Below are 56,790 nucleotides of genomic sequence, written 5' to 3'. Positions count from 1 at the left end.
GCCCCCCCGCCCGGCCCCCCCCCCCCCCCCGGGCCCCCCGGGCGGGGGGGGGGCCCGGGGGGGGGGGGGGGCCCCCGGCCCCCCCCCCCCCCCCCCCCCTCCGCTCGTGTCTGCTTGTGTCCGGTTGTGTCCGGCCGCTGCGGCCGGGCGCAAAAACGGCGGGTGCCGGGAGACCACTCGGGTCTCCCGGCACCCACCGGTAACGTTTCTGCTGGTCCAGGGACCGGGGACTAGATGTCCTCGTGCGCCACGGCGCGACGGGCATCCGCGTCCAGCACGCCCCAGCTGATCAGCTGCTCGGTCAGGACCGAAGGGGACTGGTCGTAGATGACGGCCAGAGTGCGCAGGTCGTCCTGGCGGATCGACAGCACCTTGCCGTTGTAGTCGCCACGCTGGCTCTGGATCGTCGCCGCGTAGCGCTGGAGCGGGCCGGCCTTCTCGGCGGGCACGCCCGCCAGGCGCTCCAGGTCGAGGCGCAGCTTCGGCGGCGGCTCGGCGGCTCCGCCGGGAGTCGTCCCCGGCAGCAGTTCCTGCACCGGAACCCCGTAGAAGTCCGCCAGCTCGGCGAGGCGCTGGACGGTCACGGCGCGGTCCCCGCGCTCGTACGAACCGACCACTACGGCCTTCCACCGGCCCTGGGACTTCTCCTCGACACCGTGGAGGGAGAGGCCCTGCTGGGTGCGGATGGCGCGGAGCTTGGCCCCGAGCTGTTTGGCGTATTCGCTGGACATAACGCTCCCGGACGCTGTGACGCTGTGACGACATGGACGCCGTGACGACATGGACCACGTGCGGCTCCGCCGCGGCTGGTAACTCACTGTGAGGTTACGCAGCGTTACTTGGATGCGTCAAGCCGAATGGTCTTCACCGCCACCTCAAGGGCCGCCCCAGCAGCCCCGTGAGAGCCCCCGCGCACCAGCCTGGTGACGGGTCACCGCCCGTCTCCTGGTACCGTGGGAGGCGAACATCAGACGTCCTTTAAGGTCCGTCCCGTGAGGCGGAGAAGGAGGTCCTTTTCATGGACACCCAGCAGATCAGCGATTCCACGCGCCCCGTGCTCGAAGCGCAGGACATCGCACGGGTCCTCACCCGCATCGCCCACGAGATCGTCGAACGCGCCAAGGGCGCCGACGACGTGGTGCTCCTCGGCATCCCCACCCGCGGTGTCTACCTCGCCCGCCGGCTGGCCGCCAAGCTCGAAGAGATCACCGGCACGAAGATCCCGGTCGGCTCCCTCGACATCACCATGTACCGCGACGACCTGCGCATGAAGCCGGCCCGCGCGATCGGCCGTACCGAGATCCCCGGCGACGACATCGACGGCCGTCTCGTCGTCCTCGTCGACGACGTGCTCTTCTCCGGCCGCACCATCCGCGCCGCCCTCGACGCGCTCGGCGACCTCGGCCGCCCCCGCGCCGTACAGCTCGCCGTCCTCGTCGACCGCGGCCACCGCGAGCTGCCGATCCGCGCCGACTACGTCGGCAAGAACCTCCCCACGTCGCTGCGGGAGACCGTCAAGGTCCAGCTCCAGGAGGAGGACGGCCGTGACGCCGTGCTGCTCGGCCAGCGGACCGCCCAGGCAGCCGGGCAGTAGTCCGTACGACTGACCGGGCCCCCAGGGGGGCCCGCGCCGCAGCCTGCCCTGCCCCGCCCCGCACCCCTGTCAGTCAGTACGCCTGCCTGCCTCCCCTTCCGACCTACGGAGCCATCCAGATGAAGCGCCACCTCATCTCGGCCGCCGATCTCACGCGCGACGACGCCGTCCTGATCCTCGACACCGCCGAGGAGATGGCCCGCGTCGCGGACCGGCCGATAAAGAAGCTGCCCACCCTGCGCGGCCTCACCGTCGTCAACCTCTTCTTCGAGGACTCGACCCGCACCCGGATCTCCTTCGAGGCGGCCGCCAAGCGGCTCTCCGCCGACGTCATCAACTTCTCCGCCAAGGGCTCCTCGGTTTCCAAGGGCGAATCCCTGAAGGACACCGCGCTGACCCTGGAGGCCATGGGCGCCGACGCGGTCGTCATCCGCCACCACGCCTCCGGCGCCCCCTACCGGCTCGCGACCTCCGGCTGGATCGACTCCGCCGTGGTCAACGCCGGAGACGGCACCCACGAGCACCCCACCCAGGCCCTGCTGGACGCCTTCACCATGCGCCGCCGCCTGGTCGGCCGCGACGCCGGTCTCGGCAAGGACCTGAACGGCCGCCGGATCACGATCGTCGGCGACGTCCTGCACAGCCGCGTCGCCCGCTCCAACGTCCAGTTGCTCCACACCCTCGGCGCCGAGGTCACCGTGGTGGCCCCGCCCACGCTGGTCCCGATCGGCGTCGAGAGCTGGCCGTGCGAGGTCTCGTACAACCTCGACGAGGTGCTGCCGAAGTCCGATGCGGTGATGATGCTGCGTGTGCAGCGCGAACGCATGAACGCAGCCTTCTTCCCGACCGAGCGCGAGTACTCCCGCCGGTACGGACTCGACGGCGACCGCATGGCGAAGATGCCCGAGCACGCCATCGTGATGCACCCCGGTCCGATGAACCGCGGCATGGAGATCACCGCCGAGGTCGCCGACTCCGACCGCTGCACGGCCGTCGAGCAGGTCGCCAACGGCGTGTCCACCCGGATGGCCGTGCTGTACCTGCTGCTGGGCGGATCCGAGCCCGCCGTCACCACCACCGCCGCCCGTACCGAGGAGAACAAGTAACCATGAGCAAGATCCTTATCCGTGGCGCGAAGGTACTCGGCGGCGAGGCGCAGGACGTCCTGATCGACGGCGAGACCATCGCCGAGGTGGGTACCGGTCTCGAAGCCGCAGACGCCCAGGTGATCGAGGCCGAGGGCCAGGTCCTCCTGCCCGGCCTCGTCGACCTGCACACCCACCTGCGCGAGCCCGGCCGCGAGGACTCCGAGACCGTCCTCACCGGCACCCGCGCCGCCGCCTCCGGCGGCTACACCGCCGTCTTCGCCATGGCGAACACCTTCCCGGTCGCCGACACCGCCGGCGTCGTCGAGCAGGTCTGGCGCCTGGGCAAGGAGTCCGGCTACTGCGACGTGCAGCCCATCGGCGCCGTCACCGTCGGCCTGGAGGGCAAGCAGCTCTCCGAGCTGGGCGCCATGCACGACTCCGCCGCCCGCGTCACCGTCTTCTCCGACGACGGCAAGTGCGTCGACGACGCCGTGATCATGCGCCGCGCCCTGGAGTACGTGAAGGCCTTCGGCGGCGTCGTCGCCCAGCACGCCCAGGAGCCCCGCCTCACCGAGGGCGCCCAGATGAACGAGGGCGTCGTCTCCGCCGAGCTCGGTCTGGGCGGCTGGCCGGCCGTCGCCGAGGAATCGATCATCGCCCGCGACGTCCTCCTCGCCGAGCACGTCGGCTCCCGCGTCCACATCTGCCACCTCTCCACCGCCGGCTCCGTCGAGATCGTCCGCTGGGCCAAGGCCCGCGGCATCGACGTCACCGCCGAGGTCACCCCGCACCACCTGCTCCTCACCGAGGAGCTCGTCCGCTCGTACAACGCGGTCTACAAGGTGAACCCGCCGCTGCGCACCGAGCGGGACGTCATGGCCCTGCGCGAGGCGCTCGCCGACGGCACGATCGACATCGTCGCCACCGACCACGCCCCGCACCCGCACGAGGACAAGGACTGCGAGTGGGCCGCCGCCGCCATGGGCATGGTGGGCCTGGAGACCGCGCTCTCCGTCGTCCAGCAGACGATGGTGGAGACCGGACTGCTCGACTGGGCGGGCGTCGCGGAGCGGATGTCCTTCGCCCCCGCGCGGATCGGCAGCCTGGAGAACCACGGCCGCCCCGTCTCGGCAGGTGAACCCGCGAACCTGACCTTGGTCGATACCTCGTACCGTGGTGTCGTGGACCCCGCACACTTCGCCTCCCGCAGCCGCAACACGCCTTACGAGGGCCGTGAGCTGCCGGGTCGCGTCACTCACACCTTCCTGCGGGGCCGGGCAACGGTCGTGGACGGGACGCTGGCGTGACACCTGCAGTAATCCAACTGGCCGCCGAGGCCGCCGAACGTCAGTCGGCGGAGGTGACCAGCTTCGGCGCACGCATGGCGTGGGTCGTCGGCCTGGTCGTCTTCGTCGCGTTCGTGTACTGGCTGATGCGGCAGGGCTGGAAATGGCGCGGCGCCCTGCAGAACGATCTGCCGGAGCTGCCCGCCGCCCCCGACGGTCTCCCCGAGCACCGGCTGGCCCTGACCGGCCGGTACCACGGGTCCACCACCGCCGGGCAGTGGCTCGACCGGATCGTCGCCCACGGTCTGGGCGTCCGCAGCCGGGTCGAGCTCACGCTCACCGACGCGGGCCTCGACGTGGTCCGTCCGGGTGCCACCGATTTCTTCGTACCGGCCGCGCAGCTGCGCGGCGCCCGCCTCGACAAGGGAATCGCGGGCAAGGTACTCACCGAGGGCGGTCTGCTCGTCGTCACATGGGCGCACGGCGACAAGCTGATCGACTCCGGATTCCGCTCCGACCGCGCGGCCGAACACGCCGCATGGGTCGAAGCCGTCAATCTCATGAACCAATCCATCACGACGGAAGGCGCCGAACGATGACGACCTCCACCAGGGGAGCAGCCAAAACTCCCGCCGTACTCGTCCTGGAGGACGGTCGGATCTTCCGCGGCCGCGCCTACGGCGCCCACGGGGAGACCTTCGGTGAGGCCGTGTTCTCCACCGGCATGACCGGCTACCAGGAGACCCTCACCGACCCGTCGTACCACCGCCAGGTCGTCGTGATGACCGCCCCGCACGTGGGCAACACCGGCGTCAACGACGAGGACCCCGAGTCCTCCCGCATCTGGGTGTCCGGGTACGTCGTACGCGACCCCGCCCGCGTCCCGTCCAACTGGCGCTCCCAGCGCTCGCTGGACGAGGAGCTGGTCGCGCAGGGCGTCGTCGGGATCTGCGGCGTCGACACCCGCGCCCTGACCCGCCACCTGCGCGAGCGCGGCGCCATGCGCGTCGGCATCTTCTCCGGCAACGCGATCGCCGACGACGGCATGCTGCTCGCCAAGGTGCGCCAGGCGCCCGAGATGACCGGTGCCAACCTGTCCGCAGAGGTCGCCACCAAGGAGACGTACGTCGTCCCCGCGATCGGTGAGAAGAAGTTCACCGTGGCCGCCGTGGACCTCGGCATCAAGGGCATGACCCCGCACCGGATGGCCGAGCGCGGCATCGAGGTGCACGTGCTGCCCGCCACCGCCACCGCCGAGGACGTCTACGCGGTGCAGCCGGACGGCGTCTTCTTCTCGAACGGCCCGGGCGACCCGGCCACCGCCGACGGCCCCGTCGCCGTCATGCAGGCCGTCCTGGAGCGCAAGACCCCGCTCTTCGGCATCTGCTTCGGCAACCAGATCCTCGGCCGCGCGCTCGGCTTCGGCACCTACAAGCTGAAGTACGGCCACCGCGGCATCAACCAGCCGGTCCAGGACCGCACCACCGGCAAGGTCGAGGTCACCGCGCACAACCACGGCTTCGCCGTCGACGCGCCCCTCGACAAGGTCTCAGAGACCCCCTACGGCCGCGCCGAGGTCTCCCACGTCTGCCTGAACGACCAGGTCGTCGAAGGCCTCCAGCTGCTCGACCAGCCGGCCTTCTCCGTCCAGTACCACCCCGAGGCGGCCGCGGGCCCGCACGACGCCGCGTACCTCTTCGACCGCTTCGTATCCCTGATGGAGGCCGAGCGTGCCTAAGCGCACCGATATCCAGTCCGTCCTGGTCATCGGCTCCGGCCCGATCGTCATCGGCCAGGCCGCCGAGTTCGACTACTCCGGCACCCAGGCCTGCCGCGTCCTCAAGGCCGAGGGCCTGCGGGTCATCCTGGTGAACTCCAACCCCGCGACGATCATGACCGACCCGGAGATCGCCGACGCCACGTACGTCGAGCCGATCACCCCCGAATTCGTCGAGAAGATCATCGCGAAGGAGCGCCCCGACGCGCTGCTCCCGACCCTCGGCGGCCAGACCGCGCTGAACACCGCGATCTCCATGCACGAGCAGGGTGTGCTGGAGAAGTACGGCGTCGAGCTCATCGGCGCCAACGTCGAGGCCATCAACAAGGGCGAGGACCGCGACCTCTTCAAGGGCGTCGTCGAGGCCGTCAAGGCCAAGATCGGGTACGGCGAGTCCGCCCGCTCGGTCATCTGCCACTCGATGGACGACGTCATCGCCGGCGTCGAGACCCTCGGCGGCTATCCCGTCGTCGTGCGCCCCTCCTTCACCATGGGCGGCGCCGGCTCCGGTTTCGCCCACGACGAGGAGGAGCTGCGCCGCATCGCCGGCCAGGGCCTGACGCTCTCCCCGACCACCGAGGTGCTCCTGGAGGAGTCCATCCTCGGCTGGAAGGAGTACGAGCTGGAGCTGATGCGCGACACCAAGGACAACGTCGTCGTCGTCTGCTCCATCGAGAACTTCGACCCGATGGGCGTCCACACCGGTGACTCGATCACCGTCGCCCCGGCGATGACGCTGACCGACCGCGAGTACCAGCGGCTGCGCGACATCGGCATCGCGATCATCCGCGAGGTCGGCGTCGACACCGGCGGCTGCAACATCCAGTTCGCGATCGACCCGGTCGACGGCCGCGTCATCGTCATCGAGATGAACCCGCGCGTCTCGCGCTCCTCGGCGCTCGCGTCGAAGGCCACCGGCTTCCCGATCGCCAAGATCGCCGCCAAGCTGGCCATCGGCTACACGCTCGACGAGGTCCCCAACGACATCACCGAGAAGACCCCGGCCTCCTTCGAGCCGACCCTCGACTACGTCGTCGTCAAGGCCCCGCGCTTCGCCTTCGAGAAGTTCCCGCTGGCCGACGCCACCCTCACCACCACCATGAAGTCGGTGGGCGAGGCCATGGCCATCGGCCGCAACTTCACCGAGGCCCTGCAGAAGGCGCTGCGCTCCCTGGAGAAGAAGGGCTCGCAGTTCACCTTCGTCGGCGAGCCCGGCGACAAGGCCGAGCTGCTGGCCACCGCGGTCCGCCCGACCGACGGCCGCATCAACACCGTCATGCAGGCCATCCGCGCCGGCGCCACCCAGGAAGAGGTCTTCGAGTCCACGAAGATCGACCCCTGGTTCGTCGACCAGCTCTTCCTCATCAAGGAGATCGCGGACGACCTGGCCGCCGCCGACAAGCTCCACCCCGAGCTGCTCGCGGAGGCCAAGCGCCACGGCTTCTCCGACGCCCAGATCGCCGAGATCCGCGGCCTGCGCGAGGACGTCGTCCGCGAGGTCCGGCACGCGCTGGGCGTCCGCCCGGTCTACAAGACGGTCGACACCTGCGCCGCCGAGTTCGCCGCGAAGACCCCGTACTTCTACTCCTCGTACGACGAGGAGAGCGAGGTCGCCCCGCGCGAGAAGCCCGCGGTCATCATCCTGGGCTCCGGCCCGAACCGCATCGGCCAGGGCATCGAGTTCGACTACTCCTGCGTCCACGCCTCCTTCGCCCTCAGCGACGCCGGCTACGAGACCGTGATGGTCAACTGCAACCCGGAGACCGTCTCCACCGACTACGACACCTCCGACCGCCTGTACTTCGAGCCGCTGACGCTCGAAGACGTGCTGGAGATCGTCCACGCCGAGTCGCTGGCCGGCCCCATCGCGGGCGTCATCGTCCAGCTCGGCGGCCAGACCCCCCTCGGTCTCGCCCAGGCGCTCAAGGACAACGGCGTACCCGTCGTCGGCACCTCGCCCGAGGCCATCCACGCCGCCGAGGACCGCGGCGCCTTCGGCCAGGTCCTCGCCGACGCGGGCCTGCCCGCCCCCAAGCACGGCACCGCCACCACCTTCACGGGTGCGAAGGCCATCGCCGACGAGATCGGCTACCCGGTCCTCGTCCGCCCGTCCTACGTGCTCGGCGGCCGCGGCATGGAGATCGTCTACGACGAGGCCCGGCTGGAGGCGTACATCGCCGAGTCCACCGAGATCTCCCCGACCCGCCCCGTGCTGGTCGACCGGTTCCTCGACGACGCGATCGAGATCGACGTCGACGCCCTCTACGACGGCACCGAGCTCTACCTCGGCGGCGTCATGGAGCACATCGAGGAAGCCGGCATCCACTCCGGCGACTCGGCCTGCGCCCTGCCCCCGATCACCCTCGGCGGCTTCGACATCAAGCGCCTGCGCGCCTCCACCGAGGCCATCGCCAAGGGCGTCGGCGTCCGCGGCCTGATCAACATCCAGTTCGCGATGGCGGGTGACATCCTCTACGTCCTGGAGGCCAACCCGCGCGCCTCCCGGACCGTCCCCTTCACCTCGAAGGCGACCGCGGTCCCGCTGGCCAAGGCCGCCGCCCGCATCTCGCTCGGCACCACCATCGCCGAGCTCCGCGCCGAAGGCCTGCTCCCGAAGACCGGTGACGGCGGCACCCTGCCGATCGACGCGCCGATCTCCGTCAAGGAGGCCGTCATGCCGTGGTCGCGCTTCCGCGACATCCACGGCCGCGGCGTGGACACCGTCCTCGGCCCGGAGATGCGCTCCACCGGCGAGGTCATGGGCATCGACGCCGTCTTCGGCACCGCCTACGCCAAGTCCCAGGCCGGCGCCTACGGCCCGCTGCCCACCAAGGGCCGCGCCTTCATCTCCGTCGCCAACCGCGACAAGCGCTCGATGATCTTCCCGGCACGCGAGCTCGTCGCCCACGGCTTCGAACTCCTCGCCACCTCCGGCACCGCCGAGGTGCTGCGCCGCAACGGCATCAACGCCACCGTGGTGCGCAAGCTCAGCGAGGGCGAGGGCCCGAACGGCGAGAAGACCATCGTCCAGCTGATCCACGACGGCCAGGTCGACCTGATCGTCAACACTCCGTACGGCACCGGCGGCCGCCTCGACGGCTACGAGATCCGCACGGCGGCCGTGGCGCGCAGCGTCCCGTGCCTGACCACGGTCCAGGCGCTCGCCGCGGCCGTCCAGGGCATCGAGGCGCTCGGCCACGGCGACGTGGGCGTCCGCTCCCTCCAGGAGCACGCGGAGCACCTGACCGCGGCCCGCGACTAGCAGCCCGTACGAGGCAGGGGGACACCGGTTTCACAACGGGTGTCCCCCTTCCCATGACCGGACGGAGGATCCTCCCCCGATGTACAAGCTCTTCTTCAACCTGGTCTTCAAGCGGATGGACCCGGAACAGGCCCACTACATGGCCTTCCGCTGGATCCGCCTCGCCGCCCGCACCCCCGTGCTGCGCACCTTCCTCGCCGCCTGGCTCGCCCCGCGCCACGCCTCCCTGCGCACCGAGGCGCTCGGCCTGCGCATGCACGGCCCCTTCGGCCTCGCGGCCGGCTTCGACAAGAACGCCGTCGCCATCGACGGCATGTCGATGCTCGGCTTCGACCACGTCGAGATCGGCACGGTCACGGCCCAGGCGCAGCCCGGCAACCCGAAGAAGCGGCTGTTCCGGCTGGTGCCGGACCGCGCGCTGATCAACCGCATGGGCTTCAACAACGAGGGCTCGGCGGCCGTCGCCGAGCGGCTGGCGGCCCGTAACCCGGTCTTCAAGACGGTCGTCGGCGTCAACATCGGCAAGACCAAGGTCGTGCCCGAGGAGGAGGCGGTGGGCGACTACGTGGCCTCGACCGAGCGCCTCGCCCGCCACGCCGACTACCTCGTCGTCAACGTCTCCTCGCCGAACACGCCGGGCCTGCGCAACCTCCAGGCGACGGAGTCGCTGCGTCCGCTGCTGTCGGCCGTACGGGAGGCCGCCGACCGGGTGGTCACCGACCGCCGGGTCCCGCTGCTGGTCAAGATCGCCCCGGACCTGGCCGACGAGGACGTCGACGCCGTCGCGGACCTGGCCCTGGAGCTGGGCCTGGACGGCATCATCGCGACCAACACGACCATCGCGCGCGACGGTCTCGGCCTGAAGTCCGCACCGTCCCTGGTGAAGGAGACCGGCGGACTGTCGGGAGCGCCGGTCAAGGAGCGCTCCCTGGAGGTCCTGAGGCGCCTGTACGCCCGTGTGGGGGACCGGCTGGTCCTCGTGGGCGTCGGGGGCATCGAGAACGCCGAGGACGCCTGGCAGCGGATCCTGGCCGGTGCCACGCTGGTCCAGGGCTACAGCGCCTTCATCTACGAGGGCCCGTTCTACGCCCGCGCCATCCACAAGGGCCTGGCCGCGCGCCTGGCCAACAGCCCGTACGCGACGCTGGCCGAAGCGGTGGGCGCCGAGAACCGAAAGGCCGCGCAGTGACCGTGACCCCCGTGACCCCGTTCGGCACCCGCCTGCGCGCGGCGATGGACTCCCGCGGCCCGCTGTGCGTGGGCATCGACCCGCACGCGGCCCTGCTGGCCTCCTGGGGCCTGAACGACGACATCGCGGGCCTGGAGCGCTTCTCGCGCACCGTGGTGGAGGCGCTGGCCGACCAGGTGGCGGTCTTCAAACCGCAGGCGGCCTTCTTCGAGCGGTTCGGCTCGCGCGGCATCGCGGTGCTGGAGCGGAGCGTGGCCGACGCGCGGGCGGCGGGCACCCTCGTGGTGATGGACGCGAAGCGGGGCGACATCGGCTCGACGATGGCGGCGTACGCGGAGACCTTCCTCTCGCCGTCCTCGCCGCTCTTCTCGGACGCGCTCACCGTCTCCCCGTACCTCGGCTACGGATCCCTGCGCCCGGCGGTGGACCTGGCACGCGAGTCCGGAGCCGGTCTCTTCGTCCTCGCGCTGACCTCGAACCCGGAGGGCGCGGAAGTCCAGCGGGCGCTGCGCGAGGACGGCCGGACGATCGGCGCGACGATGCTGGCGCACCTCGCGGCGGAGAACGAGGGCGCGGCACCGATGGGCTCCTTCGGGGCCGTGGTCGGCGCCACGCTGGGCGATCTGTCCTCCTTCGACCTGGACATCAACGGCCCGCTGCTGGCCCCCGGCATCGGCGCGCAGGGTGCGACGGCCGCGGACCTGCCGGCGGTGTTCGGGAAGGCCGTGCGCAACGTCGTACCGAACGTGTCGCGGGGCGTGCTGAGGAACGGTCCGGACGTGGCTGCCCTGCGCGCCTCGGCGCGGCAGTTCGCGGACGAGATCCGCGAGGCCGTCTCCGCCTGATCCCGCCGCCCGGTCCGTCCGTGTGCGGGTCTCCCGCACACGGATTCGGACCTCTCACGGGTGCCGCCGGACGGCGAGATCGCACGGCCTGACGAAATTCGAACGTCTTTCACCGGACAAAACAGGGGTATTTTGTCCGTGATGTACGGTTCGGCGGAGGCTGACCAGGACTTTTCGTCCGTTCTCGCTGACTGGAGCGGTCATGGCCGCTAGTCTCCGAGCAGAGTGAACGTGCAGCGAACGAGTTCCATCGCTGTTCGGGACCTCGCCTGGTGGGGTGCCTGCGGGTTCTCCACCGGTCCGTATCCGACAGTTCGACATCCGAGGTGACGTAGGCGTGGCTCTTCCGCCCCTTACCCCTGAACAGCGCGCAGCCGCGCTCGAAAAGGCCGCCGCGGCTCGCCGGGAGCGGGCCGAGGTGAAGAATCGACTCAAGCACTCCGGCGCCTCGCTCCAAGAGGTCATCAAGACGGGCCAGGAGAACGACGTCATCGGCAAGATGAAGGTCTCCGCCCTGCTGGAGTCCCTGCCTGGCGTGGGCAAGGTGCGCGCCAAGCAGATCATGGAGCGCCTCGGCATCTCCGAGTCCCGGCGTGTCCGAGGTCTCGGTTCCAACCAGATCGCTTCTCTGGAGCGTGAGTTCGGCACACCCGCCGGCTGACGCGTCGCCCGGAGTTCTTCCGGCGTTCTCATGCAGTCCCGGGAACCTGGATAATCGCTCTATGGCAGCAGAGGTTCGTCCGCGGCTGACCGTGCTCTCCGGCCCTTCAGGGGTCGGCAAGAGCACGGTCGTCGCGCATATGCGCAAGGTCCACCCGGAAGTATGGCTCTCGGTGTCGGCCACCACCCGCAAGCCGCGGCCCGGTGAGCGGCACGGAGTCCACTACTTCTTCGTCAACGACGACGAGTTCGACAAGCTGATCGCCAACGGCGAGCTGCTGGAGTGGGCCGAGTTCGCGGGCAACCGCTATGGCACACCGCGCAGCGCAGTACTGGAACGCCTGGAGAACGGCGAACCGGTCCTGCTGGAGATCGACCTCCAGGGCGCCCGGCTCGTCCGCGAGTCGATGCCCGAAGCGCAGCTGGTCTTCCTGGCCCCGCCGAGCTGGGACGAGCTGGTCCGCCGGCTCACCGGCCGGGGCACCGAGTCGGCCGAGGTCATCGAGCGACGGCTCGCGTCGGCCAAGATCGAACTGGCTGCCGAGTCCGAGTTCGACACCACCCTTGTCAACACCTCCGTCGAGGACGTGGCCCGTGAGCTGCTAGCCTTGATGGAAGTTGTCTGATCGTTGATCGATGTTCATGTCGGTCAATGCTTGATCTTTCACCCATTCTTCGGAAGGTAGAGCGTGTCCTCTTCCATCACTGCGCCCGAGGGCATCATCAACCCGCCGATCGACGAGCTGCTCGAGGCGACTGACTCGAAGTACAGCCTCGTGATCTACGCGGCCAAGCGCGCGCGTCAGATCAACGCGTACTACTCGCAGCTCGGTGAGGGCCTGCTCGAGTACGTCGGCCCGCTGGTGGACACCCACGTCCACGAGAAGCCGCTTTCGATCGCGCTGCGCGAGATCAACGCGGGTCTGCTGACCTCCGAGGCCATCGAGGCCCCGGCTCAGTAAGCACCGAGAATTCCTTTCACCACAGGCCCGGCAGAGCATCTGCCGGGCCTGTGGTGTGTCATAGGCCCCATAGGTGTCACAGTGAGATGGATCCTGAAGGGGAGTGTCCGGTGGGTAAGCCGAAGGTCGTGCTGGGAGTCAGCGGCGGGATCGCCGCCTACAAGGCGTGCGAACTGCTGCGCCTGCTGACCGAGTCCGGGCACGAGGTGCGGGTGGTGCCCACGGCGGCCTCCTTGAACTTCGTCGGCGAGGCCACCTGGGCCGCCCTGTCCGGGAATCCCGCCTCCACCGAGGTGTGGGAGACCGTCCACGAAGTGCCGCACGTACGGATCGGGCAGTCCGCCGACCTCGTGGTGGTCGCCCCGGCCACCGCCGACATGCTGGCCAAGGCCGCCCACGGCCTGGCCGACGACCTGCTCACGAACACCCTGCTCACCGCACGCTGTCCGGTGGTCTTCGCCCCCGCCATGCACACGGAGATGTGGGAGCACCCCGCCACCCAGGAGAACGTGGCCACGCTGCGGCGGCGCGGAGCGGTCGTCATCGAACCCGCCGTGGGCCGGCTCACCGGCAAGGACACCGGCAAGGGCCGGCTGCCCGACCCGGAGGAGATCTACGAGGTGTGCCGCAGGGTCCTGGCGCGCGGGGTGGCCGAGCCCGACCTCGCCGGCCGGCACGTGGTGATCAGCGCGGGCGGCACGCGTGAACCGCTGGACCCGGTGCGCTTCCTCGGCAACCGTTCCTCCGGCAAGCAGGGGTACGCGCTCGCCCGTACCGCCGTCGCGCGCGGCGCCCGGGTCACCCTGGTGGCGGCCAACACCGCGCTGGCTGACCCGGCCGGGGCGGACGTCGTGCGCGTGGGGACGGCCGTACAGCTGCGGGAGGCGGTCCTGAAGGCGGCGGCGGACGCCGACGCCGTGGTGATGGCGGCGGCCGTGGCCGATTTCCGGCCCGCCGAGTACGCGAGCGGGAAGATCAAGAAGAAGGACGGGCAGGAGCCGGCGCCGGTCGCCCTGGTGCGCAATCCGGACGTCCTCGCCGAGGTTTCGGCCGATCGGGCACGGGACGGCCAGGTCGTCGTGGGGTTCGCCGCCGAGACCGACGACGTCCTCGCCAACGGGCGCGCCAAGCTCCGGCGCAAGGGATGTGATCTTCTCGTCGTCAATGAGGTCGGTGAGGCCAAGACCTTCGGTTCGGAGGAGAACGAGGCTGTGATTCTGGCCTCGGACGGGTCGGAAGTCCAAGTCCCCTATGGTCCGAAGGAAAGTCTCGCGGATTTGGTGTGGGACCAGGTGGCGGCCCGTCTTACGGCGCGACGCGCCTGAGGTGGATCTCTTTGTCTGGCCACATCCGTGCGCCAGAATGAAGTGCCGCAGGTCACACGGCTCCCATAAGGCGAGACGGGTGGTCCGTTAATCGGTGGTGACAGATAAACTGCATTCGGAACGTGATCGGGCGCAGCCCCCGGTATGGTTCCGCCAAATGATCAGCCAGCAGCCGCTGCAACCCCAGGGAGCGTTGTGTCCCGTCGTCTGTTCACCTCGGAGTCTGTGACCGAGGGCCACCCCGACAAGATCGCTGACCAGATCAGCGACACGATCCTCGACGCGCTCCTCACCGAGGACCCGACCTCGCGCGTGGCCGTGGAGACCCTCATCACCACGGGTCTCGTGCACATCGCGGGAGAGGTGACGACGAAGGCGTACGCGCCGATCGCGCAGCTCGTCCGCGACAAGATCCTCGAGATCGGCTACGACTCCTCCAAGAAGGGCTTCGACGGCGCCTCCTGTGGCGTGTCGGTGTCCATCGGCGCGCAGTCCCCGGACATCGCGCAGGGTGTCGACACGGCGTACGAGAAGCGGGTCGAGGGCGACGAGGACGAGCTCGACAAGCAGGGCGCGGGCGACCAGGGCCTGATGTTCGGCTACGCCTGCGACGAGACGCCCGAGCTCATGCCGCTGCCGATCCACCTCGCGCACCGGCTCTCCAAGCGGCTCTCCGAGGTCCGCAAGAACGGGACCATCCCGTACCTGCGCCCCGACGGCAAGACCCAGGTCACCATCGAGTACGACGGCGACAAGGCCGTGCGCCTGGACACGGTCGTCGTGTCCTCGCAGCACGCCTCGGACATCGACCTGGACTCGCTGCTCGCTCCCGACATCCGCGAGTTCGTCGTCGAGCACGTCCTGAACCAGCTCATCGAGGACGGCATCAAGCTCGACACCGAGGGCTACCGGCTGCTGGTCAACCCGACCGGCCGCTTCGAGATCGGCGGCCCGATGGGCGACGCCGGCCTGACCGGCCGAAAGATCATCATCGACACGTACGGCGGCATGGCCCGCCACGGCGGCGGCGCCTTCTCGGGCAAGGACCCGTCCAAGGTCGACCGCTCCGCCGCGTACGCGATGCGCTGGGTCGCGAAGAACGTCGTCGCCGCCGGGCTCGCCTCGCGCTGCGAGGTCCAGGTCGCGTACGCGATCGGCAAGGCCGAGCCCGTCGGTCTCTTCGTCGAGACCTTCGGCACCGCCAAGGTGGAGGTCCAGAAGATCGAGGACGCGATCGGCGAGGTCTTCGACCTGCGCCCGGCCGCGATCATCCGCGACCTGGACCTGCTGCGCCCGATCTACGCCCAGACCGCCGCCTACGGCCACTTCGGCCGCGAGCTGCCGGACTTCACCTGGGAGCGCACCGACCGCGTGGACGCGCTGCGCGCGGCCGCCGGTCTGTAGGACCACTCGCCGAACGGCCCCGGACCACCTGGTCCGGGGCCGTTCGCATGCCCGGCGGAATGCGGATGAGCCGCGCCATGATCGCGGATATGCCGACGCGGGCCTCCCGGTGCGAAGGCAGCGGTTACTTCCGGAGCGGGCGTGTGGTCCCCGTGTTGAAAGAAAACCCCCCGCCGCCGGTGGAGATCTCGGGAGGCCGCCGCCCAGGCCGTTGTCGGTCGCGTTTGGTAAGAATGCTGGTGTGAGCAGCGCGAACGATTCCCCGCCGGAGCAGCTGGCGCTGATCCGGGAGATGGTCGCCGAGGCGAAGGCCAAGGCGCCCAAGGCGAAGCCCCGCACCTGGCGCGGGGCCGCCCTCGCCGAGGAGCTGCCCGTGGCCCGCATCCTCGTGAACAAGGGCGTGCTCCACCTCGACCAGCTCTGGGACTACGCCGTCCCCGCCGAACTCTCCGAGGCCGCGCAGCCGGGCGTCCGCGTCCGGGTCCGCTTCGGCGCCGGCTCCCACCAGGTGCACGGCGGCCGCCGCGAGGGCGGCGGCCTCATCGACGGCTTCATCGTCGAGCGCCGCGCCGAGTCCGACTACAACGGGGCGCTGGCCGCGCTCGCCCACGTGGTCTCGCCCGAGGTGGTGCTCGGCCCGCGCATGCTGGCGCTCGCCCAGGCCGTCGCCGACCGGTACGCCGGCAGCCTGGCCGACGTACTCCAGCTCGCCCTGCCCCCTCGCAACGCCCGCGCCGAGGCCAAGCCCTCGCCCGAGCCGCTGCCCCCGCCCGCCGCGCCCGACCCCGGGGGCTGGCAGCGGTACGGCTCCGGCCCCGCCTTCCTGCGCGCCCTCGCCACCGGCGCAGCCCCGCGCGCCGTCTGGACCGCCCTGCCCGGCCCCGGCTGGGCCGACGAACTCGCCCGCGCCATGGCCGCCACCCTCGCCTCCGGCCGAGGGGCCCTCGCCGTGGTGCCCGACGGGCGGACCGCCGCCCGCGTGGACGCGGCGCTCACCGCCCTGCTCGGCGAGGGGCGGCACGCGCTGCTGACCGCCGAGTCCGGGCCCGAGAAGCGATACCGGCAGTGGCTCGCCGTGAGCCGGGGCTCGGTGCGGGCCGTCGTCGGCACCCGGGCGGCGATGTTCGCGCCCGTCCGGGACCTCGGGCTGGTCGCCGTCTGGGACGACGGAGACTCCAGCCACAGCGACGACCGCGCGCCCTTCCCGCACGTCCGGGAGGTGCTGGAACTGCGCGCCGTCAGCGACGGCTGCGCCTTCCTGGCCGGGAGCACGAGCTGCACCGTGGAGGCCGCCCAGCTGGTCGAGTCGGGCTGGGCGCGGCCGCTGGTCGCCGACCGCGAGACGGTGCGGGCCTGCGCCCCCAGGATCCGCACCGTGGGCGACGAACTGCTGGCCCGCGACGAGGCGGCCCGGGCGGCGCGGCTGCCGAGCCTGGCGTGGGAGACCGTACGGGAAGGACTCAAGACCGGGCCCGTACTCGTCCAGGTGCCACGGCGGGGCTACGTGCCCCGGCTGGCGTGCGAGCGGTGCCGTACGCCGGCCCGCTGCACGGTCTGTGCCGGCCCGCTGGAGGCCCCCGACGAGCGGGACCTGCAGTGCGGGTGGTGCGGGCGGGCCGAACCGTCCTGGCACTGCGAGGAGTGCGGGTCGTTCCGGCTGCGGGCCCAGGTGGTCGGCGCGCGGCGGACCGCCGAGGAGCTGGGGCGGGCCTTTCCGGCCGTGCCCGTACGGACGTCCGGGCGCGACCACGTCCTGGACGAGGTGCCGGACCGGCCGGCGCTGATCGTGTGCACCCCGGGGGCGGAACCGGTCGCGGCGGGGGAGGGGTACGCGGCGGCGCTGCTGCTGGACGGCTGGGCGATGCTGACCCGGCCCGACCTGCGGGCGGGCGAGGACGCGCTGCGGCGGTGGATCGCGGCCGCGTCGCTGGTCCGGGGGGACGGCCAGGTCGTCGTGGTCGCCGAGCCGACGCTGCGGCCGGTGCAGGCACTGGTCCGTTGGGACCCGGTGGGCCATGCCGTCCGCGAGCTCGCGGAACGGGCCCAGCTCGGTTTCCCGCCGGTGTCGCGGATGGCGGCGGTGGCGGGCCGGGGCGAGGCGGTGGAGACCTTCCTGGCCGGCGCCGGGCTGCCGCCCGACGCGGAGATCCTCGGCCCGGTGCCGCTCCCGGGGCGGCGCGGTGAGCCCTCTCCGGGCGAGCGGGCGCTGGTCCGGGTCCCGCCGGGCAGCGGCGCGGCCCTGGCGGCCGCCCTGAAGTCGGCGCAGGCGGCCCGTATGGCGCGGGGCGTCCCCGCGTCGGAGTCGGTCCGGGTCCGCATCGACCCGCTGGACATCGGCTGACGGACCGGCTGCCGCCGCGCGGGCGGGGCACCGGCCGCACGCCGCCGGGATGGGACCGGGACGCCGAACGACCCCGGCGGGGCGGCCCGTGGGGGCGCCCCGCCGGGGTCGGGGGGTTCGGCTGGGGCCGTCGGGGGTCGGCGTCCCGGCGGCGGGCCGCGGTCAGCCGTTGCGGGGGCCGGGGAAGGCCGGGGAGCGGGGGGTGCTCGCGGCGGGCTGGGAGTCCTCGCGCTGCGGCTGCGGCGGGACCGAGCGGGCCGCCGGGATCGTGGGGAGCGGCCCCAGGGGCCGGGTGGCCGTTCCCTCGGCCGGCGGCTCCGCGGATTCCGCGGCCTGCGCGCGCCGGGCGCCGTAGCGCCGGTGCACGGCCTGCTTGGTGACACCCAGCGCCGAGCCGACCGCGTCCCACGAGAAACCGAGCGAACGGTCGAAGTCCACGGCGGCGGTGACCAGCGTCTCGACGCTGTCCCGCAGCTCCTGGGCGAGGCGGACGGTGGGCGCGGGCGCCCGGCCGTACACGACGAAGCCCGTGGACGGGCCGGAGCGGCGCGGGCGGTACACATTGCCGAGCTGGGCGGTGAGCGTACGCAGGGCATCCACCTGCCGGCGAACCCGCTCGATGTCCCGCACCAGAAGGTGCAGGCTGGCCCGGGCTTGGGCGTCGTGGGTGGCGTGGTCGGCCATGAAGAAGCCTCTCGAACCGGTGCTGAAGGGCGGATCGGGCCGCAGAAACCGTTCGCGAAGCGGCCCGTTTTGGTCAATCTCTTTTGACCAACGCTCCACCCGGCGCCCAGGTCACGCTCAGGGGGCGTGTCGGCATATGCGAAGGGCGCGTGTGTGTGCGTACGCCCCCTGACGGCCACAGGACATGCCCAGGCCGTACGCCCCATAGACTGGTGCGCTGCTGACAGCCGAGATAGCGAGGTAGGACCCCAGTGAAGCTCGTCTTCGCAGGCACCCCCGAGGTCGCCGTGCCCGCCCTGGACGCACTCATCGCCTCCGGGCGGCACGAGGTCGCGGCCGTCGTCACCCGGCCCGACGCACCCGCCGGCCGCGGCCGCCGGCTCGTCGCCAGCCCCGTCGCCCAGCGCGCCGAGGAGGCCGGGATCGAGGTCCTCAAGCCGGCCCGGCCGCGCGACCCCGACTTCCAGGCCCGGCTGCGCGAGATCGGTCCGGACTGCTGCCCGGTCGTCGCATACGGGGCGCTGCTCCCCAAGAGCGCCCTGGACATCCCCAAGCACGGGTGGGTCAACCTGCACTTCTCCCTGCTGCCCGCCTGGCGCGGCGCCGCGCCCGTACAGCACTCGATCATGGCGGGGGACCAGGTCACCGGCGCCTCCACCTTCCTGATCGAGGAAGGCCTCGACTCCGGCCCCGTCTACGGCATCCTGACCGAGGAGATCCGGCCGACCGACACCAGCGGCGACCTGCTCACCCGGCTCGCGTTCGCCGGCTCCGGACTGCTGGCCGCAACGATGGACGGCATCGAGGACGGCACCCTGCGCGCCGTCCCGCAGCCCGCCGACGGGATCTCGCTCGCACCCAAGATCACCGTGGAGGACGCCCGGATCGACTGGGCGGCCCCGGCGATGCGCGCCGATCGCGTCGTGCGCGGCTGCACCCCGGCACCGGGTGCGTGGACCGTCTTCCGCGGGGAGCGGCTCAAGCTGATCTCGGTCGGCCTGGTGCCCGACCGTACGGACCTGGAGCCCGGCGTGCTGGCCCCGGCCAAGAACAACGTCTACGTCGGCACCGGCTCGCACGCCGTGGAGCTGCTGTGGGTGCAGCCGCAGGGCAAGAAGCCGATGCGGGGCGCCGACTGGGCGCGGGGCGTGCGGATCGCGCCCGGCGAGCAGCTCGGCGGCGCCGACGTAGGCTGAACCCAGCCGTTCCGTCACACCGGCGGACCTCGCTGCCCCTCTCTGTCCTGCCAGCACACCCGTAGCACTCGTAGCACTCGTATCTCCGGAGCACCTTTCACGTGAGCGAACAGCCTCGTCAGCCCAGTCGGCGTCCTGCGGGCGGCGGCAAGCCGTCCGGCAAGCAGGCCAAGCCGTACCGCCGGCCCCAGAAGGACCCCGTCCGGCTGCTGGCCTTCGAGGTGCTGCGGGCGGTGGACGAGCGCGACGCGTACGCCAACCTCGTGCTGCCGCCGCTGCTGCGCAAGGCCCGCCAGGACGAGAGCTTCCAGGCGCGCGACGCGGCACTGGCCACCGAGCTGGTCTACGGGACGCTGCGCCGGCAGGGCACGTACGACGCCGTGATCAAGGCGTGCATCGACCGCCCGCTGCGGGAGGTGGACCCCCCGGTGCTGGACGTGCTCTCGCTCGGCGCGCACCAGCTTCTGGGAACCCGTATCCCCACGCACGCGGCCGTCTCGGCGAGCGTGGAGCTGGCCCGGGTGGTGCTCGGGGACGGGCGCGCGAAGTTCGTGAACGCCGTACTGCGCAAGATCGCCGCGCACGACCTGGACAGCTGGCTGGAGCGGGTGGCGCCGCCGTACGAGGACGACGCCGAGGAACACCTCGCGGTGTACCACTCGCACCCGCGGTGGATCGTCAGCGCCTTGTGGGACTCGCTGGGCGGCGGGCGCGCCGGGATCGAGGACCTGCTGGAGGCGGACAACGAGCGGCCGGAGGTCACCCTGGTGGCCCGGCCGGGGCGGTCCACCCCGGAAGAGCTGCTCGAAGCGGTGGGCGAGGAGTCCGCGCTGCCGGGCCGCTGGTCCCCGTACGCCGTGCGGATGGCCGAGGGCGGCGAGCCGGGCGCGCTGGAGGCCGTGCGCGACGGCAGCGCGGGCGTCCAGGACGAGGGCAGCCAGCTGGTGGCGATGGCCCTGGCGGCCGCGCCGGTCGAGGGCCGCGACGAGCGCTGGCTCGACGGCTGCGCCGGCCCGGGCGGCAAGGCGGCACTGCTCGCGGCACTGGCGGCGCAGCGCGGGGCGTTCCTGCTGGCCTCCGAGAAGCAGCCGCACCGGGCCCGCCTGGTGGAGAAGGCCCTGTCCGGCAACCCCGGGCCGTACCAGGTCATCGCGGCGGACGGCACCCGGCCGCCGTGGCGGCCGGGCTCCTTCGACCGTGTGCTGATGGACGTGCCGTGCACGGGCCTGGGCGCCCTACGCCGCCGCCCGGAGGCCCGCTGGCGCCGCCGCCCGGAGGATCTGGAGGGCTTCGCGCCGCTCCAGCGGGCGCTGCTGCGGGAGGCGCTGTCGGCGGTTCGGGTGGGCGGTGTCGTGGGCTACGCGACGTGCTCGCCGCACCTGGCGGAGACGCGGGTGGTCGTGGACGACGTCCTGAAGGGCCGGGGCGCGGGCCAGGCCCCGGTGTCCGCCGAACTGATCGACGCCCGGCCGTACATGGCGGGCGTACCGGGCCTGGGCGACGGCCCGGACGTACAGCTGTGGCCGCACCTGCACGGTACGGACGCGATGTACCTGGCGCTGCTGCGACGCACGGCGTAGGGGCCGCCGCCCCTGCGGCATTTCAGAACGGGTGACGGGGCCGGTTTCCCCTTGTGACCTTCGGATCGAGGGCTTACAGCTGCTGCTGTGAGCCCTCGATCCGTATCCAGGGCGCTCGCCGGCCCGACCGAAACGGCGAGCCCGATCCGCGCTTTGTCACAAGCGCGTGACAGTGACGGCCGATTCCGCGGGAAGTGTCACTGCTCGGTAACAGCTATGCGGATGTGACCCGAACTCACTTTGCAGACAGCAATGCCTAGTTGATAGACATGGCACACCAGTGCGGGATGGTGGCGGCGAACTTCGGTGCATCGCGCTGCCGCGCTCGACGATGGATACGAACGACGGCGCGGCGCATCGGACGCCGGCCAGGGCCAAGGCCGCCGTCGATGCCATCGGCTGATGCCGGGCACTGGAAAGAAGCGTTTTACAGAACGGGGGGCACCGTGTCCACGTGGGACATCAAGCCGAATGGCGTTCGTGAAGTCCTGAGCAAGACCGCCGAGGCCGGCAGCAAGTTCGAGGAAGAGTTCGAGTCCTACGGCACGGGCCTGGTGGGTGCCGCGACGTGGGCGGGCACGATGGTTCTGGGCGGGACCGAGATCCCCAAGGGGGGTGCGTTCGGTCCCGTGGCCCAGGCGTTGCAGGAGTTCCAGCAGCGAACCGAGAACGACTTGAAGTTCCTTCCCGTTCGGACGGGGAAGTCCATCACCGGGGCGCGCCTGGCCACTGAGGAGTACGTCAAGGGCGACCTGCAGATGGCGAAGAACAAGCAGGAGGAGTACTCCAAGGCTCCGACTCCGGAAGAGATGAAGGGCCCCAAGAAGTGATTGATCCGGGGAAGATACCGACCTTCACGGGCAACCTGGAGACCCTGGAGACGCATGCGGCTTCGCTGAAGAAAACTGCCTCCAGCATTCGGGGTACGGGCAGGGACGTTCACAGCGCCTTTCAGGCTTTGGACCCGGTCTATGACGCTCCTGAGCAGGAGGAGTTGCTCAACTCGACGATTCCGGTGCGGGACAAGGCGGATGAGTTCGCGAAGAAGCTGGAGTCCGCCAGTGGCGCGCTGACGACCTTCGCGTCGACTGCCCGTCCGCTGGTGACCAAGATGAAGCAACTCCACGATGATGCGGTGAAGTTCGTCGCGGACAACAAGGACGATGACGACTGGCAGCAGGACCAGGGCAAGGTCGACGAGAACGCGCGTCTCGTCCGTGAGGTCGGTACGACGTGGGTGGCGTTCCAGGGCGTCGAGCGTGATGCGGCCAACAAGATCACCGCGCTGGTGGGCGGTACGCACTTCGTCGTCGATGACGGTTCGCACAAGGCCGGTATGTACGGCTTCAAGGACAGCGACCTCAAGGGCGCGAAGGAGACGCCTTGGGGAACCGCCGACGAGCGTGAGTACACGGGGCTCCGGGCTGCCTGGGAGTGGACGAAGGACAATGTCGGCGGCGCGCTGAAGGGTTTCTTCGTCGACGGTGTCGTGGGCACGCTCAAGGGCCTGGGCAGCATGGTCAACGTCTTCGACTGGGACAACTTCAAGAAGACGTGGTCGGGCATCGGCGATGTCTTCGGAGGCATCAGCGGGTACCTCATCACGCCGTACGACTGGGCGATGGACAAGATGTTCGGCCCGGTCGACCACAGTGACCGTGAACGCCAGAAGGCGGCCCTGCGCAACTTCGGCAAGTCGCTGGTCGCGTGGGACGAGTGGGACAAGGACCCCTCGCGTGCGTTCGGGGCGGTGCTGTTCAACGTCGTGACCCTCGGCTCGGGCACGTTCCTCAAGCTCGGCAAGGCCGGCCAGGCCGGAAAGCTGGGCGCGGGTGCGGAGGCCCTGACCGCGCTGGGCAAGGCGGGCGCGCTCGTCGACCCGATGAGCTACCTCGGCAAGGCCGCGGGCATTACCAAGATCAAGGTCGGCGACCTCATGGAGGGCTTCAAAGCCAGCCGGGTGGGCGTGGACGACATGGCCAAGAACATGCCCACGGGGACGTCGCCGCACCCGACCGACGCGACCCCGGCTCCCGGGCACACGGGGGACTCGCCCTCGACTCCCGCCGGCTCCGGCGAGAAGACGCCCCCCGGCCACGAGTACGTCGACGGTGCGGGCAACAAGCGCGTCATCGGCAATGACGGCCACATCAGGGACGAACACGGCAACGTCGTCGCCGACACCGAACCCGTCAGGGAGCCGCACAAGGACGACCTGCCCAACGTCAAGGAGCACGAGACCGTTCCCGTCAGGGAGAAGGTGCTCGAGGGCGCGGGCGGCCCCAGCCACCCGACCGGCTCGGCACACCAGGGCGGCGGATCCCACCCGGCCGGCGGGGGCGGCGGTACGCCCGGTACGCCGTCCACGGGCGGTCATTCCGCGGACCACTCGGGCGGCAACGGCGCGGGCGGCGGCGCGGGTTCACGCGGGCCGTCGGGTGGCGGCGGGTCCCACACGCCAAGCGGGGGCGGCGGTTCGCACACGCCTTCCGGTGGCGGCGGTCACGGCGACACCCCGGGTGGCGGCGGCCACTCGGACGACGCTCATGCCGGCGACGGGTCCCACGGCAATGACGCGGGCGGCGACAACCCCGCGTCCGGTTCCGCCGATCACAGATCCGGTAACGGTGCCGACGGACAGGGGGAGAAGCACACGTCCGGCGGGGGGACGCAGGAGCACGGGGGAACCGGAACGTCGGACACTCCGGGCGAGACGGGCACGACGCCGGGCGAGCGTGCGAACGAGCCGCTTCCGGCGTTGACGGCGGAAGAGCGGGCCGGGCACTGGGGCCACCTGGAAGAGGTGGAGAAGCGGGCTCCGGGAGAATTCGACCACCTCAGGCACGACCCGGATCACAGGGGTAAGATCACAAAAGATTCGATGGACGAGGCCCGGGTCGGCCTCGACCTGCGGGAGCAGGGGCGTCTCCCGGCGGACATCCGCCGCCCAGAGGTAGCAGACAAGGGCGAGTTCTATTCCGAGACCACCGGTAAGTACTATGACATCAAGGGTATCCATTCATACTGGCCTCCATTCAACAATGTGCGTAATCCCGAACTGCTCGCCCGGCCGTTCCCGGGCGCATACAACCCGGCAAGGCATGCCCAGACCTGGGTGGAAACGTTCACCGAGCAGATCGACGATTTGCATCGCGTAGTCATTGTCGACTTGCGGAACGCGGATCAAGCCGCGATCGACAGCATCAAGGGCATTGTTGAAAGCCACGGTTGGGGAGAAAATGTCATCTGGTACCCGTAAGAAATGGGAGCCTAAGGCGCTTCCGACCGACCCTGAGGCGACGCACCGGTTGCAGGAGTGGCTGGCCGAGGACGGCTACAGCCTCTTCGGTATCGAGCACGACTTCCGAGGTGCGGATCTGTCGGGCGCGGACTTCACGAGCTCGTGGTTTACCCAGGCGGTCCTGGCGGGTGTGCGGCTGGCAGGAGTGAGTTTCTACCGCGCCGACCTTCAGTCGGCGGATCTCACGGGTGCGGATCTGACCGGCGCCGACCTCGTCAGGGCGAATCTTGACGAGGCCGTGCTCCGGTCGGCGCGGCTCGACGGCGCCGACATGGTCAAGGCCTCGCTGCATGGGGTCGACGCGTCGGGAGCGAGCTTCAGAGGGACAAGGATCATGGGGGCCTCGCTCTTCCGCGTCGATTTGAGGGGAGCGGACCTGACCGACGCGGTCTTGTCCCACAACAGCTTCAGGGTCACGGTCGACGACGCCACGGTGGTGCGTGGCTTGACAGGCACAGTTTTCGGGCCGGTCACCGTCTTCAGTGGCGAATCGTCCCGAGAGTTGGCCGGCGCGGAGCTGGAGGCGTGGTTCGGTGAGCGAGGCGGGCAGGTCGAAGTGATCGCTCCCGGCAGCCCCCCGAAGTAGGGCGGGCGCGCCCCCTTCCGGAATCCGTCACTTTCACGGCGGGTGCCCGGTCTCGCCGAGCCGCTCGTTCTCGTTTTGAGGACGAGCGGCTCGGCGGGAAATGAACTCAGCGGAAGCAGGAGCCAGTCCATGCACGGCTATCGGGAATTGCTCGGAACGGATTTCGACGGCCGGCCGACGGACGACATCGACGACGTGATCTACGACGCGTTCGAAAGTCCCCGTCACCGGACCCGCGTTCCCGGCCTCGTCGCCTTGATGAACGATCCCGGGGCGCCCGAGATCGAGCGGTTCCTGGCGTGCGTGGCGCTGACCACCTGGGGCGAGGCGGCGGGATACGAGACAGTGATCCGTGCCGCCGCGGATCCCAGGAGGACTCCCTGGTACGACTACTCGATCGACCGGAAGTTCTCGGTGGACAGTACGTTCGCGCAGCTCGCGGCAGCTGTTGCCGAGCGGGACCTGGCGCGGGAGAAGGGAACCGAGACGCTTCGTCTGGACGCCGCCCGTGCTCTGGTGCGGCTCGCCGACGGCGAGTATTTCGAGGACAAGCTGGGCGAGTTGTTCGACAGGGCCACACTTCAGGCGCTGCTGGACGACGTCAAGGACGTCATCGGCCGGGGTGTGCGATCCCTGGCGGCAGGTGAGAAGTGCTCGTTCGACCTGCCCACGCAGCTGGTCGATCTGGCGACCGGGGTGTCCACGGTCGACGGGGAGCTGGCCGTGGAGCTGGCCATGGGCATCCTCGACGTCAACTCCTCCTCCCGCACGCTGAACCATGCCGTCTCGATCGTGTTCCGTGCGCGGGGCCCGGAGGGCCGGCAGTTCGGCGAATACCTGCTGACCGTCGGCAACGAGCGGGTGTGCGCGGAGGTCCGCGAGGCGTTGGGCCGCGCCGACCACCCGCTCATGCCGCAGTAGACAAGCCGCAGTAGGCAAGATGGAGAACAAGGCAGTGATCCGCACTCAGTACTACGTGCAGGGCCCGTTCGGGGTGCCGTCCTTCTCCGGGCCTGCCGAGCTGAAGTTCCTGGGACAGTGGGTGACGGCCGACATCCAGCTCGTGCCGCTGGCCATCCTGGAGGCGATCGACCTGGTGACCGCGGCCCAGGCCAACCCGGGTTTCGCGCCGGAGGATCTGGACGGAAACGCGCACACCGTCACCATCGGCCCGCAGGGCGTCAGGGTGGAGAACTATTTCGTCGAGCACGTTCAGGGTGAATTCACCCTCGACGACGCGTTCCGGGTGCTGGTCGATTTCTGGGACTACTGCTGCCTAGCGAATCCCGAAAAGGCCGACTCGCGCCGACGCGAGTACGCCGACGAGTACGGACGCGATCCCTTGGCCGGGATCCGTGACCTCCGCGGCACGGAATTCGAGATCCGGGAGGGCCGCTGCGCCATCGGGCCGCGTCCGGTCGCCGAAGCCGCTGATCTGGCGGACGCCGTCGGTGAGATGTACTCCTCCGAATCCGAGGACGCCGTCCTCGTGTGGAACCGGGTGCCGATTCGGCTGACGTACCGCTACGACATCGCAGTGCTGCTCGACGATCTGGTGCCGCTGCTCGAAGAGGTCCGGCGCCCGGGGTTCTCCGGAGCCGAGGTCTTCTGGGGATCGGACACCTTCTCCGCCGAATGGAAGCTGACCCCCGAGGGCGGCGACCTGAGGATCCGGGCGCGTTGGCACAGCACGCTCGGGAACCACGAGTCGTCGCTCACCGAGCGGGGCGATGTGACGGTGGGGGCAATGGAGTTCGTCAGTGAATGGTGCAAGATCCTGCGGCGCATCGTGACCGACGCCGAAGCAGGCTCCGTGGAACTGGCGGACGACGACCTCCTCGTCCGCGCCAAGACGCTGCTCGGGACAACGACGACCGAAGCGACCGGCTGATCCAGGCGGCGCCCGCTGCCGCGGACGGCGACACCGAGACGACCGCGGACCAGACATGACCAAGAGGAACACTGCATGACCAAGGACGTGATCGCGCTCACCGAGCGCATGCCGGACCCGCTGAGCATCCTGGCGGGCCTGCTCGCGGGCGGCCCGGACCTGCGGGTCGACACCACCGGCGAGGGCGCCGTGGTCCAGCTGTGCGACGCCGAGGGCCGGCCGCTCGTGTCGATCGAGGTGCCGCTGCTGCTCCAGGTGCCGGGCGAGGCGGCCCGGCTGCTGGGGCCCGGCGCCGAGCCGTCCGGCGACGGCCCGGCGTGGTGGATCGAGGCCCGCGCCGCCGTCGGCGTCCCCCGGGCCGAGGAGCTCGCGGGTGCCTTCGCGGCCCGGATGACCATGCTTCTGGGCGGCCGGGTCTGGCCGCCGGACGCCCCCGGCACCGTCGGCGCGGCCCGCCCGGTCGACGTCTCGGGCGTCACCGCCGTACCGGTGCCCGCCGCCGCCCAGCCGGCCGTGGACATGCTCACCGACAAGGCCGCCGTCGTCCTCCAGGACCGCCCCGTCGTCCCCATGGCGAGCTGGCTCTCCGAGGTACTGCGGGCCACCGTGGAGAGCGACCGGTCCCTGCAGATAGTCACCCCGCCGCACTGCCGCCTCTCCCTCCCCACCCGCATGCTGCTGGAGTCCATGCCCTCGCGCTGGGTGGTGCAGGACGAGCGGTGCGGATACTACGACGGGCTGACCGGCGCGGTACTGACCTGGCAGGACGACGCCTTCTCCCCGGCCCGGGACGAGAGCGGCGAGACCCCGGTGGCGGACGCCTTCACGGAGGTCGGACCCACCGGCGAGCGTCAGCTCGTCGTCTCCTTCCGTGCCCTGCACCGCCCGACAGAGGACCTCGTGCTCGGCGGCGCGCTGGAAGCCGCCTGGCAGGCGCTGACCGGCGGCCCGCCGGCCGGCTGGGGGACGTCGGAGCCGGCCGGTCTCACCTGGTCGCGGCGGCAGCTGACCGACCTGGCGTACGAGCGCGCCCCCCGGTCCACCTGGACGGTCGTCGTCGGCGCCCCGGACCGGCCTGCCGTCGCAACCCTGCGCGTGATCCGCACCCCTGACGGTGTGGAAGAGGACGTCACGCTCACCGTCGGCTACGGCCCCGACGAGGAGCTTCCGCTGGGGGCACTGCCGGGGCTGGCCGAGGAGCTGGTGACCCGGTACGGGCTGAAGACGATGCTGTGCCAGCTGCGCGAGGCGCGCCGGGACCTGAGCGCCCCACCCCACTTCGAAAGCCCGCCGCTGCCGTACGCCTTCGTGCTGGGCCCCGAGGAGGTCCGGGAGGCGGGGCGCGACACCGCGAGCCGGACGCCGCTGAAGGAGCGACCGGTGCGGCTGGGCCCGAGCGCCCGGCCGGGCTTCTACTACCCGCTCGGCGACGGCGAGACCGCCGAGAGCTGGACCGCCCTCGAACGGCTCGTGCGTCACCTGCGCGGGGCGCCGCCCGGCTGACGTCCTTGAGCTCGAAGCCGACGGCCGCGGCGTGCAACGCTCCGTATTCCGCCCGTCACACCCCCGTCCTCCTCCGCCGGATCGGGGACAGCGCGACCGGGGTGAAGGACAGGGCCAGGATCGCGGCCCCCGTCCACAGGGTCGTGCGGAGCGTCGTCAGTTCCGCCAGGAGGCCCGAGGCGGCGGAGCCGAGGGCCAGGGCGCCCGTCAGGGTGAAGCGGAAAGTGGCGTTCATACGGCCCAGGAGCGGGTCCGGGGTCAGGTGCTGACGGAGGCTGACCCCGAGGACGTTGTCCGAGCCGATCTTCATCATGGCCAGCAGCCACCCGGCGCCCGCGAGCCAGAGCCACGGGCCGTGGTCGAGCAGCGGTACCAGCAGGGCCGCCGGGGTCAGGCTCAGCAGCAGGGCGCGGCCGTATCCCACGCGCGCGGCGAAGGGACGGGCCAGGCGGGCTCCCAGGAGCAGGCCCACGCCGCCCGCCGCCCAGAACAGGCCCAGCGCGGCCGGGGACAGGCCCAGTTCGCGAACGAAGAGCACGGGGAGCATGGTGCCCAGGACCGCGCTGCCCAGGTTGTTCAGGGTGGCGGCCAGCGCCAGCGCGCGCAGCTCGGGGTGGCCCAGTACGTGCCGCAGGCCCTCCCCGATCTGGGACCGCAGCGGGATACGGGCGGTCGCGGGCGGGGCCGGGGTCGGCCGGACCCGGGTGAGGCGGAGCGCCGAGGCGAGGTACGCGGCCGAGGCGCATGCCAGCGCGAAGGGGGCCGTCAGGGCGGCGATCAGCGCGCCGCCCACGCCGCGGCCGGCGATGTTGGCGGCGGCCATGAGGGTCACCATGGCCGCGTTCGCCCGGACCAGGCCGCCGCGGCCGACCAGTTGGGGCAGCACGCTCTGCGAGCCGACGTCCGAGAAGACGGTGGCGCAGCCGCCCAGCAGGACGACCGCGTAGAGCTGCGCCAGGGTCAGCACGTCGAGCCACCACGCGAGCGGCAGCGAGGCGAAGAGGACCGCGCGGGCGAGGTCCGCCGCGATCAGGACCCCGCGGGTGCGCAGCCGGTCGACCCAGGCGCCGGCCGGCAGTCCGATCAGGAGGAAGGCGAGCGTGGACAGCGCGGCGAGGGTGCCGACCTGGGCGGCGGTGGCGTCGAGGGCGGTGAGGGCGAGCAGGGGGACGGCCACGTAGCCGGTGTTGGTGCCGAGCTGGTTGAGGGTGGCGGCGCCGAAGAGGGTGCGGAAGTCCTGGTTGCGCCAGGGCGAGAGGGAGGGAGAGAGGGAGGAGGGAGAGGACGACGAGGAGGGCGGGGCAGAGGGAGAGGGGAGCGCGCCGGTGGCATCTCCGGGAGCCGGTGTCGGCATCGATGTCATGAACACAAACGGTGCCCGCAGGCGATCTCGCAGAACAAGTGAAATGTTCTCCATGATCACTTAAGAGGCGCTACGCCGGGTGTGACTTGCGGGGTCGTGGCCGGAACCGTGCGGAGGCATGGCAGGCTTGGGTCATGGCCGCTCAGATTTATCCCAGCATCCTGTCCGCAGACTTCGCACGGCTCGCCGACGAGGCGAAGGCCGTCGAGGGAGCCGACTGGCTGCATGTCGACGTCATGGACAACCACTTCGTCCCCAACCTCACCCTCGGTATGCCGATCGTGGAGTCCCTGAGCCGGGCCACCGACATCCCGTTGGACCTCCACCTGATGATCGAGAACCCGGACCGCTGGGCCCCGCAGTACGTGGAGGCCGGCGCGGGTTCGGTCACCTTCCACGCCGAGGCCGCGGCGGCGCCGGTGCGCCTGGCGCGGGAGATCCGGGCCAAGGGGGCGCGGGCGTCCATGGCGCTCAAGCCCGCGACGCCGATCGAGCAGTACGAGGACATCCTCCCCGAGCTCGACATGCTGCTGATCATGACGGTCGAGCCGGGCTTCGGCGGCCAGCCCTTTCTCGACATCATGCTGCCCAAGATCCGCCGTACCCGGGAGCTGATCGCCAAGCACGGTCTGGAGCTGTGGCTCCAGGTGGACGGCGGGGTCTCGGCCTCGACCATCGAACGCTGCGCCGAGGCCGGTGCCGACGTCTTCGTCGCAGGCAGCGCGGTATACGGCGCCGTCGATCCGGCGGCAGCCGTGAGCACGCTGCGTGAGCAGGCGGGCGCGGCGATCGCCGTCGCGCCGTGGGCTTGCGACCACTGAACCAAGGGTTGATGAACAGCTCGGTGAACGGGGGCTGTACAGGCTGATCAACGGCCGTCGGATCTGACAGGATGAACGGCGAGTCGAGAGTGTGAACACGACAGTGTGAACAGCAGTGAGGAGAACGCGGTGTCTGCAATGTCGGCGGGACGGTCAGCCCTGCGGATGGGACCCGCGGAGCTGGTGCAGGCGGCGGCCATGGCTCGCCGCTTCTACCTGGAGGGCAAGTCCAAGATCCAGATCGCCGAGGAGTTCGGCGTGAGCCGCTTCAAGGTGGCACGGGTCCTGGAGACCGCCCTCGAACGCGACCTCGTACGGATCGAGATCCGGGTACCGGCGGAACTGGACGCGGAGCGGTCGGACGCGCTCAGGGCCCGGTACGGGCTCAGGCACGCCGTCGTGGTGGAGTCGCCCGCCGACGCCACCGAGGACGCGCCGGATCCGGAGAACCTGGGCGCGGTCGCCGCCGATCTGCTGGGCGAGCTGGTCAACGAGGGCGACGTACTGGGCCTGGCGTGGGGGCGGTCCACCATTCACATGGCCGCCTCCCTGCACCGGCTGCCGCCCTGCACCGTGGTGCAGCTGACCGGTGTGTACGACGCCGGGACCGCCGAGCGCGGGTCCGTGGAGGCGGTGCGGCGGGCCGCGCAGGTGTCGGGCGGGGACGCGCACCCGATCTACGCGCCGATGCTGCTGCCCGACCCGGCGACCGCGGCCGCGCTGCGCAACCAGACGGGGATCGCGCGCGCTTTCGAGTACTTCGACAAGGTGACGGTCGCGGCCGTCTCCATCGGCTCCTGGGAGCCGGGCATCTCCACCGTCCACGACATGCTGACGGACGAGGAGCGGGAGCACTACGCCTCGCTGGGTGTGGCGGCCGAGATGTCCGCGCACCTCTTCGATTCCGAGGGGCGGCGGGTCGGCCGGGACCTCGGCGAGCGCTGCATCACCGTGGAGGCGGACCGGCTTCGGCGGATCCCCGAGGTCGTGGCCATCGCGGGCGGGCTGCGCAAGGCCTCCGCGATCGGCGCGGTGCTGCGGTCGGGTCTGGTGACCAGCCTGGTCACCGATACGGCGGTAGCCGACTACCTGCTCACCGAGTCGTCCCCGGGGCTGCGGCCGGCGCTGGAGCGGGCCGACCCCGACGACCTGTAGCCACCGCTGGGGCGGATGGTGCCGGAATTGAGATCCGAACGGCGGCCCGCGAGGCGGCCCGCTGGGCGCATACTGGTTTCAATGACAAAGTCAGCAGTACCTCGCCGCCATTTGCCGTCCAGCCCGTTCAAGGCCCCCGTGGAACAGCCCATCCGGCAGTTCAGCGTCGGCGACCGGGTTACTCACGACGAGCACGGCCTCGGCCGTGTCGTCGGAATCGAGGAGGGGATCGCTGTTCTAGTCGACTTCGGGTCGGTCCAGAAACGAATCCTGAGTCCCTACACCAAGATGGCCGCGCTCTGACGCCACCGGGCGATTCGCGGGCTAATCGGATATTTGGCACGATCGGCGCATGATCTTTCGGAACGTGCCCCGATCGTTGCTGCGTGTACTGGGGGCCGTCTTCCTGTGCGCCGCGCTGGTCGGTGCGGTGGGCTGTGGCGGGCAGAGTCCCGCGCCTGCCGCCGCCGGCGCCAGCACCGGCGCGCCGGCGTGGGCGAACGGGCTGGCGACCGTACGGGCCGCCGAGCTGCCCCGGCAGGCCCGGGACGTGCTCGCGCTCATCGACAAGGGCGGACCGTATCCCTACCGCCAGGACGGGACCGTCTTCGGGAACTTCGAGAAGGCCCTGCCCCGGCAGAAACGCGGCTACTACCACGAGTTCACCGTGAGGACACCGGGGGAGCAGGACCGCGGGGCCCGGCGGATCGTGACGGGTGAGGGTGGGGAGTTCTTCTACACGGACGACCACTACGAGACCTTCAAGGCGGTCCTCCGATGACCCTCGACCCGCAGCCGCTCGCCCCCGCCCTCGCCGCCGCCGAAGCCGCCGGCTGGACGACCGTGCGGCTGGACCTGGACGGCGTACGCGGCAAGGCCGGGCTGATGCGGCGGTGCGGGGACGCCCTGCGGCTGCCGGAGTGGTTCGGGGGGAACTGGGACGCGCTGGCGGACGCGCTGCGGGATCTGTCCTGGCTGCCGGACACCGCGGGGCGGCTCGTCGCCGTGACCTCGTGGCGGGGGTACGCCGCCGAGCGGCCGGACGACTGGGAGACCCTGCTGGAGATCCTGGAGGAGGCCGTGGATTTCTGGCGCGGGCAGGACGGCGCGCCGCCGCTCACGGTGCTGCTGGCCGAGCCGGGCGCCGGGCGGGGCTGAAGGGACCTGGGCGGGGGCTGAAGGGACCTGGGCGGGGCTGGAGGACCTGGGCTCCGCCCCAGACCCCGGCCTCGAAACGCCGGCGAGGCCGGGCCGGCCGGGGCGGAGCGGGTCAGTCCGTCGCGGTCTTCGGGACCCACGGAGGGGTCTGGCCCCAGGACCAGACCGGGATCTTGGCCGCGTCGACCGGGGGCGGGTTGGGGCCCGAGTAGATCAGGGCCATCCGGGTGCCCCACTCGATGTAGTAGACGAACACCGCGCGGAACTCCGGGTCCGTCGGGAGGCCGACCTCGTCGGCCGTGTCCATGAGCAGGTCCACCCAGCGGCGGCGCTGCTTCTCGGTGATCGCGCGGCCCAGGTGCTTGGTGGCCATGTGCTGGTGGCCGCCGTGGTGGGCGGAGTAGTCCGACGGGCCGCCGAAGACCTCCGACAGCCAGACCGCGACGTGCTGCGGGTGCTCCGAGTCCATGCCGGCGAAGACCGGGGCCAGGACCTCGTCCCGCAGGGCGTGGGCGTAGAAGGCGTCGGTGAGACGGTTCATCGCCTCCGCGCCGCCCATCCACTCGTAGATGGTGGGTGTCGTGCTCATGGTTACCCTGCGGCCTTTCCGGTGCCCGCGATGTCGGTCACCGTGTAGTGCTGCATCTCCTCGATCGCCGTCACGTACGGCCGGATCGCGCCGAAGAAGGCCGGGAAGTGCTCGCCCTTGCGGAAGCCGTTGAGATGCGCGTCGACCGAGGTCCAGCGGATGCGGAGGATGTAGCGCTCCTTCTCCTCCTCGCAGCGTGCCAGCTCGTAGTCGATGCACTCGGGCGACGCGGCCAGGGCCTCGGCCGCCCGGGTGTACGCGTCCTCGAAGGCCTGCTGGTCGTCCAATGCGATCCGGTAGCGGATGTATTCGACGGTGGTCGTCATGGTGCGTGCCTCTCCCTGGATGGTGGTCGTGGCCAGCCTTACGGGATCATGCGTGCCCGTGGGGGGATTCCGTCATTCGGACCCGGACTTCCTGGAGTCCGTCGGTTCCGGGGACTCGGCCACGTCCGGGCCCTGCGAACGGACCTGCTGGACCTTGTCGAGGGACTCGCGCAGTTCCGTCAGCCAGGTGTCGGTGTTGCGGCCCACCAGGCGGACGCACCAGGCGAGGGCGTCGGCCCGGCTGCGGGCCACGCCGCCGGCGACCAGGGTGTCGAGGACCTGGCGCTCGGACTGGCGCAGGCGGGTCATGACCGGGACGGCGAGGTGGGTGAAGAGCGTGGTCTCCTCGCCCACCCGCACGCCCCAGGCCACCTTGCGGCGGTAGAGCTCCTCGGCCTCACGGGCGACCTCGATGCGCTGTTCGCGGGTTCGTTCGCGGAACTCCTTGACGGACTCGGTCGCCGGCACGGTGCCGACGACCGTGATCTCCTCGCGGTCGGCCGTGACCGATACGAGGGACTCGTAGACGTCCACCGGCAGACGCTCGGCGAACCACACGCGGAGCTGTTCGCTCTGTTCGGCTGTAATCATGTAATCAACGTTGCGTCCGCTGGGGTCTTGATCGCAAGCGTTCCGGCGCCTGTTCGCTCTCAGCCCATCGAGCGGTAGCGGTGGATCAGGTTGACCGCCATCGCGCCCTCGCCCACGCCCGACGCGACCCGCTTCACCGAGTGGGCCCGTACGTCGCCCGCCGCGAACACGCCCGGGACACTGGTCTCCAGCGGGTAGGGGGCCCGTTCCAGACTCCACTCCGCCGGGAGCTCGCCACCGTTCGCGATCAGGTCCGAGCCGGTGAGGACGAAGCCGTACTCGTCCCGCTCGACGACCTCCGAGAGCCAGTCGGTGTGCGGGCGGGCGCCGATGAAGGTGAACATGAAGCGGGCCGGGACCTCCGTGTCCTCGCCCGTCTCCCCGTCGTGCAGGGTCAGCCGTTCGAGGTGCTCGTCGCCGTCCAGCCGGACCACCGTCGTACGGACCTTCACCTCGATGTTCGGGGTGCGGTCGATCTCGTCGATCAGGTAGCGGGACATGCTCGCGTCCAGCGAGGCCGCGCGGACCAGGATGGTCACGCGGGCGGCGTACTTGGCGAAGTGCACCGCGGCCTGGCCGGCCGAGTTGGCCCCGCCCACGATGAACACGTGCTGCGAGATGCACGCCGAGCTCTCGGTCGTGGCCGCGCCGTAGTAGAGACCGGCTCCCTCGAAGCGGTCCGCGCCGGGCGCGTCGAGGCGGTTGTACGAGACCCCCGTGGCCAGCAGGACCGTCTCGGCGGAGATCTCCGTGCCGTCGGCCAGGGTGAGGATCTTCGCCGGGTCGTCCCGGGTCAGCGAGACCACCTCCACCGGGTGCAGGATCTCGGCTCCGAACCGGGAGGCCTGGATGGTGGCGCGGCGGGTCAGGTCGCCGCCCGAGAGGCCCGAGGGGAAGCCGAGGTAGTTCTCGATCAGGCTGGAGGTGCCGGCCTGGCCGCCCGGGGCGCGGGAGTCCAGCATCAGCGTCGACAGGCCCTCGGAGGCCGCGTACACCCCGGCCGCCAGGCCCGCGGGCCCCGCGCCGACGATGACGCACTCGTAGTGGGGCCGGGAGGCGGTGGTCGCCAGGCCCAGGCGCTGGGCGAGCTCGGTGTCGGTGGGCGCGGAGAGCACCGATCCGTCCGGGAAGCGGACCAGCGGGAGCGCCGCGTCGGGCTGGGCGGCGATCAGGGTCAGCGCCTCGGGGTCCCGCTCCACGTTGAGGAAGCGGAACGGCTGGCCGTTGCGCGTGAAGAAGTCCCGCACGGCGTGGGTGCCGGGGGAGACCAGGTGGCCGGCGACGATGATTCCGTCGTACGCGGGCCGGTAGGTGGCCAGCCAGTCCGACAGCAGGTCGTCCAGGACCGGGAAGAGCCGCTCGTGCGGCGGGTCCCACGGCTTGAGCAGGTAGTAGTCCAGCCGGACCCGGTTGATGGCGGTGATCGCCGCGTCGGTCTCCGCGTACGCGGTCAGCAGCACGCGGCGGGCGTCCGGGAAGCGGCTGACCGCCTCCAGCAGGAACTCGACGCCGGTGACGTCGGGCATCCGCTGGTCCACGAGGAACAGCGCCGGGTCGTGGCCGCGCTCGTCGAGGGAGTCCAGGATCTTCAGGGCGTCGGCGGCCGAGGAGGCACCGAGCACCCGGTAGCGGTCGCCGTAGGCGCTGCGCAGGTCACGGCGGACGGCGCGGAGCACCTGGGGGTCGTCGTCCACGGCCAGGATGACCGGCTTCTTGTTCTCCACGTGCTCGCCGGCGGCCGTGACGGCCGCGCTCTCCGGGGCCGCGCTCACGCCATGTCCAGCATCAGCTTGTCGGCGTAGCACCACGCCCAGTCCTCGCCGGGCTCGTGCGAGGCCGCGATGGGGTGCTCGGTGGTGCGGTAGTGGCGGGTGGCGTGACGGTTCTTCGAGGAGTCGCAGCATCCGACGTGCCCGCAGCTGAGGCACATCCGCAGGTGCACCCAGCTGTCACCGGCGATGAGGCACTCCTCGCAGCCCTCGGTTCCGGGCTTCACCGGACGTATCCGATCGATGTGGGTGCACAACAGGTCCATCGTCATCGTCCCCGTCCCTCTTCTTCTCGACGGTCTCGTACTCCGCGCGCCCGTGATTCACGGCGCGTCCAGACGATAGGGCGCGGCCTTGGTAATGGTTCACCGATTCGGCCGAAGTCAGGTAGTCCTGAAGCTACTTCATGATGTCGGGAGACGACTTCCTGAGGTGCCCCCATGAGGTGGGCGGCTACCTCACGAAGTCGCACACCGGCGCTTTGACGAAGGCTCCGGGCGCGGCCAGTGTGGGGGACGCCAACGACAACAGGCGGCGCCTGGAGGAATACGTGAGCAGAAAGATTCTGGTCATTGTCTCCGAACACGGTTACTGGGCCGAAGAACTGATAGGGCCCGTATCGAAGTTCGATGAGCGGGGCTACGAGGTCATATTCGCCACGCCGACCGGAAAGCGTGCACACGCTCTTCCGCCGAGCCTCGACGCGAACTACATCGATCCTCCACTGGGACGCTCGGTCACCACCGAGGAGAACGCCCGGCTGGGCCGGGAGTTCGAGCAGTCGAACCGGCTGGACTCGCCGCTCGACATCGAGGCGTGGGTCCCGGAGCGCCCGTACACGAGCGACGAGGGCTATCTGCGGAAGCTGGAGCAGTACCACCGCGACCTGGACAAGCTCGACGCCGACATCGCCGGGTACGACGCGATCCTCATCGTCGGCGGCAGCGGCCCGATCGCCGACCTCGCCAACAACGAGCGCGTGCACGCCCTGATCCTGGCCTTCAAGAAGGCCGGCAAGGTCGTGGCCGCGGAGTGCTACGGGGTCGCCTGCCTGGCCTTCGCCCGGGACTGGAGCGACCGCCGGAGCATCATCTGGGGCAAGCACGTGACCGGCCACTGCAAGGAGTACGACTACAAGGACGGCACCGGATTCCTCGGTACCGACTTCAACATGGGGCCGCCGCCGTATCCGCTGGAGTACATCCTGCGCGACGCCACGGGCCCGCGCGGCGCGTACCACGGGAATTTCGGCAAGCCGGTCTCGGTCGTCGTCGACTTCCCGTTCGTGACCGGACGGTCCACCCCTGACTCGTACCTCACGGGACAGAAGATCGTGGAAGTCCTGGAGGACGGTCTCACCCGTTACGGCTGGTAATTCCGGCAACTCGTGGGAATGAGGGGGAGTTCGATGAACACCGGAGCCACTCCCGGACGGGAAAGGCTGATCGAGCAGTTCAAGGCCGACGGCCTGAATGTGATGTTCGGAAATCCTGGGACGGTGGAACAGGGATTCCTCGACGCGGTGGACGCGGCGGAGGACTTCCAGTACATCCTCGCCCTCCAGGAGACCGTGGCCGCCGGTATCGCCGACGGATACGCCCGGGCGACCGGCGGCGCGGCGCTCCTCCAGCTGCACTCGGGGGTGGGGCTGGGCAACGGCATCGGCATGCTCTACCAGTCGCTGCGCGGCCACACCCCGCTGGTCGTGGTCGCCGGTGACGCCGGGGTGCGCTACGACGCCATGGATGCGCAGATGGCGTCCGACCTGGTGGCGATGGCCAAGCCGGTGACGAAGTACGCGACCCGGGTCACCGACCGGCACTCCGTGCTCCGCACCATCCGGCGGGCCGTGAAGATCGCGCTCACCCCGCCCCGCGGGCCCGTGTTCGTGGCGCTGCCGATGGACGTGCTGGACGAGCTCAACTCCGAGCCCGTCCTGCCCGCCACGGTGCCGCTCACGGACGTGGCGCCCTCGCCGGCCTCGGTGGGGCGGGCGGCCGAGCTGCTCGCCTCCGCCGAGCGGCCGGTCGTCCTCATCGGGGACGGGGTCTCGCTCTCCGGGGCGCAGAACGAACTGGCGGCGGTCGCCGAGCTGCTGGGGGCCGACGTGTACGAGGTCGACTCCTCCGAGGTCAACATCGCCGCCTCGCACCCGCTGCGGCGGGGCCAGACGGGCCACATGTTCGGCCCGCACAGCAAGGACCTCGTGGGGGACGCCGACGGGGTGCTGATCGTCGGCACCTATGTCTTCCCGGAGGTGTTCCCCGAGCTGGAGAGCCCCTTCCGGGAGGGCGCGAAGGTCGTCCACATCGACCTCAACGCCTATGAGATCGCCAAGAACCACCCGGTGGACCTCGGCCTCGCCGCGGATCCCAAGCAGGCGCTGCGCGCCCTGGCCGGCGTACTGGAACACCGGCTGACCCCGCAGCGGCGGGCGGCCGCGGCAGCCCGGCTCGACGTACGGACCCGGGAACGGGTCCGCGACGGGCAGGCGCAGACGGACGACGGCACGCCGATGGCCGTCTTCCTGCGGACCCTGGCCGAGCGCACCGGCGGGGACCTGATCGTCTTCGACGAGGCGCTGACCACCTCCCCGCTGGTCACCAAGTACCTGCCGGCGGAGCGCCCGGGCGACTACCACCTCACCCGGGGCGGTTCGCTGGGCGTGGGCTTCCCGGGCGCGGTCGGCGCCAAGCTCGCCCGCCCGGACCGGCTCGTCGTCGGCTTCGCGGGCGACGGCGGGTCGATGTACACCTACCAGGCGCTGTGGACGGCGGCCCGGCACGGCATCGAGGCCAAGTTCGTGGTCTGCAACAACCACAAGTACCGGCTGCTGGACGACAACATCGCCCAGTACTGGCGGGAGCGGGACATCCCCGAGCACGGATTCCCCGGCTCCTTCGACCTCTCCCACCCCGAGATCGACTTCGCCGGGCTGGCGCGGTCGCTCGGCGCCGGCGGGACGCGGGTGGAGAAGCCGGACGAGGCGGCCGCCGCCGTGAGCCGGATGCTGGCCCACCCCGGTCCGTTCCTCGTCGACATCCAGATCTGACCAGAGCAGTCACGCAGCACACGGAACAGGAGGAGACCGCATGCCCGCCGAGCGGCAGTTGACCGAGGACGCGATCCGCAGTTTCGCCGAGGACTGGTACGTGGCGCTGGACAGGCACGTAGGGCTGGACGAGGTGCTCGCCCTGATCACCGAGGACCTGGAGTTCAAGGTCCCCGAGGACACCTTCCTCGGCCACCAGGGCTTCGGCCGCTGGTACGAGGCCGTCACCAACCGGTTCTTCGACGAGGTGCACACGGTCACGAAGGTGGAGCCCGTCATCGAGGGCGACCGGGCGATCGTCCGGGTGCTCGTCAACTGGCAGGCCAAGATCTGGGACCCGCCGGCGGCGCGCAGCCAGTGGCTCGGCTTCGACGCCGACCAGACCTGGACCGTGGTCGCCGGTCCCGACGGACCGCTGATCAAGCAGTACACCGTCAACGACCTGGCGCCGATGCCCGGTTCCGGCTCCCTCTGACGCCGGCGAAGGAGAAGCCACGATGACCGAAGTGACACGGGAGCGGGTGCAGGCGGCCTACGCCGCGCTGGGCTCCGGCGACCGGGCGCGCATCCTGGAGTACTACTCCGAGGACCTGCGCTGGCTGGTACCGGGCAACCACCCGCTCGCCGGCTGGTACGAGAGCCTGGACGCCTTCCTGGAGCTGATGGGGCAGACACACAAGCTCACGGGCGGCACCTTCCGGATGGACCTGGAAGCGGTGCTCGTCGGCGAGGACTGCTCCGCCGACGTGTGCCGCAACGTCGCCCTGCGGGACGGCGCGGCCGAGGACAGCCGGTCCCCGTACGAGCGGATGGACTACCCGGTCTTCCACTTCATGCGGTGGCGGGACGGCCGGATCGTCGAGGGTCGCGACGGGCTCTTCGGCGACACGGCGTCCGCCTTCAGCCAGTTCTGGGCGCCGTTCGCGCCGGACGGAACCCGCAGGGACCGATAGGGATGAGTGACGCCATGGAACCGCGAGAGATTCTCACGAAGTACTACGAGTACGCCAACGCGGGGGACTGGGACCGCTGGTGCGACCTGTTCGCCGACGACCAGGTCATGGACGAGCAGCTGGCCGGCCACATCGAGGGCCTCGAACTGCTGCGCTCGATGATGAAGGGCATGGGCACCATGTACCGGGTCTTCCGGAACGAGCCCGTGCACTTCCTCGTCGACGGGGAGAAGGCCGCGGCCGTCTCCCACCTGACCGCGGTCAGCGCCTCGGGAGAGTCCATCGAGGCCGAGGTCATGAACTTCTTCCGGATCACGGACGGGAAGATCGCCTACATGGCGAACTACCACGACACCGTCCCCTTCCAGGTCCTGAGCCAGGGCTGAGGGGGAGATCTCGTGGGTGTCTCCGAGACCGAAGAGTACGACTACGTCGTCGTGGGATCCGGCACCGCGGGCAGCGTGCTGGCGAGCCGCCTCTCCGAGGACCCGGACGTCACCGTCCTCGTCCTGGAGGCGGGCGGATCGCGGATCCCGCCCGAGGTGGACGACCCGTCCTCCTGGTACAAGCTGCTCGGCGGGCCCGTGGACTGGGGCTACACCAGCACCCCGCAGCCCGGCCTGGGCGGCCGCCGCACGTACGAACCGCGCGGCAAGGCCCCCGGCGGCAGCAGCAACCTCTACATCATGATGCACATCCGGGGCCACGCCTCGGACTTCGACAACTGGGCCTACCAGGGCGCGGCCGGCTGGGCGTACGAGGACGTGCTCCCGTACTTCGCCCTCCTGGAGGGCCAGGAGGACGCCACCGCCGCCACCACCGGCACCCGCGGCCCGCAGCGCATCACCAACGCCGGGCAGCACGGCCCGAACCCGGTCTCCCGCGCCTTCATCGACGCGGCCGTCGAGCTGGGGCACGAGGAGATCGCCGACTTCAACACCGACGGTCCCCGCCGCGGCCTCTTCGGCACCGGCTGGCACCACATCGACGTGGCCGACGGCCGCCGCCAGGGCACCCTCGCCGCGTACCTGGAGCCCGCGCTCGACCGCTCCAACCTGACGCTGCGCACCAGTGCGCAGAGCACCCGACTGCTGTTCGACGGGGACACCTGCACGGGCGTCGAGTACGTCCAGCTCCAGGCCCCCGCCGAGTTCCCGGGCCGCAGCGTCCGCGACAGCCACAGCGCCCCCGCCGAGCCCGGCCCGCACACCGTACGGGCCCGCCGGGAGGTGATCGTGGCCGCCGGGGCGATCGAATCCCCGAAGCTGCTGCTGCTCTCCGGCATCGGGCACCCGCACCAGCTGCGCGAACACGGCATCGAGGTCACCGCGGCCCTGCCCGGGGTCGGCGAGAACTTCCACAACCACGTCCTGACCGGTCTGATGGCCGAGGTCACCCAGGAGCTCCCGCCGCCGGCGCAGAACCTGTCGGAGAGCGCTCTGTTCCTGTCCTCCCGGCCGGGACTGCCCGCGCCGGACCTGCAGATCGCCTTCGTCCACGTGCCCTTCGACGTGATCGTCGGCCAGGACCACCCGAACACGGTGTCCATCCTGCCCGGTGTCGTACGGCCCGTCTCACGCGGCTGGATCAAGCTCGCCAGCGCCGACCCGCTGGCCCACCCGCTGATCAACCCGAACTACCTGGGCGACCGGTGGGACCTGGAGCGGATGGTGCAGGGCATCAAGATCGCCCGGGAGATCTTCGCGACCTCCGCCTTCTCGCCCTGGTACAAGCAGGAGCTGCAGCCCGGGCCGGGCACCGTGACCGACGACGACCTGCGCACCTTCGCGAAGCAGAAGTCGGAGAGCTACCACCACCAGGCCGGCTCCTGCCGGATGGGCATCGACGACCTCTCCGTCGTCGACCCCGAGCTGCGGGTGCACGGCGTACGGAACCTGCGCGTCGTCGACGCGAGCGTGATGCCCGCGGTCCCGTCGGGCAACTGCCACACCGCCATCGCGATGATCGCCGAGCGCGCGGCGGACTTCCTGAAGGGGGTGTCCCGTGCCTGATGCCGTACTGCGCGAGGGCGCGCTGAGCGGGACCCGCATCGCGGTCCTGGTCGAGAGCGACTTCTACGAGCCGGAGATCTTCTACTACCAGCACCGGTTCGCGGAGGAGGGCGCCGAGGTCGACTTCCTGACCCGGCTGTGGGGCAACGACTCCATCACCTTCTCCGGCCACGAGTACCGGGCGCCCTTCACCGCCAGCCAGTCCCTGGAGGGGCTGAGCGATGAGGACCTGCGCCGCTACTCGGCGATCATCGTGCCCTCGGGCATGGTGGCCGACCGGCTGCGCTACACCGAGGACGTGGACCGGCTGGCCCCGGCGACGGAGCTGCTGCGCCGGGCCTTCGAGGAGCCGACGGTCCTGAAGGGCATCATCTGCCACGGCATGTGGCTGGCCTCCTCGATCCCCGGCAAGATCCGCGGCCGCAAGGTGGTCTGCCACAACAACCTCATAGGTGACGTCCGCAACATGGGCGGAGAGTACGTCGACGAGGACGTCGTCGTCGACGGGGACCTGGTCACCGGCCGCACCGGCGCCCACCACCACCTCTTCGCCCGCCGGATCATCGAGCTGATCGCGGCCGGGCGGGGCCGGGGGCAGGGCTGATGGCCGGGCTGGTCTGGTCGCACGTGGGCCTGAACTGCACGGACCAGAAGACCACCGAGGAGTTCTACACCCGGTACTTCGGCTTCACCCGGGCCCGGGTGGTCGACCTGGGGGAGGCCCAGATCGTGTTCCTGCGCAAGGGGGACGCGTACCTGGAGCTCTTCGCGGCCGGCGCCGAACCGGCCCGCCCGGGGCTGGGGGTCCCCCCGGCGGCAGCCGGGGGAGACGGGCCGCAGGCCCCGGGGCGGATGCGCCACCTGGCCTTCCAGACCGACAGCGTGGACGCGTTCCTGGCCGAGCTGGGCGACGCGGCCGAAGTGACCCTGGGGCCGCTGGACTTCGACGACTTCATCTGCGGCTGGCGGACCGTGTGGATCCGCGACCCCGACGGAGTGATCGTCGAAGTCAGCCAGGGATACGAGGACGACCGCACTCACGACCGTACTCACGAGGGCTCTCACGACAAGGACGGTGCATGACATGGCGGATGCCGTGAGCTTCTCCTTCTCCGACACCATCGCCGGATACGTCACCCGCTTCGACTCCGGCTCGCGCGTGCTGGGTCTGAAGACCTCCGACGGGCGTGCGTTCGACGTCTCGCTCGCCGGTGACCCCAGCGCCGAGCTGGTACGCAACCTGGACGAGCCCTACATCGACGCCTCCGGGCACATCGACGAGATGCTCTCGCCCGGCCGGTTCCTCTTCGTCTACGGAATCCACTACCCGGAGCACGGCGGGCGCTTCGACGCCAAGCGCCTGGTCTTCCTGGGCCGCGGCGCCGAGGACTACCGCTTCGAGGAACCCAGCTGGTGGATCAAGCAGATCGAGTCGCTGGCCGACTTCTACAAGCGGGCGCAGTTCGGCGACGGGCCGGTGGACTTCACCGAGTACCGCACCGAGATCCGGCTCGGCGGTGACAAGACCGCGAGCCACGTCCAGGAGACCGACACGATCTCCCGCCTGGTCTACGGCATGGCCTCGGCCTACCTGCTGACCGGCAAGGACGAGTACCTGGAGGTCGCCGAGCGCGGCACCGAGTACCTGCGCAAGCACATGCGGGTCGTGGACAGCGAGGAGGACGTGGTCTTCTGGTACCACGGCATCAGCGTCGACGGGGACAGCGAGCGCAAGCTGTTCACCTCGGAGTTCTCCGACGACTACGACGCGATCCCGATGTACGAGCAGATCTACGCGCTGGCCGGCCCCATCCAGACGTACCGCGTCACCGGTGACATCCGCATCAAGAACGACGCGGACGCCACCATCCGGCTGTTCGACAAGTTCTTCTTCGACCCGGAGCAGGGCGGCTACTACTCGCACATCGACCCGATCCTCTTCAGCGCCGACCACGAGTCCCTCGGTGAGAACGCCGAGCGCAAGAACTGGAACTCGGTCGGCGACCACGCGCCCGCGTACCTGATCAACCTGTACCTGGCGACCGGCGACCAGAAGTACGCCGACTTCCTCGAGTACACCTTCGACACCATCGCGGACAAGTTCCCGGACTACAAGAACAGCCCCTTCGTCCAGGAGCGCTTCAACCGCGACTGGTCGCACGACAAGGCGCACAGCTGGCAGCAGGACCGCGCCGTCGTCGGCCACAACCTGAAGATCGCCTGGAACCTGATGCGGATGAACTCGCTGAAGGCCAAGCCGGCGTACGAGGAGCTCGCCAAGAAGATCGGCGAGATCATGCCGGCGGTCGGCAGCGACGTGCAGCGCGGCGGCTGGTACGACGTCGTCGAGCGGGTCAAGTCCGGTGACCAGGAGACGTATCGTTTCGCCTGGCACGACCGCAAGGCCTGGTGGCAGCAGGAGCAGGCGATCCTCGCCTACCTCATCCTGAACGGCACGGTCGGCGGCGAGGCGAACCTGCGCGAGGCCCGGCAGGCGCAGGCGTTCTACAACACCTTCTTCCTCGACCACGACGAGGGCGCCGTCTACTTCAACGTGCTCGCCAGCGGTACGCCGTACCTGCTCGGCACCGAGCGGCTCAAGGGCAGCCACTCGATGTCCATGTACCACTCGGCGGAGCTCTGCTACCTCTCCGCCGTCTACAACAACCTCCTGATCAACGGCCGGGAGATGGACTTCCACTTCCAGCCCGACCCGACCAACCTGCCCGACCGTGTCCTGCGCGTCTCGCCCGACCTGCTCCCGGCCGGCTCGGTGCGGATCGCGTCCGTCGAGATCGACGAGAAGCCGTACACGGACTTCGACGCCGAAGCCCTCACCGTACGGCTGCCCGATGTCCAGGGGCGGGTGAAGGTCAAGGTCCGGCTGCGTCCAGTGGCCAAGAAGTAGCGCTCAACGGGGGGCGCCCCAACCAGAGGGGAATGCAATGACTCTCAACGTCAAGGAACGCCGGAACAAGACGGGCACCGTGCTCGTCGCCACCGGTGAGATCAACAGCGAGACATCCGGAGCGCTGCTCCAGGCCCTGCTGCCGCTGGTCCGTGAGGGCAAGCCGCTGAAGATCGACCTCACGGCGGTCACCTACGTCTCCAGCGCGGGCCTGCGCACCCTGCTCGTCGTCTACCGCGAGGCGCAGCACGCCGGCGTCGCCGTCACCCTCTACGGGGTGAGCGAGGAAGTCCGGTTCGTCATGTCGGCCACCGGGTTCCTCGACTTCTTCGAGACCGGCGAGGCCGCCGCCGCGGCCGCCAAGGCCAAGGCCAGGGCCGCGCGATGAGCGAGGCCCAGTCCGAGCAGGTCCTGCGCGTCGACGCGTACCCGACCCACGAGGTGGGCGGGTACCGCGTCCGCGCCGGCAAACCGTTCCCCTTCGGGGCCAACGTGGTCCCCGGCGGGGTCAGCTTCTCCGTCTTCTCCGACCAGGCCACCTCCATGACCCTGGTCATCTACAAGCGCGGAGAGCCCGAGCCGATGGCCGAGCTGGAGTTCCCTGAGGAATTCCGCACCGGCAGCGTCTTCGCCATGACGGTCTTCGGCCTCGACCACGAGAACATCGAGTACGGGTACCGGGCCGACGGCCCGTACGACCCGGTCACCGGCCACCGCTTCGACGCCCGGCAGGTGCTCTCCGATCCGTACGCCCGGCTGATCGCCGGCCGCGACGTGTGGGGCGTGGAGCCGGACCGCAGCCGCGGCTACCAGTACCGCTCCCGGGTCTGCCTCCAGGACTTCGACTGGGGCGACGACACCCCGCTGGGCATCCCCGCCGAGGACCTCGTCGTCTACGAGACCCACGTGCGCGGCTTCACCCGGCACCCCTCCTCGGGCGTCACCGCCCCCGGCACCTTCGCGGGGCTGCGCGAGAAGATCCCGTACCTCAAGGACCTCGGGGTGAACTGCATCGAGCTGCTCCCCGTGTTCGAGTTCGACGAGAGCGACAACCCGCGCTCCAACCCGGAGACCGGCGAGAAGCTCTTCGACTACTGGGGCTACAACACCGTCTCGTTCTTCGCGCCGAAGGCCGGCTACGCGGCCACCGGACGGTACGGGATGCAGGGTGACGAGTTCCGCACCCTGATCAAGGACCTGCACGCCGCCGGCATCGAGGTCATCCTCGACGTCGTCTTCAACCACACCGCCGAGGGCAACGAGCACGGGCCGACGATCTCCTTCAAGGGGCTCGACAACGCCACGTACTACATGCTCACGCCCGAGGGGTACTACTTCAACTTCAGCGGCACGGGCAACACGGTCAACTGCAACCACCCCGTCGTGCGCAACTACGTGCTCGACTGCCTGCGCCACTGGGTCGCCGACTACCACATCGACGGCTTCCGCTTCGACCTCGCGGCCATCCTCGGCCGGGCCCTGGACGGCACCCCGCTGCCCAACCCGCCGCTGCTGGAACTGCTCGCCTTCGACCCCGTCCTGCGGCACACCAAGCTCATCGCCGAGGCCTGGGACGCGGGCGGCCTCTACGAGGTCGGCAACTTCCCGGCGTACGGCCGCTGGGCGGAGTGGAACGGCAAGTACCGGGACACCGTGCGCAGCTTCCTCAAGGGCGACCCCGGGGTGACCGGCGAACTGGCCACCCGCATCGCCGGCTCGCCGGACCTCTACTCCAGCCGCGGGACCTCGGCGTCCGTCAACTTCCTGACGGCGCACGACGGTTTCACCCTCGCCGACCTGGTCTCCTACAACGACAAGCACAACGAGGCCAACGGCGAGAACAACAACGACGGCGGCAACGACAACGCCAGCTGGAACTGCGGCGCCGAGGGGCCGACCGACGACCCCGAGGTCAACGCGCTGCGGCTGCGCCAGATGAAGAACGCCCTCGCGATCCTCTTCACCAGCCAGGGCATCCCGATGTTGCTGGCCGGGGACGAGGTCGCACGCACCCAGCAGGGCAACAACAACACGTACTGCCAGGACAACGAGCTCTCGTGGTTCGACTGGGACCAGGTCGACGACAACGCCGAACTGCTCCGGTTCACACGGGAGATGATCGAGTTCCGCAAGCACCACCGCGAGCTGCGCTCCACCGTCCACCCCACCGGACAGGTCCGCGAGAACCTGGGCCTGCCGGACATCAGCTGGCACGGGGAGCGGGCCTGGCAGCCCGACTGGTCGGCCGAGAGCCGGCTGCTCGCGGTGGCCCGCTGCGGCGCCGGTGACGACGACGTGGTGTACGTGGCCATGAACTCGCACTGGGAGTCGCACGACCTGGAACTGCCCGCACTGCCCGGCGGGCGGAGCTGGCACCTCTTCGCCGACACGGGGGCCGAGGCGCCGTACGACATCCGCACCCCGGGTACCGAGCAGGAACTGGACAACGCCGGGAAGTACCTGATCGGCCCGCGGTCGGTCGTGATCCTGGTGGGCCGTACCAATGATCCCGAGATGCTGTGACCGAAGGAGACCTGACATGCCGCTTTCCGTGTCCCTGAGCATCGAGGGCGACACCACCGTGATCGAACTGACGGGCGAGCTGGACGCCAAGACCGCGCCGGACTTCCACCAGACCATCGAGAAGGCCGCCGGACACGGCACCAGCACCGTCGAGATCAGGATGGCCGGCGTCGGCTACATGGCCAGCGCCGGACTCCGCTCCCTGGTCTTCGCCCAGCAGAAGGTCGCGAACAACGTCACCATCAAGGTGGTCGGTGCCATCGAGCCCGTGTCCCGGACCATCCGGACGGCTGGGCTCGACCGCAGCATCCTTCTCTCCGATGAGTGACCACCGTGAGTGAGATGGTCGAACTGGCGAGGACGCTCGTCGTACTGGAGGTGCCCGCGACGGTGGGGGCACTGGGCGAGATCGCCTCGTTCGTGCTGCGGCTGGCCGGACGGGCGGGCCTGGACAAGGGCGCCACCTACCGGCTCCGGCTGGCCGTGGACGAGCTGGCCACGAACATCGTGATGCACGGGTACCGGGGCGGCGACGGACGGATCACCGTCCGGGGCCGCTCCGGCCCGGGCGGGGTGCAGATCACCATCGAAGACGCCGCACCCGCCTTCGACCCCGTCGAAGGCCGCCTCCCGCCCGACCCCGGGGTCGCCCCCGAGGACCGGCGGATCGGCGGTCTCGGCATCCATCTGGCACTGACCAGCGTGGACGAGTTCAGCTATGCGCACAGGGACGGCCGCAACATCAGCATGCTGACAGTGAAGGCTGAGGGGACGGACCCATGCCCTCCACGACCGTGATCATCCTCGACGAGTACCCGCCACCGCCGCCCGAGCTGCTGACGGCGCTGCGGACCATGGACGCGGAACTCGTCACCCGCACGCTGACGGAGCTCCGGGAAGGCCCGCAGGAGCTGCTGCCCGTCGCGGACGTGCTGCTCGCCCCGGCCGAATCGGACGGGGAGTCCGTACGGTCGGCCGTACGCCGGCTGCGCCGCTGGGCCGGGGCCCCCATCGTGGTCGTCTGGACGGTGACCGAGTTCGCCGCCCTGGAGGAACACGTCCGGATCGGGCACGACTACCTCGTGCCTCCCTTCCTGCCCACCCTCGTCGGGGCCCGCCTGCACAGCTGCTCGGAGCGCGCCGGACTCGGCCGCACCCTGCGCGAAGCCGACGCCCGCGCCGAACTCATGGGCTACGAGAAGGAGCTGGAGATCGGCCGGGAGATTCAGGCCGGGTTCCTGCCCGAATCGCTGCCCGTCCCGGACGGCTGGGAGATCGACGTCCGGTTCCGGCCCGCACGCCAGGTCGCCGGCGACTTCTACGACGTCTTCGAGATCTCCCGCGGTCGCCGGCTCGCCTTCGTCGTCGCCGACGTCTGCGACAAGGGGGTCGGGGCGGCGCTCTTCATGGCGCTCATCCGCTCGCTGCTGCGGCACACCGCGGAGAACAGCGGCCTGCAGCACCTGGTCGCCGGACGCGCGGGCGGCAGCCGGCGGATCCCGGTGGTCGGTGCCACCCCGCTGCTCAACGCGGTCACCGCCACCAACGGCTACCTCACCCGCAACCACCTGCGCCAGGGCTACTTCGCCACCCTGTTCTTCGGCGTGCTCGACCCGCTGACCGGCAGCCTCGTCTACATCAACGGCGGCCACAACCCGCCGCTGCTGCTGCGCGCCGACGGCAGCCGGCCCGTCGCTCTGGACGTCACCGGCCCGGCCGTCGGGGTCCTGCCCGACTGCGTGTACACCCTGGGCTACGCCCAGCTGGACCACGGCGACACGCTCTTCGCCTTCACGGACGGCGTCCCCGAGGCCCGCTGCCCCAACGGCAGCTTCCTCGGCGACGAACGGATGCTGGAACTGCTCGCCGGCGCCCCGGTGAGCGGCAAGGACGTGGTCGACCGGATGGACTGGGCGGTGCGCGAGCACACCGGCACCGCCGAACAGCACGACGACGTCACCATGCTGGCCCTGCACCGGCCACGCGCGGCGCGGGGGCCGTACGCGGACGGTGCCGGTCACAAGGTGGTGGCCTAGGTGACCCGCACCATCGTGGTGCACTCGCACCGTGGTGGGACGGGCAAGTCCTCGGTACTGGCGAACCTCGCGCTGCTGATCGCGGCCGGGGGGCGCCGGGTGGGAGTGGTGGACACCGACATCCAGTCACCCACCTTGGACCTGTTGTTCCGGCTCGGACCCGGCGCCTCCCTGGCCGACTACCTGCTCGGCCGCTGCGAGATCGAGGCCGCGGCCCAGCAGGTGGGCGCGCCCGGGCTGTACGTCGTACCGGCCCGGACCGGCACCGCGGCCCTGCGCGAGCTCATGACCAGCGGCTACGACGTGGGTCTGCTCCCGGAGGGGTTCGACCGGCTGGCCGGGCACTACGCCCTCGACGTACTGCTCCTCGACACCCACGCCGGGCTGAACAACGAGTCGGTCACCGCCATGGCGAGCGCCGACGTACTGATGATCATGGCCCGGGCCGACCGGATCGACCTCTCCGGGGTCGAGGAGACCATCGCCCTCGCGGGGCGCCTGGCCTGCCGGCGGACCGTGGTGCTGAGCATGGCCCCCGAGGGCATCGACCGGGTGCAGGCCCGGCGGCGCGCCGAGGAGGTCTACTGCGCACCGCTGGCCGGAATCCTTCCGTACTCGCCGGAAATGGCGGCGCTGTACGGAGAACGCATATTCGCAGAAGCTCATCCCGACCACCCACTGGTCGGTGAATTCCGCACCATCATCTCGGCGTTGGACGCACGTGACGAAGTATCGCGGGCCTGACGCCGTCCCCTTACGCCCCTTGCGGGCGCCGTGTTGAATCGGCAGCGAATCCAGAACAAGGAGAGAATCATGAAGATTCTCGTCGTCATGACGGCCAAGGCCACGCTCCATCTGCTGGACGGCGAACAGCACCCCTCGGGATTCTGGGCCGAGGAATTCGTCGTTCCCTTTACGTTGTTCAAGGCCGCGGGCCACGCCGTGGACGTCGCGACGATCGGTGGCCAGGTTCCGACCGTCGACCAGACGAGCATCGATCCCCAGTTCCTCCAGTGGGTCCGGCCGCAGGGCTCGCCGGACGAGGACGCGGCCAACGCCGCCGAGTACGTCCGGGTCATCGAGAACACCCCCCAGCTGAAGTCCCCCATCGCGCTGGAGTCCCTGACCGAGAAGGACATCGCCGACTACGACGGCGTGTACGTCAGCGGCGGTCACGGCGCGATCGGCGACCTGCCGAAGTCCGACGAACTCGCGCAGATCCTGCGCTGGATCATCGCCCAGGACAAGCCGCTCGCCACCGTGTGCCACGGCCACACCTCGCTGCTCGCGCTGCGCGACGGCGAAGGCCGCTGGCCCTTCGAGGGCTACCGGATGACCGCCTTCTCGCACAGCGAGGAGCTCGTCACCAACATGGCCGGCCGGCTCCCGCTGATCCTGGAGGTCGAGCTCACCCGGCTCGGCGCCCGCTACGAGAAGGCCGAGGCGATCTGGGACTCGCACGTCGTCGTGGACCGCAAACTGACCACCGGTCAGAACCCGTACTCCTCCAAGGCCCTCGCCGAGACGTTCTTATCGCAGCTCGCGAAGGGCTAGTACCGCCCCCGCATCCGACACCGGAAGGCAGCCATGACCAAGCGCGCGCTCAGCGACCAGCCCTTGGCCAACCCCGGAAAACTGTTCATCGGCGGCAAATGGGTCCCCGCCCAGGACGGCCGTACCGAACCGGACATCAGCCCCGTGGACGGCCAGGAGATCGTGCCGGTGGCCCAGGCCACCGCCGCCGACGCGGACGCGGCCGTCGCCGCCGCCCGCAAGGCGTACGAGGAAGGTCCGTGGAGCAGACTCTCCGCCCAGGAGCGCGCGCTCAGGCTGAACCGGGTCGGTGAGCTCATCGAGCGCGACCTGGAGGAGATCGCCCTGCTGGAGACCGTGGACATGGGCAAGCCGTTCGCCTTCTCCAGCACGGTCGACGCTCCCATGGCCGCCCAGCTCATGCACTACTACGCCGGTGCGGTGACCCGCGTCGACGGCTCCTCGCGGGCGCCGGCCGGCGGCCAGCTGGCCTACACCCTGCGCGAGCCGCTGGGCGTGGTCTGCGCCATCACCCCGTTCAACTTCCCGCTGCTGCTGTCGATGACGAAGATCGCACCGGCGCTGGCGGCGGGGAACACGGTCGTCCACAAGCCCTCCCCGGCGACCCCGCTCACCGCCCTGAAGATCGCCGAGCTCTTCCAGGAGGCGGAGATCCCGGACGGTGTGCTGAACGTGATCACCGGTCCCGGCGTGGAACTGGGCGAGACCCTCACCGACCACCCGGACATCGACAAGATCGCCTTCACCGGTTCCACCGTGGTCGGCCAGTCCATCATCCGCAAGGCGGCCGGCACCCTGAAGAAGGTGACGATGGAACTCGGCGGCAAGTCCGCCAACATCGTCTTCGCCGACGCCGACCTCGACGCCGCCGAGGAGCTCGCCTTCTTCGGCATCTACTACAACAAGGGCGAGATCTGCACCGCCGGCTCCCGCCTGCTCCTGCACCGGCCCATCCACGACGAGATGGTCGAACGCCTGGTCCGCCGGGCCGCCGCCCTCAAGCCGGGCGACCCGCGCGACCCCGCCACGCTGTTCGGGCCGCTGGCCCACCGCGGCCAGTTCGACAAGGTCAGCTCGTACATCGAGGTCGGCGAGAAGGAAGGCGCGATCCTGCGCACAGGCGGCACCGGGTGGACCCCCGAGGGCGCCTCCAGCCAGGGCCTCTACTTCCTGCCGACCGTCTTCACGGGCGTCGACAACGGGATGCGGATCGCTCAGGAGGAGATCTTCGGGCCGGTCCTGTCGATCATCCCCTTCGACACCGAGGACGACGCCGTACGCATCGCCAACGACAGCGCCTACGGCCTCGCCGCCGGAGTCCACACCAAGGACCTGCGGCGCGCCCACCGCGTCGCTTCGCAGATCAAGGCGGGCACGGTCTGGGTCAATTGCTACAACCAGTACGACCCCTCCGTCCCCTACGGCGGCTACAAGGCCTCCGGCTACGGCCGCGAGTGCGGACCCGAGTCGCTGGAGAGCTACACCCAGACCAAGTCGGTCTGGATCGGCATGGACTGACACCGCGGGCCGCGCGGAATCCAGCGATCGAGGAGCGTCACATGCGGACAGGCATCATCGGCACCGGACGGATCGGCACGGTCCTCGCACGGATCCTGGTGGCGGCAGGCCACGAGGTCGTGCTGGCCAACGCCCGGGGCCCGCAGACCCTCGGCCCGCTCGTGGCCGAACTGGGCCCGGCGGCCTCGGCGGCGCACCCCGCCAAGGCGGCCGGGCAGGCCGAACTCCTGGTGCTGATGGTGCCGTTCGACAGCGTGCGGGGCCTGCTGCCGCCGCACGTCGTGCAGGACAAGGTGCTGGTGGACGCCACGAACGCGTTCAGCGGCCCCGGCGCCCCCGCCGACCTCGGCGACCGGGGCTCCAGCGACCTGGTCGCCCAGTGGTATCCCGGCGCGCAGGTCGTGAAATCCCTCAACACCATGCACTTCGAAACTCTCGCAGTCGCCGGCACCGCTGCCGGTGAGCGCCTGGCGCATTTCACGGCGGGCGACGACGGGAAAGCGAAGGAAATCGTCGCGGGAATCATCACGGATCTGGGATTCGCGCCCGTAGACACCGGCCCGCTGCACTCCGGGGGAATTCTCCAGCAGCCCGGCGGGCCCCTCTTCAACCGGCCGCTCACGGAAGCGCAGGCGCTGGCATGGATATCACACTGAACGTGAACGGAAGACCCGAGCAGTTCTCGGCGCAGCCGAACGAACTGCTCGTGGAACGACTCCGCGACGGCCTCGGACTGACCGGCACCAAAGTCGGCTGCGACACCGGCCAGTGCGGCACCTGCGTGGTCCAGCTGGACGGCAGGTCGGTCAAGAGCTGCCTGGTCCTCACCGCCTCGGCCGCCGGCTCCGAGGTGGCCACCATCGAGGGCGTCACCACTGCCGGCGGCGAACTGACCGGGCTCCAGGAGGCACTGCGCCAGGAGCACGGCACCCAGTGCGGGTTCTGCACCCCCGGCATGGTCATGGCCCTCGGCGAGCTGGTCGACAACACCGCCGACGGCGAGGCCCCCACCGAGCCCGAGATCCGTGAGTGGCTCACCGGCAACCTGTGCCGCTGCACCGGCTACCACAGCGTCGTACGCGGAGTGCAGAGGGCCTGCGCGGCCGCCCGCGCCGAAGCGCCCGCAGCATCCATCGCTGCCGGACAGGAGGCGTGAGGGACATGACCGCAGTGACGGGGGAGAGCGCCCTCCAGGGGAACGGCGTCCTCGGCAAGCCGCTGGACAGCCGCGAGGACCCGCAGCTCCTGCGCGGCGAGGCCAAGTACGTCGGGGACATCGACCTGCCGGGCACGGCCCACATGGCAATCCTGGGCAGCCCGGTCGCCCACGCGAAGATCCTCTCCATCGAGACGAAGGCAGCGGAGCAGCTGCCCGGCGTGCTGAAGGTGGCCACCGCGGCCGACTTCACCGACGTCATGCCGCTGCCGTGCATCTGGATACCCGGCGGGGTCGAGAGCCACTTCCCGCCCCACCCCTACGGACTTCCCGGCGCCCGCCCGGTCCTCACCGGCGACACCGTGCGCCACGTCGGCGACCCCATCGCCGTGGTGGTCGCCGAGACCCCGCGCCAGGCCGCCGCCGCGCTGGCCGCCATCGCCGTCGAGTACGAGCCGCTGCCCGTGGTGACCCGGGCCGACGATGCGCTCGCCGAGGGCGCGCCCCAGCTGCACGAGGCCGTCCCGGGCAACCTGAACGCGTACTGGACCTGCGGCGACAAGGACCGCACCGACGCGGCCATCGCCGCGGCCGAGGTCACCGTCGAGCTCGACCTCGTGAACCAGCGCACCATCAACAGCCCCATCGAGCCGCGCGGAGCGGTCGGCGACTACAACGCCGCGACCGGCGAGTACACCCTCTACGCCTCCACCCAGGGCCCGCACAACCACCGCTTCCTGCTTTCCGCGCTGGTCCTCGGCATCCCCTTCAACAAACTCCGGGTGATCGCCCCGACCGTCGGCGGCAGCTTCGGCACCAAGGGGTACCTGTACCCCGACATGGCGCTGGTCCTGCTGCTGTCCAAGGCGCTCGGCCGGCCCGTGAAGTGGGTGGACACCCGTACCGGGCTGATGAACTCCACCGTCCAGGGCCGCGACCACCGCCAGCACGTCGTCCTCGCCGGCACCCGCGACGGCCGCATCACCGCCGTGCGCTGCACGAGCTACGCCAACCTCGGCGCATACCCCTCGACGATCGGCCCCGGTGTCGCCACCGCCCTGATGGGCCGCTCCATCAGCGGGATGTACGACATCGACGCCGCCTTCTGCGAGGTCTACGCCGCCTTCACCAACACCGTCTCGCTCGGCGCCCAGCGCGGCAGCGGGCGCGCCGAGGCAGCCTTCCTCATGGAGCGCCTCGTCGACCGGTACGCCTCCGAGATCGGCATGGACCCGGCGGTGGTGCGGCGCCAGAACCTGGTGCCGGCGGAGAAGTTCCCGTACGACAACGGCCTCGGCTGGACCTACGACTCCGGGAACTACCAGCCGAACTTCGACAAGGCCATCGAGCTTTCGGGCTACGCCGACATGCCCGCGCGCAAGGCGGAGGCCCGCACCCGCGGCAAGCGCCTGGGCGTCGGCATCGCCACGTACGTCGCGATCTGCGGTGTCGGGCCCTCCACCCGGATGTCCAAGGAGGGCATGCTCGGCGGCACCTGGGAGAGCGCGAACATCCGCGTCCACCCGACCGGCGAGGTCACCGTCACCGTCGGCTCCGCCTCCACCGGCCAGAGCCACGGTACCGTCTTCGCGCAGGTCGCCGCCGACGAGCTCGGCATCGACCCGGCCCAGGTCCAGGTGTACGAGGGGGACACGCTGAAGGCCCCGTACGGACAGGGCACCTACGGCTCGCGCTCCTACAGCATGGCCGCGCCCGCCGTCGCGCTCACCGCCCGGAAGATCAAGGCCAAGCTGGTCAAGGCCGGCGCCGTCTTCCTGGGCATCCCCGAGGACAAGGTCGTCTACGAGGACGGCAAGGTCTACGAGGAGGGCAACGCGCAGAACACCAAGACCTTCGCCGAGCTGGCGATGGCCATGTGGTACGGCTGGGGGCTGCCCCCGGAGATCGAGCCCGCGCTCGACGAGACCACCCACTTCGACCCGCCGGACTTCAACTACCCCTTCGGGACCCACGTCGCGGTCGTCGAGGTGGACGAGCTGACGGGCGAGACCGAGGTCGTCGCCTACACCGCGGTCGACGACGCCGGGAACATCGGCAACCCGAAGGTGGTCCTCGGCCAGATCGAGGGCAGCATCGTCCACGGGCTCGGCCAGGCCCTCATGGAGGCCGCCGAGTACGACGAGAACGGGCTGCTCGTCAGCGCCGACCTGAACCACTACGCCCTGCCGCGCGCCGCCGACGCGCCGTTCTTCGCCCTCGACAAGACGTGCACACCCAGCCCGCACAACCCGCTCGGTGCCAAGGGCGCCGGCGAGATCGCCACCGTCCCGCCCGCCGCGGCCGTCGTCAACGCCGTCGTCGACGCCCTTTCCGACCTGGGCGTCACGCACATCGACATGCCGCTCACCCCCGAGAAGGTCTGGCGCCGCCTGAGAGGGGAAGCCCAGTGATCCTCACCGAATTCGACTACGTCCGGCCCGCCGGCCTCGACGAGGCGCTCACCCTGCTGTCCGGGACCCGCGGCGCCCGGGTACTGGCCGGGGGCCAGACCCTGCTGCCCGACCTGCGCGCCGGCGCAGACCGGGCCGGGCTGCTGGTCGACATCCGGCGGCTGGAGGAGCTGCGGGGCATCACGCGCACCCCCGACGGTCCGCGGCTGCGGATCGGAGCCCTCACCACGCTCGCCGAGCTCTCCGCCGACCCGCTGGTGCTCGCCGGGGCACCGGAACTGGCCGCCGCGGCCCGGGCCAACGGCGACCCCCAGGTCCGCAACCTCGGTACCGCCGGCGGCAACCTCGCCGCCGGCGGCCGGGCCACCGACCTGCCGGTCGCCGCCATCGCCGCCGACGCCGAGGTCGAACTCGCCGGTCC

56 protein-coding genes (1 of these 56 cut by a window edge) are annotated in these 56,790 nt (G+C 70.5%); 48 read left to right on the top strand and 8 right to left on the bottom strand.

Translation table 11 applies throughout. The annotated features are described in order from the left end of the window. Positions 1-230: 230 nt before the first annotated feature. Positions 231-731 (bottom strand): transcriptional regulator BldD, encoded by a 501-nt coding sequence (bldD, locus tag ACFYOB_RS34625; protein WP_007263032.1) that lies wholly within the window; start codon positions 729-731, stop codon positions 231-233. A 287-nt stretch (positions 732-1,018) separates the two neighbouring features. Between bldD and pyrR the strand changes: the two genes are divergently transcribed. The 14 genes from pyrR (at position 1,019) to ACFYOB_RS34555 (ending at position 17,733) form a co-directional block, all read left to right on the top strand. Then, complete coding sequence (pyrR, locus tag ACFYOB_RS34620) at positions 1,019-1,594, top strand: bifunctional pyr operon transcriptional regulator/uracil phosphoribosyltransferase PyrR (protein WP_388567079.1); 576 nt, start codon at positions 1,019-1,021, stop codon at positions 1,592-1,594. 119 nt (positions 1,595-1,713) lie between these two features. Further along, a complete protein-coding gene (locus tag ACFYOB_RS34615) occupies positions 1,714-2,700 on the top strand; it encodes an aspartate carbamoyltransferase catalytic subunit (protein ID WP_328924712.1) in 987 nt (328 codons plus the stop codon). A gap of 2 nt (positions 2,701-2,702) precedes the next feature. Next, on the top strand, positions 2,703-3,989 hold the full coding sequence (locus ACFYOB_RS34610) for a dihydroorotase (RefSeq protein ID WP_388567076.1): 1,287 nt from the start codon (positions 2,703-2,705) through the stop codon (positions 3,987-3,989). Then, entirely contained in the window at positions 3,986-4,567 is a 582-nt protein-coding gene (locus ACFYOB_RS34605) for a hypothetical protein (RefSeq protein ID WP_388567074.1), read from the top strand. Before ACFYOB_RS34610 ends, ACFYOB_RS34605 begins: the two co-directional genes overlap by 4 nt. After that, on the top strand, positions 4,564-5,706 hold the full coding sequence (carA, locus tag ACFYOB_RS34600; protein WP_388567072.1) for a glutamine-hydrolyzing carbamoyl-phosphate synthase small subunit: 1,143 nt from the start codon (positions 4,564-4,566) through the stop codon (positions 5,704-5,706). The genes ACFYOB_RS34605 and carA overlap by 4 nt, the downstream gene beginning before the upstream one ends. Beyond that, positions 5,699-9,007, top strand: coding sequence for a carbamoyl-phosphate synthase large subunit (gene carB, locus ACFYOB_RS34595; RefSeq protein ID WP_388567069.1), 3,309 nt, complete (start codon positions 5,699-5,701; stop codon positions 9,005-9,007). Before carA ends, carB begins: the two co-directional genes overlap by 8 nt. Positions 9,008-9,086: 79 nt before the next feature. Next, positions 9,087-10,196 (top strand): quinone-dependent dihydroorotate dehydrogenase, encoded by a 1,110-nt coding sequence (locus ACFYOB_RS34590; protein WP_388567066.1) that lies wholly within the window; start codon positions 9,087-9,089, stop codon positions 10,194-10,196. Between the two features lie 2 nt (positions 10,197-10,198). Beyond that, entirely contained in the window at positions 10,199-11,041 is an 843-nt protein-coding gene (gene pyrF / locus ACFYOB_RS34585; protein ID WP_388567100.1) for an orotidine-5'-phosphate decarboxylase, read from the top strand. Between the two features lie 337 nt (positions 11,042-11,378). Then, on the top strand, positions 11,379-11,702 hold the full coding sequence (locus ACFYOB_RS34580; protein ID WP_008740406.1) for an integration host factor: 324 nt from the start codon (positions 11,379-11,381) through the stop codon (positions 11,700-11,702). Positions 11,703-11,763: 61 nt separating this feature from the next. Next, positions 11,764-12,327, top strand: a complete 564-nt coding sequence (gmk, locus tag ACFYOB_RS34575; RefSeq protein WP_328924706.1) for a guanylate kinase — start codon at positions 11,764-11,766, stop codon at positions 12,325-12,327. A 63-nt stretch (positions 12,328-12,390) separates the two neighbouring features. Continuing rightward, positions 12,391-12,663 carry a DNA-directed RNA polymerase subunit omega gene (gene rpoZ / locus ACFYOB_RS34570; RefSeq protein ID WP_004948662.1) on the top strand — a complete coding sequence of 91 codons (273 nt, stop codon included), beginning with the start codon at positions 12,391-12,393 and terminating at the stop codon, positions 12,661-12,663. A 110-nt stretch (positions 12,664-12,773) separates the two neighbouring features. Then, on the top strand, positions 12,774-13,988 hold the full coding sequence (gene coaBC, locus ACFYOB_RS34565; RefSeq protein ID WP_388567062.1) for a bifunctional phosphopantothenoylcysteine decarboxylase/phosphopantothenate--cysteine ligase CoaBC: 1,215 nt from the start codon (positions 12,774-12,776) through the stop codon (positions 13,986-13,988). A gap of 195 nt (positions 13,989-14,183) precedes the next feature. Next, on the top strand, positions 14,184-15,392 hold the full coding sequence (gene metK, locus ACFYOB_RS34560) for a methionine adenosyltransferase (protein ID WP_328924704.1): 1,209 nt from the start codon (positions 14,184-14,186) through the stop codon (positions 15,390-15,392). A gap of 241 nt (positions 15,393-15,633) precedes the next feature. Next, positions 15,634-17,733 (top strand): primosomal protein N', encoded by a 2,100-nt coding sequence (locus ACFYOB_RS34555; RefSeq protein WP_388567058.1) that lies wholly within the window; start codon positions 15,634-15,636, stop codon positions 17,731-17,733. Positions 17,734-17,895: 162 nt separating this feature from the next. On the opposite strand, the gene ACFYOB_RS34550 is transcribed toward ACFYOB_RS34555, so the two are convergent. Next, on the bottom strand, positions 17,896-18,417 hold the full coding sequence (locus ACFYOB_RS34550) for a hypothetical protein (RefSeq protein ID WP_388567056.1): 522 nt from the start codon (positions 18,415-18,417) through the stop codon (positions 17,896-17,898). Positions 18,418-18,668: 251 nt separating this feature from the next. Between ACFYOB_RS34550 and fmt the strand changes: the two genes are divergently transcribed. From fmt to ACFYOB_RS34510, 8 genes are all read left to right on the top strand, one after another. Continuing rightward, positions 18,669-19,613, top strand: coding sequence for a methionyl-tRNA formyltransferase (gene fmt / locus ACFYOB_RS34545; RefSeq protein ID WP_388567054.1), 945 nt, complete (start codon positions 18,669-18,671; stop codon positions 19,611-19,613). A gap of 101 nt (positions 19,614-19,714) precedes the next feature. Continuing rightward, positions 19,715-21,193 (top strand): RsmB/NOP family class I SAM-dependent RNA methyltransferase, encoded by a 1,479-nt coding sequence (locus ACFYOB_RS34540; protein WP_388567051.1) that lies wholly within the window; start codon positions 19,715-19,717, stop codon positions 21,191-21,193. A 446-nt stretch (positions 21,194-21,639) separates the two neighbouring features. Further along, the gene (locus tag ACFYOB_RS34535) at positions 21,640-22,023 is read left to right on the top strand and encodes a DUF6507 family protein (protein WP_388567048.1); all 384 of its coding nucleotides are present in this window, start codon (positions 21,640-21,642) and stop codon (positions 22,021-22,023) included. After that, a complete protein-coding gene (locus ACFYOB_RS34530) occupies positions 22,020-24,452 on the top strand; it encodes a hypothetical protein (protein WP_388567045.1) in 2,433 nt (810 codons plus the stop codon). The genes ACFYOB_RS34535 and ACFYOB_RS34530 overlap by 4 nt, the downstream gene beginning before the upstream one ends. Next, complete coding sequence (locus ACFYOB_RS34525; protein ID WP_388567043.1) at positions 24,433-25,080, top strand: pentapeptide repeat-containing protein; 648 nt, start codon at positions 24,433-24,435, stop codon at positions 25,078-25,080. The genes ACFYOB_RS34530 and ACFYOB_RS34525 overlap by 20 nt, the downstream gene beginning before the upstream one ends. Positions 25,081-25,209: 129 nt before the next feature. Then, on the top strand, positions 25,210-26,001 hold the full coding sequence (locus tag ACFYOB_RS34520) for a hypothetical protein (RefSeq protein ID WP_388567040.1): 792 nt from the start codon (positions 25,210-25,212) through the stop codon (positions 25,999-26,001). A 34-nt stretch (positions 26,002-26,035) separates the two neighbouring features. Next, positions 26,036-26,971 carry a hypothetical protein gene (locus ACFYOB_RS34515; protein ID WP_388567037.1) on the top strand — a complete coding sequence of 312 codons (936 nt, stop codon included), beginning with the start codon at positions 26,036-26,038 and terminating at the stop codon, positions 26,969-26,971. Positions 26,972-27,046: 75 nt separating this feature from the next. Continuing rightward, positions 27,047-28,474: a DUF6177 family protein gene (locus ACFYOB_RS34510; RefSeq protein WP_388567034.1), complete on the top strand. Its 1,428-nt coding sequence runs from the start codon at positions 27,047-27,049 to the stop codon at positions 28,472-28,474. A gap of 55 nt (positions 28,475-28,529) precedes the next feature. Here ACFYOB_RS34510 and ACFYOB_RS34505 read toward each other — a convergent pair whose 3' ends face one another. Beyond that, positions 28,530-29,837, bottom strand: a complete 1,308-nt coding sequence (locus tag ACFYOB_RS34505) for an MFS transporter (protein ID WP_388567031.1) — start codon at positions 29,835-29,837, stop codon at positions 28,530-28,532. A gap of 134 nt (positions 29,838-29,971) precedes the next feature. On the opposite strand from ACFYOB_RS34505, the gene rpe reads away from it, so the two are divergent. The 5 genes from rpe to ACFYOB_RS34480 all read left to right on the top strand — a co-directional run bounded on the left by rpe (position 29,972) and on the right by ACFYOB_RS34480 (position 32,971). Then, a complete protein-coding gene (gene rpe, locus ACFYOB_RS34500; protein ID WP_388567028.1) occupies positions 29,972-30,658 on the top strand; it encodes a ribulose-phosphate 3-epimerase in 687 nt (228 codons plus the stop codon). A 138-nt stretch (positions 30,659-30,796) separates the two neighbouring features. Next, complete coding sequence (locus tag ACFYOB_RS34495) at positions 30,797-31,813, top strand: sugar-binding transcriptional regulator (RefSeq protein ID WP_388567098.1); 1,017 nt, start codon at positions 30,797-30,799, stop codon at positions 31,811-31,813. An 81-nt stretch (positions 31,814-31,894) separates the two neighbouring features. Further along, entirely contained in the window at positions 31,895-32,116 is a 222-nt protein-coding gene (locus tag ACFYOB_RS34490) for a CarD family transcriptional regulator (RefSeq protein WP_189740325.1), read from the top strand. 49 nt (positions 32,117-32,165) lie between these two features. Further along, positions 32,166-32,594, top strand: coding sequence for a ribonuclease domain-containing protein (locus ACFYOB_RS34485; protein ID WP_388567024.1), 429 nt, complete (start codon positions 32,166-32,168; stop codon positions 32,592-32,594). Beyond that, positions 32,591-32,971 carry a barstar family protein gene (locus ACFYOB_RS34480; protein ID WP_388567022.1) on the top strand — a complete coding sequence of 127 codons (381 nt, stop codon included), beginning with the start codon at positions 32,591-32,593 and terminating at the stop codon, positions 32,969-32,971. The genes ACFYOB_RS34485 and ACFYOB_RS34480 overlap by 4 nt, the downstream gene beginning before the upstream one ends. A gap of 112 nt (positions 32,972-33,083) precedes the next feature. Here the strand turns inward: ACFYOB_RS34480 and ACFYOB_RS34475 are convergent, their stop codons facing one another. From ACFYOB_RS34475 to ACFYOB_RS34455, 5 genes are all read right to left on the bottom strand, one after another. Then, positions 33,084-33,560 (bottom strand): group II truncated hemoglobin, encoded by a 477-nt coding sequence (locus ACFYOB_RS34475; protein ID WP_388567020.1) that lies wholly within the window; start codon positions 33,558-33,560, stop codon positions 33,084-33,086. A 2-nt stretch (positions 33,561-33,562) separates the two neighbouring features. Then, complete coding sequence (locus ACFYOB_RS34470) at positions 33,563-33,886, bottom strand: putative quinol monooxygenase (protein WP_388567017.1); 324 nt, start codon at positions 33,884-33,886, stop codon at positions 33,563-33,565. 72 nt (positions 33,887-33,958) lie between these two features. After that, positions 33,959-34,477 carry a hypothetical protein gene (locus ACFYOB_RS34465; RefSeq protein ID WP_388567014.1) on the bottom strand — a complete coding sequence of 173 codons (519 nt, stop codon included), beginning with the start codon at positions 34,475-34,477 and terminating at the stop codon, positions 33,959-33,961. Between the two features lie 59 nt (positions 34,478-34,536). Continuing rightward, a complete protein-coding gene (locus ACFYOB_RS34460; RefSeq protein WP_388567011.1) occupies positions 34,537-36,249 on the bottom strand; it encodes an FAD-dependent oxidoreductase in 1,713 nt (570 codons plus the stop codon). Further along, the gene (locus tag ACFYOB_RS34455) at positions 36,246-36,518 is read right to left on the bottom strand and encodes a UBP-type zinc finger domain-containing protein (RefSeq protein ID WP_388567009.1); all 273 of its coding nucleotides are present in this window, start codon (positions 36,516-36,518) and stop codon (positions 36,246-36,248) included. Before ACFYOB_RS34455 ends, ACFYOB_RS34460 begins: the two co-directional genes overlap by 4 nt. Before the next feature lie 278 nt (positions 36,519-36,796). Between ACFYOB_RS34455 and ACFYOB_RS34450 the strand changes: the two genes are divergently transcribed. From ACFYOB_RS34450 to ACFYOB_RS34350, 21 genes are all read left to right on the top strand, one after another. Then, positions 36,797-37,621: a type 1 glutamine amidotransferase domain-containing protein gene (locus ACFYOB_RS34450; protein ID WP_388567006.1), complete on the top strand. Its 825-nt coding sequence runs from the start codon at positions 36,797-36,799 to the stop codon at positions 37,619-37,621. Positions 37,622-37,654: 33 nt separating this feature from the next. Then, positions 37,655-39,298, top strand: a complete 1,644-nt coding sequence (locus tag ACFYOB_RS34445; protein ID WP_388567003.1) for a thiamine pyrophosphate-binding protein — start codon at positions 37,655-37,657, stop codon at positions 39,296-39,298. 40 nt (positions 39,299-39,338) lie between these two features. Continuing rightward, positions 39,339-39,773: a nuclear transport factor 2 family protein gene (locus ACFYOB_RS34440; RefSeq protein ID WP_328924681.1), complete on the top strand. Its 435-nt coding sequence runs from the start codon at positions 39,339-39,341 to the stop codon at positions 39,771-39,773. Between the two features lie 22 nt (positions 39,774-39,795). Next, positions 39,796-40,251: a nuclear transport factor 2 family protein gene (locus ACFYOB_RS34435; protein WP_388566999.1), complete on the top strand. Its 456-nt coding sequence runs from the start codon at positions 39,796-39,798 to the stop codon at positions 40,249-40,251. Positions 40,252-40,265: 14 nt separating this feature from the next. Next, entirely contained in the window at positions 40,266-40,637 is a 372-nt protein-coding gene (locus ACFYOB_RS34430; protein ID WP_388566997.1) for a nuclear transport factor 2 family protein, read from the top strand. Between the two features lie 12 nt (positions 40,638-40,649). Further along, the gene (locus ACFYOB_RS34425; protein ID WP_388566994.1) at positions 40,650-42,263 is read left to right on the top strand and encodes a GMC family oxidoreductase; all 1,614 of its coding nucleotides are present in this window, start codon (positions 40,650-40,652) and stop codon (positions 42,261-42,263) included. Further along, positions 42,256-42,867 (top strand): DJ-1/PfpI family protein, encoded by a 612-nt coding sequence (locus ACFYOB_RS34420; RefSeq protein ID WP_388566992.1) that lies wholly within the window; start codon positions 42,256-42,258, stop codon positions 42,865-42,867. The genes ACFYOB_RS34425 and ACFYOB_RS34420 overlap by 8 nt, the downstream gene beginning before the upstream one ends. After that, a complete protein-coding gene (locus tag ACFYOB_RS34415; RefSeq protein ID WP_388566990.1) occupies positions 42,867-43,346 on the top strand; it encodes a VOC family protein in 480 nt (159 codons plus the stop codon). Before ACFYOB_RS34420 ends, ACFYOB_RS34415 begins: the two co-directional genes overlap by 1 nt. A 1-nt stretch (position 43,347) precedes the next feature. Continuing rightward, a complete protein-coding gene (locus ACFYOB_RS34410; protein ID WP_388566988.1) occupies positions 43,348-45,171 on the top strand; it encodes an AGE family epimerase/isomerase in 1,824 nt (607 codons plus the stop codon). Between the two features lie 37 nt (positions 45,172-45,208). Continuing rightward, positions 45,209-45,559: an STAS domain-containing protein gene (locus ACFYOB_RS34405; protein WP_388566986.1), complete on the top strand. Its 351-nt coding sequence runs from the start codon at positions 45,209-45,211 to the stop codon at positions 45,557-45,559. Beyond that, complete coding sequence (gene glgX, locus ACFYOB_RS34400; protein ID WP_388566984.1) at positions 45,556-47,694, top strand: glycogen debranching protein GlgX; 2,139 nt, start codon at positions 45,556-45,558, stop codon at positions 47,692-47,694. Before ACFYOB_RS34405 ends, glgX begins: the two co-directional genes overlap by 4 nt. Before the next feature lie 16 nt (positions 47,695-47,710). Further along, entirely contained in the window at positions 47,711-48,022 is a 312-nt protein-coding gene (locus tag ACFYOB_RS34395) for an STAS domain-containing protein (RefSeq protein ID WP_328924672.1), read from the top strand. A gap of 14 nt (positions 48,023-48,036) precedes the next feature. Then, positions 48,037-48,492 carry an ATP-binding protein gene (locus ACFYOB_RS34390; protein ID WP_388567095.1) on the top strand — a complete coding sequence of 152 codons (456 nt, stop codon included), beginning with the start codon at positions 48,037-48,039 and terminating at the stop codon, positions 48,490-48,492. Beyond that, positions 48,474-49,730 (top strand): PP2C family protein-serine/threonine phosphatase, encoded by a 1,257-nt coding sequence (locus ACFYOB_RS34385; protein WP_388566982.1) that lies wholly within the window; start codon positions 48,474-48,476, stop codon positions 49,728-49,730. Before ACFYOB_RS34390 ends, ACFYOB_RS34385 begins: the two co-directional genes overlap by 19 nt. Further along, on the top strand, positions 49,731-50,474 hold the full coding sequence (locus ACFYOB_RS34380; protein ID WP_388566980.1) for an AAA family ATPase: 744 nt from the start codon (positions 49,731-49,733) through the stop codon (positions 50,472-50,474). Positions 50,475-50,543: 69 nt separating this feature from the next. After that, a complete protein-coding gene (locus tag ACFYOB_RS34375) occupies positions 50,544-51,284 on the top strand; it encodes a type 1 glutamine amidotransferase domain-containing protein (protein ID WP_388566978.1) in 741 nt (246 codons plus the stop codon). 33 nt (positions 51,285-51,317) lie between these two features. After that, positions 51,318-52,802, top strand: coding sequence for an aldehyde dehydrogenase family protein (locus ACFYOB_RS34370; RefSeq protein ID WP_388566975.1), 1,485 nt, complete (start codon positions 51,318-51,320; stop codon positions 52,800-52,802). Continuing rightward, complete coding sequence (locus ACFYOB_RS34365; protein WP_388566972.1) at positions 52,739-53,458, top strand: NADPH-dependent F420 reductase; 720 nt, start codon at positions 52,739-52,741, stop codon at positions 53,456-53,458. Before ACFYOB_RS34370 ends, ACFYOB_RS34365 begins: the two co-directional genes overlap by 64 nt. A 2-nt stretch (positions 53,459-53,460) precedes the next feature. Beyond that, on the top strand, positions 53,461-53,958 hold the full coding sequence (locus tag ACFYOB_RS34360) for a (2Fe-2S)-binding protein (RefSeq protein WP_388566970.1): 498 nt from the start codon (positions 53,461-53,463) through the stop codon (positions 53,956-53,958). 5 nt (positions 53,959-53,963) lie between these two features. After that, on the top strand, positions 53,964-56,369 hold the full coding sequence (locus tag ACFYOB_RS34355) for a xanthine dehydrogenase family protein molybdopterin-binding subunit (protein WP_388566968.1): 2,406 nt from the start codon (positions 53,964-53,966) through the stop codon (positions 56,367-56,369). Continuing rightward, positions 56,366-56,790 carry the 5' portion of an FAD binding domain-containing protein gene (locus ACFYOB_RS34350; protein WP_388566965.1) on the top strand. It continues 403 nt past the right edge of the window, so the window shows 425 of its 828 coding nt (coding positions 1-425); its start codon is at positions 56,366-56,368; its stop codon lies beyond the right edge, outside the window. The genes ACFYOB_RS34355 and ACFYOB_RS34350 overlap by 4 nt, the downstream gene beginning before the upstream one ends.

Source organism: Streptomyces sp. NPDC006463 (assembly GCF_042870715.1).
In the GTDB taxonomy this organism is placed as follows: domain Bacteria; phylum Actinomycetota; class Actinomycetes; order Streptomycetales; family Streptomycetaceae; genus Streptomyces.
Note: the sequence above shows the minus strand (reverse complement) of the source record. Positions and strands in the feature narration are given on the sequence as shown.

Coding starts and splice junctions, on each gene's coding strand:
- rpe (WP_388567028.1), top strand. CDS start 29,972: ATGGCCGCTCAGATTTATCCCAGCATCCTGTCCGCAGACTTCGCACGG.
- ACFYOB_RS34355 (WP_388566968.1), top strand. CDS start 53,964: ATGACCGCAGTGACGGGGGAGAGCGCCCTCCAGGGGAACGGCGTCCTC.
- ACFYOB_RS34510 (WP_388567034.1), top strand. CDS start 27,047: ATGACCAAGGACGTGATCGCGCTCACCGAGCGCATGCCGGACCCGCTG.
- ACFYOB_RS34410 (WP_388566988.1), top strand. CDS start 43,348: ATGGCGGATGCCGTGAGCTTCTCCTTCTCCGACACCATCGCCGGATAC.
- gmk (WP_328924706.1), top strand. CDS start 11,764: ATGGCAGCAGAGGTTCGTCCGCGGCTGACCGTGCTCTCCGGCCCTTCA.
- ACFYOB_RS34615 (WP_328924712.1), top strand. CDS start 1,714: ATGAAGCGCCACCTCATCTCGGCCGCCGATCTCACGCGCGACGACGCC.
- ACFYOB_RS34445 (WP_388567003.1), top strand. CDS start 37,655: ATGAACACCGGAGCCACTCCCGGACGGGAAAGGCTGATCGAGCAGTTC.
- ACFYOB_RS34520 (WP_388567040.1), top strand. CDS start 25,210: ATGCACGGCTATCGGGAATTGCTCGGAACGGATTTCGACGGCCGGCCG.
- bldD (WP_007263032.1), bottom strand. CDS start 731: ATGTCCAGCGAATACGCCAAACAGCTCGGGGCCAAGCTCCGCGCCATC.
- ACFYOB_RS34465 (WP_388567014.1), bottom strand. CDS start 34,477: ATGATTACAGCCGAACAGAGCGAACAGCTCCGCGTGTGGTTCGCCGAG.
- ACFYOB_RS34390 (WP_388567095.1), top strand. CDS start 48,037: ATGGTCGAACTGGCGAGGACGCTCGTCGTACTGGAGGTGCCCGCGACG.
- ACFYOB_RS34505 (WP_388567031.1), bottom strand. CDS start 29,837: ATGACATCGATGCCGACACCGGCTCCCGGAGATGCCACCGGCGCGCTC.
- ACFYOB_RS34370 (WP_388566975.1), top strand. CDS start 51,318: ATGACCAAGCGCGCGCTCAGCGACCAGCCCTTGGCCAACCCCGGAAAA.
- ACFYOB_RS34485 (WP_388567024.1), top strand. CDS start 32,166: ATGATCTTTCGGAACGTGCCCCGATCGTTGCTGCGTGTACTGGGGGCC.
- ACFYOB_RS34490 (WP_189740325.1), top strand. CDS start 31,895: ATGACAAAGTCAGCAGTACCTCGCCGCCATTTGCCGTCCAGCCCGTTC.
- ACFYOB_RS34495 (WP_388567098.1), top strand. CDS start 30,797: ATGTCGGCGGGACGGTCAGCCCTGCGGATGGGACCCGCGGAGCTGGTG.
- ACFYOB_RS34590 (WP_388567066.1), top strand. CDS start 9,087: ATGTACAAGCTCTTCTTCAACCTGGTCTTCAAGCGGATGGACCCGGAA.
- glgX (WP_388566984.1), top strand. CDS start 45,556: ATGAGCGAGGCCCAGTCCGAGCAGGTCCTGCGCGTCGACGCGTACCCG.
- ACFYOB_RS34405 (WP_388566986.1), top strand. CDS start 45,209: ATGACTCTCAACGTCAAGGAACGCCGGAACAAGACGGGCACCGTGCTC.
- ACFYOB_RS34430 (WP_388566997.1), top strand. CDS start 40,266: ATGGAACCGCGAGAGATTCTCACGAAGTACTACGAGTACGCCAACGCG.
- ACFYOB_RS34550 (WP_388567056.1), bottom strand. CDS start 18,417: ATGGCCGACCACGCCACCCACGACGCCCAAGCCCGGGCCAGCCTGCAC.
- ACFYOB_RS34440 (WP_328924681.1), top strand. CDS start 39,339: ATGCCCGCCGAGCGGCAGTTGACCGAGGACGCGATCCGCAGTTTCGCC.
- ACFYOB_RS34610 (WP_388567076.1), top strand. CDS start 2,703: ATGAGCAAGATCCTTATCCGTGGCGCGAAGGTACTCGGCGGCGAGGCG.
- ACFYOB_RS34525 (WP_388567043.1), top strand. CDS start 24,433: ATGTCATCTGGTACCCGTAAGAAATGGGAGCCTAAGGCGCTTCCGACC.
- ACFYOB_RS34395 (WP_328924672.1), top strand. CDS start 47,711: ATGCCGCTTTCCGTGTCCCTGAGCATCGAGGGCGACACCACCGTGATC.
- ACFYOB_RS34385 (WP_388566982.1), top strand. CDS start 48,474: ATGCCCTCCACGACCGTGATCATCCTCGACGAGTACCCGCCACCGCCG.
- pyrR (WP_388567079.1), top strand. CDS start 1,019: ATGGACACCCAGCAGATCAGCGATTCCACGCGCCCCGTGCTCGAAGCG.
- ACFYOB_RS34475 (WP_388567020.1), bottom strand. CDS start 33,560: ATGAGCACGACACCCACCATCTACGAGTGGATGGGCGGCGCGGAGGCG.
- ACFYOB_RS34375 (WP_388566978.1), top strand. CDS start 50,544: ATGAAGATTCTCGTCGTCATGACGGCCAAGGCCACGCTCCATCTGCTG.
- ACFYOB_RS34435 (WP_388566999.1), top strand. CDS start 39,796: ATGACCGAAGTGACACGGGAGCGGGTGCAGGCGGCCTACGCCGCGCTG.
- ACFYOB_RS34480 (WP_388567022.1), top strand. CDS start 32,591: ATGACCCTCGACCCGCAGCCGCTCGCCCCCGCCCTCGCCGCCGCCGAA.
- ACFYOB_RS34470 (WP_388567017.1), bottom strand. CDS start 33,886: ATGACGACCACCGTCGAATACATCCGCTACCGGATCGCATTGGACGAC.
- ACFYOB_RS34415 (WP_388566990.1), top strand. CDS start 42,867: ATGGCCGGGCTGGTCTGGTCGCACGTGGGCCTGAACTGCACGGACCAG.
- ACFYOB_RS34455 (WP_388567009.1), bottom strand. CDS start 36,518: ATGACGATGGACCTGTTGTGCACCCACATCGATCGGATACGTCCGGTG.
- carA (WP_388567072.1), top strand. CDS start 4,564: ATGACGACCTCCACCAGGGGAGCAGCCAAAACTCCCGCCGTACTCGTC.